Below are 53849 nucleotides of genomic sequence, written 5' to 3'. Positions count from 1 at the left end.
CGAAGTTCGGGGCCGAGGACGCCCACCGGATGTACTTCACCCCCGGCGGCGGAGAGATGGCCACCCGCGCCTCGGTGGCCTCGTACCGCGCCGAGCGGCTCGCCGCCCTGGGCGTACGGAGCCTCGCGGACCTCTGCTGCGGGATCGGCGGCGACGCCCTCGCCCTGGCCCGGCTCGGCATCCGCGTCCTGGCGGTGGACCACGATCCGCTGACCGTCGCCGTCGCGCGCGCCAATGCCGCGGCCCTGGGACTGGCGGACCTGATCGAGGTCCGGGAGGCCGACGTGACGGAGGTCGACACCGCCGGCTACGACGCCGTCTTCATCGACCCGGCCCGCCGGGGCGGACGCGGCCGCATCTTCGACCCGGAGTCCTACTCCCCTCCGCTGTCCTGGGCGATCGCCACCGCCCGGGCCGCGAAGGTCGCCGCCATCAAGATCGCCCCCGGGATCCCGCACGAGGCGGTGCCCGCCGAGGCCCAGGCCGAGTGGATCTCCGACCAGGGGGACGTGAAGGAGGCCGTGCTGTGGTTCGGGACGGCCCCGGGCGAGATCCGGGCCACCCTGCTGCCCGGTCCGCGCGCGCTGGCGACCGCCGATCCGCTGCCCGACCCCGAGGCCGGTCCCGTCGGCCGCTACCTCTACGAGCCCGACGGCGCCGTGATCCGCGCCCACCTCGTCGCCGAGGTCGCCGAGCAGCTGGGCGGGCGGCTGATCGACCCGACCATCGCGTACATCACCGCCGACGAGCTGCGCGAGACCCCGTACGCGACCTCGTACGAGATCACCGACGTGCTGCCGTTCGGGCTGAAGAAGCTCAAGGCGCTGCTGCGCGAGCGCGGGGTCGGCATCCTCACGGTGAAGAAGCGCGGCTCCGCGATCGAGCCCGAGGAGCTGCGCAGGAAGGTGAAGCCGCAGGGGCCGAACTCCGCCACGGTGTTCCTGACCCGGGTCGCCGGGGCCCCCTCGATGCTGATCGGCTCACCGACCGCCCGCCCCTGACGGCCCGCCGGTCCCCCGGAGCCCTCTCCCGAAGGCGCGCAGCGCCCACCGGTAGTGCGCGCCCGCCTTGCCGAGGCCCAGCAGGGCGGTGATCCACAGGATCATGCCGAGGCCCATGGTGTAGGCGACCTCGCCGTAGGTGTCGGCGCCGGGCCGGGCCGTCGCGGCCGACGCGAAGGTCACCCAGAGCCCGAGCCCGCCCAGGGCGAAGGAGGCCAGCAGCCAGATCAGGCTGCGTCCGGGCGCGCGTACGGCGGCGTCCACGGGCGGGTCCCGGTCCAGCTCCGCCCAGGCGCACAGCAGCCGGCGCACCTGCCGGTCCCGCTTGGCGCCCCAGGCGAACCAGAACCCGGCCGGTATCAGCACGCCCACGCCGAGCACGGCGAAGGTGAGGCCGAAGAGGTACGCGAGCGGCTCGTGCGTCTCGATGGCCATCAGCGCCATGCCGACGAAGGTCCAGCCCAGGGCGAAGACCGCCGAGACCGACCAGAGGAGCACGAGCCGGCCGAAGCCCAGACTGCGCCGCCCGAGCTCCCCCAGGAAACGGGCACGGTCGGCCCGTACGGCCCGTACGGCGTGCTCGTCGAACCAGGCGCGCAGGTGCGGCGGAGGGGGCGGCGGCGGCAGGTCACGGCGGGGCATGCACATGACCATATCCGCACGCCACGGGTCCGGGCGTGCGTCGCGGCGGCGGCCGCCCGGCTGAGGCTCAGCTTCCGCCGGGCTCCGCCACCTCCACCGATTCGAAGCGCCAGCGGTGGACCGCCCGCGTGATCAAATCGGCTGCGGGCTCCGGCAGTTCGGGCAGTTCGGCGCCGATCCCCTCGGGACTCCGCCACCAGGTGATGACGAGCACCCGGTCCTGCGGGGCGCTGAACACCTCGCGCCGCACCGGGTCTTGGGCCAAGACCTGCGAACGGGCCCACTCCAGCAGCTCGTTGGCCCGTCCGGGCACGGAGCGGGCCTCCCACATCAGCGCGATGGTGCTCACGAGTACAGGTTGTCCTTGCTCAGCTCGTGCACGTGGTCGTGGTCGTGCGCATGACCGTGCCCGTGACCGTGGCCGTGCCCGTCGCCGTCCCCGTGGGAATGGCCGTGGGAATGGCCGGGAACATGCGGGTCGGTGACCGGAAGCGAGGAGTCCGCCGACAGGTCCCAGTCCGAGGGGGCCCTGTTCCGCTTGACCATCTCCGCGCCCAGCGCCGCCACCATCGCGCCGTTGTCCGTGCACAGCCCCGGCCGCGGCACCCGCAGGATGATCCCCGCGGCGTCGCACCGCTCCTGGGCCAGCGAGCGCAGCCGGGAGTTGGCCGCGACCCCGCCGCCGATCATCAGGTGGTCGACGCCCTCGTCCTTGCACGCGCGGATCGCCTTGCGCGTCAGTACGTCCACCACGGCTTCCTGGAAGGAGGCCGCCACATCGCGCACCGGCACGTCCTCGCCCGCCTTGCGCTTCGCCTCGATCCAGCGGGCGACCGAGGTCTTGAGCCCGGAGAAGGAGAAGTCGTACGGGGCGTCGCGCGGCCCCGTCAGCCCGCGCGGGAAGGCGATCGCCTTCGGGTCCCCCTCGCGTGCGAGCCGGTCGATGACCGGACCGCCGGGGAAGCCCAGCTGCAGGACGCGCGCGATCTTGTCGAAGGCCTCGCCCGCCGCGTCGTCGATGGTCGCGCCGAGCGGCCGTACGTCGGAGGTGATGTCGGGGGCCAGCAGCAGCGAGGAGTGCCCGCCGGAGACCAGCAGCGCCATCGTCGGCTCGGGCAGCGGCCCGTGCTCCAGCTGGTCGACGCAGATGTGCGAGGCCAAGTGGTTCACCCCGTACAGCGGCTTGCCCAGCGCGTACGCGTAGGCCTTCGCGGCGGAGACGCCCACCAGCAGGGCCCCCGCGAGGCCGGGGCCGGCGGTGACGGCGATGCCGTCGAGGTCGCGGGCGCTGACCCCGGCCTCCTTCAGGGCGCGCTCGATGGTGGGGACCATCGCCTCCAGGTGCGCGCGGGAGGCCACCTCGGGCACGACCCCGCCGAAGCGGGCGTGCTCGTCGACGCTCGACGCGATGGCGTCCGCGAGCAGCGTGGTGCCGCGGACGACGCCGACGCCGGTCTCGTCGCAGGAGGTCTCGATGCCGAGGACGAGCGGTTCGTCAGCCATGGGTCGTCTCACCTTGCAGGGGTACGGAGTCGGAGTCGGGGAGTGCGGAGTCGGGGTCCGCGGGGGCCGTGGGGTCCGCGGGGTCGGTAAGTCGGCGCATCACGAGGGCGTCCACGTTGCCGGGCTGGTAGTAGCCGCGCCGGAAGCCGATCGGCTCGAAACCGAAGCGGGCGTAGAGCTTCTGGGCCCGGACGTTGTCGACCCGCACCTCCAGCAGCACCTCGGCGCATTCGAAGGCGGTCGCGGCGCGCAGCAGCTCGGTCAGCAGCCGGGCGCCGAGCCCGGTGCCCCACTGGTCGCGGGCCGCGGCGATGGTCTGTACGTCGGCCAGGTCCCCGGCGGCGGCCAGCCCGGCGTAGCCGACGAGCCGGCCGGCCTCCTCCGCCACGACGTAGCGGCGGGTGGCGCCGGGGCCGCGGGCGTGGGCCAGCTCGGACCAGAACATCCCGGCGGACCAGGCGTCCTCGGGGAACAGCTCGTGCTCCAGCTCCAGCACGGGCCCGATGTCCCACCAGCGCATCTCGCGCAGGACGACGGCCGGGGTGGCTGAGGTGGCTGTCACTGCGGGGTGACCACCTTGTAGTTCTTGGGCACCTCGGCGTCGGGCCGGCGCAGGTAGAGCGGCGTCGGGGGCAGGAAGGCCTCCCCCGCCGCCAGTCTTTCCGCGGCCAGCGCGGCCAGCGCGGCGGCGCTCTGGTGCTCCGGGGCCCGCGCGTCGGTGAAGACCTCCGGGTAGAGGTGCGCGCCCTGGCCGACGGCGGGCAGTCCGGCGACGCGCTCGGCGATGTCGGCCGGCCGGTCCACCGCGGGCTCGCCGGCCCGGGTGCGGGGGTCCTCGTAGCGCGCCCAGTAGACCTCCTTGCGCCGGGCGTCGGTGGCCACGGTGAAGGGGCCCTCGATCCCGGCCGCGCCGGCCGCGTAGGCCAGCCCGTCGAGGGTGCACAGTCCGTGGACGGGCACGCCGAGGACGGAGGCGAAGGTGGACGCGGTCACGAGGCCGACGCGCAGTCCCGTGTAGGGGCCGGGGCCGACCCCGACGACGATGCCGGTGACGGCTTCGAGCGTGACCCCCGCCTCGGCGAGGACCTTGTCGACGGCGGGCAGCAGGAGCTCCCCGTGGCGGCGGGCGTCGACCTGGTTCGACTCGGCGAGGACGGACTCGCCGTCGTGCAGGGCGACGGTGACGGCGGGCGTGGCGGTATCTACAGCGAGCAAGAGCACGCGAACAGCCTACGACTCCGGGGCCCCCGGCCCTTGCGGCCGGTCTGCGGGCACCCCTGCTGCTACCTTCGGACCAGGTGTCGGGGTGTGATCGTCCGCCTGGCATCCGACTGGCATCGACTGACCATGCGGAGAGGTGGAGCAAGGTGGCACGCAGCAGCTCGGGAATCGTGGCCGGGCTCACCGTCACGGCGCTCGCCGTCGTCGGTTTCCTCGGCTACCAGGCCTCCGCCTCCGCTCCCGCGCTCCCGCCGAAGGCCGCCGCGCAGAGCCCGGTGCCCGCTCCGAGCGACTCCGGGCCCGCCAAGACGGACCCGGCGAAGCCCGTGGCCCTCCCGGCCGGCTCCGGCACCGGGGTCCGCGTCGTGTACTCCCTGAGTGCCAAGCGCGTGTGGCTGGTGGGACCCACCGGCGAGCCCAAGTCCTTCGCGGTGGTGCCGAGCACGGTGCACCCGGCGCCCGGCCGTTACACGGTGGGCGGCCGTACGGGCGCGGTGACCGGCTCGGACGGGGTGCCGATCGAGCACGTCGTCCGGTTCGCGAGTCCGCAGGGGGTCACGGTCGGCTTCAGCGCCCGCGTGGACAACACCCTCCCGGCGCCCGATCCGGCCAAGAAGACCGGCGGTGTCCGCATGCTGCGCGCGGACGGGAACACGATGTGGGCCTTCGCGACGATCGGCTCGAAGGTCGTCGTCGTTCCCTGACGTCGTCGCCCCCCTGACCCGGCCGCGCGGCCGGGTCGGCCCACCCTGTCGGCCCACCCGGTAGCGACACGCGGAATTCACTCGTACGGGGACTGCGTCGTCAGGCGGTCGGTCCCCCGTTTCAGGCCGCTTCGGACTCCGGGGCGGCCTGTTCGCCGTCTTCCACCCCATCCCCTGCGGGATCGGGATCCGGTGCGGCGTGCTCGCGCGCGGGCGGTGTCGACACGGCGCTGGCGGCGGCGCCCGCGGCGAGCAGCGCCCCCATGGACACGGCGGACGGGCGGGGGACGCCCGATGCTCCTGTTGCCGACATGGCTGCCTCCTGGCCGGGGCCAGCCCGTACTTAGGTACGCCTAACCAGCCCTCTGTACCATGTGACCACGGGCCCCGCCGCCCGCGCAATATCTTCCCGACGACTTGTCGGAACGTTTCTCGACGCGCCCGCGCCGCGAAGGCGCCGCGCCTACTCCGACAGGACGCCCGCGAGGCTCTCCAGACCCGCCCCGGCCGACCAGCGGGTGCCGATCCCGCGGACCATCACCTCGCGCACGTCGTCCAGGACCTCCTCGTGGCCCACCGCCCGGCGGATCACCACGTGCAGCCGGTCGTCGGACAGCTCCTCGACCTTGCCGTCGCCCCACTCCACGACGACGACGGACTCGGGCAGCGAGACGTCGAGGTCCAGGTCCTCCATCTCGTCCAGCCCGCCGCCCAGCCGGTACGCGTCCACGTGCACCAGCGCCGGACCGCCGGTCAGCGAGGGATGGACCCGGGCGATCACGAAGGTCGGCGAGGTCACGGCCCCGCGCACGCCCAGACCCTCGCCGAGGCCGCGGGTCAGGGTGGTCTTCCCGGCGCCGAGCTCCCCGGTCAGTAGGACGAGGTCGCCGGGGCGCAGCAGCCCGGCGATCCGGCGCCCGAGGTCCTGCATGGCGTCGGGCGAGCCGACGGTGACGTGCGTTTCCGTGTCAGGTACTTCTTCCATGCCCGCCAACGTTAGCGGCTGCGGACACCGTCCCGGTGCGCGCGAGCAGCTCGGTGAGCAGCCGGGTCACGGTGTCCGGGTGCTCCAGCATCATCAGGTGCCCGGCGGTCTCCAGGACGACCAGCTCGGCGGAGGGCAGCACTTCCTTGATGGCCCGGCTGTGGTCGGGCGGGGTGACCATGTCGCGGTCCCCGGCGATGACGGTGACGGGGATGTCCGCGAACCGCTGGAGGGCGGCCGTCTTGTCGTGCGCCTGGAAGGCCGGGTAGAACTCGGCGACCACGTCGATGGGCGTGGCCTCGATGAGCCGCTCGGCGAAGCGGGCGACGCCCGGATCGACGTCGCGCGAGGCGAAGGAGTACATCTTGACCATCCCGGCGAACAGGTCGGCGGTGGCCCGGCGGCCCTTCTCCACCAGTTCCACCTGGGAACCGAGCGCCTTGAGCACCCCGGGCAGCAGGCGCCGTACCGTGCTGAAGCCCAGGGAGGGCAGCCCGTACGTGACCTCGTCCAGCCGGCCGCTGGAGGTGCCGACCAGGGCCACGCCGGCCACGCGGTCCCGGATCAGGTCGGGGAACTCCTGGGCCAGCCCCATGATGGTCATCCCGCCCATCGAGTGACCGACCAGGATCAGCGGGCCTTCGGGAGCGGCGGCGTCGATGACGGCCTGCAGGTCGCGGCCGAGCTGTTCGAAGGTGACCGGCTCGCCGTCGGCCTGGGCCAGGCCGCGCGCACTGCGGCCGTGGCTGCGCTGGTCCCAGTACACGGCGCGGACCACGCCGCGCAGGGCGGCGCGCTGGAAGTGCCAGGAGTCCTGGGCGAGGCAGTAGCCGTGGCAGAACACCACGGTCGGCCGGAGCGGGGCCTTGCGGCGCAGCCGGCGCCGCTTGCCCTCCTCGGGCAGCTCGTCGACCTCGTAGTACAGCGCGGTGCCGTCCTCGGCCCGCGCGGTGCCGGGGGCTCCGCGCAGGGATCCGTAGTCCCCGGTCGCGTCGAGGGCGAGGCGCGCCTTCATGCGCATGCCCCGGCCGACGGTGATCCGTTCGACCGCGACCCCGGCCGCCGCTCCGGCGGCTATCACGCCGATGGCGGCGCCCGCCCAGCCCGCCTTGCGCCAGTTCTCGCTCACGCCGCCGTCCTCACTCAGCCGCCGTGGTACACGCGGGGGACCCGGCCCCCGATACGGGTGACGATCTCATAGGCGATCGTGTGCGCCGCTCGAGCCCAGTCCTCGGCGGTGGGTTCACCGCGCTCGGCGTCCCCGAAGATGACGGCCTCGTCGCCTGCGCGGGCGTGTCCCCCGTCCAGGTCGACCACGAACTGGTCCATGGCCACGCGCCCGGCGACGGTGCGGATGCGGCCGCCGACGAGCACCGGGCCGAGCCCGGACGCCTGGCGGGGGACGCCGTCGGCGTAGCCCGCGGGGATCAGCGCGAGGGTGGTCTCCCGCTCGGTGACGTAGTGGTGCCCGTAGCTGACGCCGTGCCCGGCCGGCACGGTCTTGACCAGCGCGACCGTGGCCTTGAGGGTCATCGCGGGCCGCAGGCCGAGCTGGGCGGGGGTGCCGAGCTCGGGCGCGGGCGAGACCCCGTAGACGGCCAGGCCGCAGCGGACGAGGTCGAAGTGGGATTCGGGGAGGGTGAGCGTGGCCGGCGAGTTGGCGATGTGCCGGACCTCGGGCTCGATGCCCTCCTTCTCCGCGTACGCGAGCATGTCGCGGAAGGCGGTCAGCTGGAGCTGGATGGAGGGGTGTCCGGGCTCGTCGGCGCAGGCGAAGTGCGACCAGACGCCGGTGACGCGGACGGTCCCCTCGGACTGGGCGGCGACGGCCGCGGTCACCAGGGCCTCCCAGTCGGCGGGCTGGCAGCCGTTGCGGCCCAGGCCCGTGTCGGCCTTGAGCTGGATCCTGGCCGTCGTTCCGGCGGCGCGGGCGGCCGCCCGTACCTCGTCGAGGGCCCACATCGCGCTGACGGCCACGTCGATACCGGCCTCGACGGCCTCCCGCCAGGGTCCGCCGGGCGTCCACAGCCAGCACAGGACGGGTCCTTCGATCCCGGCGGCGCGCAGCGCGAGGGCCTCGTCGGGCGTGGCGGTCCCCAGCCAGCTCGCGCCGGCCTCCTGGGCGGCCCGGGCACAGGCCACGGCCCCGTGCCCGTAGGCGTCCGCCTTGACGACGGCCATCAGGGCGGAGCGGGGCGCCCGCTCGCGCAGGGCCCGTACGTTGGCCCGGACGGCGTCAAGATCGATCTCGGCGTACACGCGCGCGGCTGTCTCGTTCATCCCCCACAGTCTCTCAGAGCCCCGCCCACCGGGCCGAACAGGCAGGGCCACGCCCGCGCGCGGGCCGAATCCAGCCCTGCCGGCGTTTGAGGCGCGGGGGTCCGGGGGCGGCGCCCCGGCAACGGCGCCGCACGCTCGCGCACGGCCCGCGCAACTGCGCCGGAGCACACGGCCCGCAGGTCCGGGCCGGCGGCCGGCGGCCGGCAAATCCAGCCCCGCCGGCGTTTGAGGCGCAGGGGTCCGGGGGCGGCGCCCCCGGCAACGGCGCCGCACGCCCGCCCACGCCTAGCCGCGAGCTACCTCCCGCCACGCCCGCGGCAGGGCTTCGGCCACCTGGTGGGCCAGGAGGGGGCCGCCCGTGAGGCGGGCCGCCAGGCCGTGGAGGTACGCCGCCACCGACCCGGCGTCCAGGGCCGGCAGGCCGGCCGCCAGCAGGGACCCGGCCAGCCCGGACAGCACGTCCCCGCTCCCGGCGGTGGCCAGCCACGGGGTCCCGGTCGGGTTCACCCGGACGGGGCCGGGCCCGGCCGGGGCGATCAGGGTCGTCGACCCCTTCAGCAGCGCCACCGCCCCGTACCGCTGCGCGAGCCCCCGCACGGCCTCCAGCCGGCCCGCCTCGACGCTCTCCCGCGCGAGCCCCAGCAGCGCCGCCGCCTCCCCCGCGTGCGGGGTCAGCAGGGTCGGGGCCGCCCGGGCCCGCAGCTCCCCGGGGTCCAGCCCGCGCAGCCCGTCCGCGTCCACCAGCACCGGCACCGGCTGCGACAGCGCCTCCCGCACCTCCGGGCCGCCCTCGTCGCCCAGCCCGGGCCCGACCACCCACGCCTGGACCCGGCCGGTTCCGATCAGCGTCTCCGGGTACCGGGCCAGTACGGCGTCCGCCACCGCCGGCGGCCCCACGTAGCGCACCGCGCCCGCGCCGCCCCGCAGCGCCCCCGCCACCGCGAGCACCGCCGCCCCCGGATAGCGCGCGGACCCGGCGACGATCCCGAGCACGCCGCGCCGGTACTTGTCGCTCGACGCCGTCGGCGCGGGCAGCAGCCCGGCCACGTCGGCGTGCTGCAGGGCCTCCATCTCAGGGGTCTCGAAAGCCAGCCCGATGTCCACCAGGTGCAGCGCCCCCGCCCGCGAGGCCCCCGGGTCGACGAGCAGCCCCTGCTTGTACGCCCCGAAGGTCACCGTCACGTCCGCCGTCACGGCCGCTCCGGCCACCTCCCCGGTGTCCGCGTCCACCCCGCTGGGCAGGTCCACCGCGACCACCACCGCGCCCGCCGGGATCCGCTCCACCAGCGCGGCCGCGGCCGGCCGCAGTGCTCCCCGGCCGCCGATGCCGACCAGCCCGTCGAGCACCAGGTCGGCCCGCTCGGGCACGGCCGCGTCGAGGCGCCCGCCGGCGGCCCGCAGCGCGGCCAGTCCGCCCGCGTGCACCCGGTCCGGATCCATCGCAACGGCCGTCACCCCGGCCCCGCGCCGGGCCAGCTTCGCGCCCGCGTAGAGGGTGTCGCCGCCGTTGTCCCCCGGGCCGACCAGCAGCACCACGCGGGACCCGTAGACGCGGGGCAGCAACCGGACGCAGACGGCGGCCAGTCCGGCCGCCGCCCGCCGCATCAGGGTGCCTTCGGGCAGCCGGGCCATCAGCTCGCGCTCGGCGGCCCGTACGGTCTCCACGCTGTAAGCAGTACGCATGGCACCAGCCTGCCCGACGACAGGCCCTACCCCTCGGCGATGACCACGGCGGAGGCGATGCCCGCGTCGTGGCTGAGGGAGATGTGCCAGGACTTCACGCCCAGCGCCAGCGCCCGCGCCTCCACCGTGCCCGACACGCGCAGGCGCGGCTGCCCGGTCTCCTCGACGTACACCTCGGCGTCGGTCCACAGCAGCCCGCCGGGCGCGCCGAGCGCCTTGGCGAGCGCCTCCTTGGCGGCGAACCGGGCGGCGAGCGAGGCGGTCCCGCGCCGCTCGCCGCCCGGCAGGGTCAGTTCCGCGTCGCGGAACAGCCGCCCGGCCAGGCCCGGCGTGCGCTCCAGCGCCGCGCCGAACCGCTCGATCTCCGCCACGTCGATTCCGACGCCGATAATCACAACAACAGCTCCAACTGGGCCACTACTCCACGGTCACCACGGTGCTCGATCGCCGGCGGCCCGCTCCGTTCGCTGCGCTCACTCCACAGTCACCGACTTGGCGAGGTTACGCGGCTGGTCCACCTCGTTGCCGCGCGCCGTCGCCAGTTCGCACGCGAACACCTGCAGCGGCACGGTGGCCACGAGCGGCTGGAGCAGCGTCGGGGTGGCCGGGATGCGGATGAGGTGGTCGGCGTACGGGACCACCGCCTCGTCCCCCTCCTCGGCGATCACGATGGTCCGCGCCCCGCGCGCCCGGATCTCCTGGATGTTGGACACGATCTTGTCGTGCAGCACCGAGCGCCCGCGCGGCGACGGTACGACGACCACGACCGGCAGGTCCTTCTCGATCAGCGCGATCGGCCCGTGCTTGAGCTCGCCCGCCGCGAAGCCCTCGGCGTGCATGTACGCCAGCTCCTTGAGCTTGAGCGCACCCTCCAGCGCCACCGGGTAGCCGACGTGCCGCCCCAGGAACAGCACGGTGTTCTTGTCGGCGAGCGACCGCGCCAGTTCCCGTACCGGTTCCATGGTCTCCAGTACGGTGTCCACCGCCGCGGCGATGTCCGACAACTCCCTGATCACGGACCGGATCTCGTCGCCCCACTTCGTGCCCCGGACCTGCCCGAGGTAGAGGGCGACCAGGTAGCAGGCCACGAGCTGCGTCAGGAACGCCTTGGTCGAGGCGACGGCCACCTCGGGTCCGGCGTGCGTGTACAGCACGGCGTCCGACTCGCGCGGGATCGTCGAGCCGTTCGTGTTGCAGACGGCCAGCACCTTGGCGCCCTGCTCCCGCGCGTGGCGCAGCGCCATCAGGGTGTCCATCGTCTCGCCGGACTGCGAGATCGCGATCACCAGCGTCCGCTGGTCCAGGATCGGGTCGCGGTAGCGGAACTCGCTGGCCAGCTCCGTCTCGCAGGGGATGCGGGTCCAGTGCTCGATGGCCAGCTTCGCGATCATGCCCGCGTGGTAGGCCGTACCGCACGCCACGATCACGACCTTGTCGACCTCGCGCAGCACCGAGTCGGGGATGCGCACCTCGTCGAGGGTCAGCAGGCCGTTCGCGTCGATCCGGCCCAGCAGGGTGTCGGCGACGGCCTTCGGCTGCTCGGCGATCTCCTTGAGCATGAAGTAGTCGTAGCCCCCCTTCTCGGCCGCCGAGGCGTCCCAGTCCACGTGGTACGCCCGCACGCTCGCGGCCGTACCGTCGAAGTTGGTCACCGTGACCCCGTCGCGGCGGAGCTCGACGACCTGGTCCTGCCCCAGCTCGATCGCGGACCGGGTGTGCGCGATGAAGGCGGCCACGTCCGAGGCGAGGAAGTTCTCGCCCTCGCCGACGCCCACCACGAGCGGGGAGTTGCGGCGCGCGCCGACCACCACGTCCGGCTGGTCGGCGTGCACGGCGACCAGGGTGAAGGCCCCGTCGAGGCGCCGGCACACCTGTCGCATCGCCTCCGCGAGGTCTCCGCCCGCGCCCTCGAACCGCTCGGCCAGCAGGTGCGCCACGACCTCGGTGTCCGTCTCGGACTCCAGCCGGTGGCCGCGCTCGGCGAGCTCGGCCCGCAGCGCGGCGAAGTTCTCGATGATCCCGTTGTGCACGACGGCCACGCGCCCCGAATTGTCGAGGTGCGGGTGGGCGTTGACGTCGGTGGGCCCCCCATGGGTGGCCCACCGGGTGTGTCCGAGCCCGGTGGAACCGGCCGGCAGTGGGTGCCCGACCAGCTCCTTCTCCAGATTGACCAGCTTGCCGGCCTTCTTGACGGCGGCGAGTTCCCCGTCGGCGAGCACGGCGACACCCGCCGAGTCGTAGCCGCGGTACTCCAGCCGCTTGAGTCCGGCAATGACCACATCGAGCGCCGACTGCGCTCCCACGTAACCCACGATTCCGCACATAAGCCGCAGGGTACGCCGTAGTTGGCTCCGCGCCCGGTACCTGAACCGGACGAAAAAACCGCCCCGGCGAATGCGCCGGGGCGGGAGTGGTGCCGGTGGTGGACGGCAGGACGGACGAGCCGTCAGCCGAGCTTCTTGACCTGCGCCGCGACGACGGCCGTCGGCTGCTCGGCGGTACCGGCCAGGCTGATGGCGGAGAAGGTGACGACGGAGTTGCCCTTGCGGACGACCACGAGCTCCGTCGTGGCCTTGTCCCCCGCGTCGTCCAGCTCGATGGTGTAGGCGAGCGCCTCGTCCCCCGCGGTCACGGCGGCGGCGGGAGAGACCTTGCTGATCTTGCTCGAGTCGCCGCCCATCTGGATCCCGAACCCGCCGACGCAGGCCGTGCCCGCGCTCTTGAGGGAGGCGAAGGCCTCTTCCGCGCCCTTGCCGTCGTACGAGGACAGGGCGACGGCCGTGACGGTCGCCCCGAGGGCCTCGAGCCCGGCCTTCGCCTTCTCCTCCTCGCTCGCGTCCGGGCTCGCACCCTTCGGCTTGGCCGCGCCCTTGATCCGCGCGGTGCCCGAGGCGGTTCCGACCGGGGCCATCGACAGCGCCTTGACCAGCGGGAGGCAGGCGGGCTTGTCGCTGGCGACCACCGCACCCCCCTTGACCTCCTCCTCGGTCGCCGGCTTGAGGACGTGGTCGGGCAGGTCCGCCTGGGCCACGAGCAGCGGGCCGAGCTCATCGGCCGTCTTGCCCTTGGCCGCCGCGGCCGCCGGGGCGGAGGCGGAGGCGGACGGCTTGGTGTCGGACTTCCCGTCCGCCGTGCCGGACGAGCCGCCGCACGCCGTGGCGAGCAGCGCCAGGGACACGGCCGAAGCGGACAGGACGGTACGGCGGACGAATGCGGTGCGCATGGTGATGTTCCCCCCACAGGAAAAGTTCCACGGAAAACGGCAGCCCGAGCTGCCGTGATCAACACCGTACGGGCCCCCCGCGCCCGGGGCCCGCCGATGGGTGCGGACACCACTCATCGTGATGCCGACGAGACCGCACGTCATTCCAATCGATACCGCTCCCCGTACAACCCCACCCACCCCGGGCCATAAGACCCCACTCCACGTGACCGACCACACCACCCACGGCGGCCCGTCACCCGTGACAATGGCCCTGTGATCTCTTCGCCGCCACGAAGCACGCCGGACCGCGCAACGGAGCGCCCCGACGGATCGGAGCCCCCGACGCAGGCCCAGCGGGCCCAGCAGACCCGGCACCCCGAGCACGCCGCGCATCCCACGCGCCGCCGGGGCCACGAGGCCTCCCCGTACGTGGACCTCACCCGTGCCGAGTGGAGCGCCCTGCGCGAGCGGACCCCGCTCCCGCTGACGGCCGACGAGGTCGAGCGGCTGCGCGGACTGGGCGATGTCATCGACCTCGACGAGGTCCGCGACGTCTACCTGCCGCTCTCCCGCCTGCTGAACCTGTACGTCGGCGCCACCAGCAATCTGCGCGGCACCCTCAACACCTTCCTCGGCGACGCCGGCAACGGCCACGGCGCGCAGCAGGGCACCCCCTTCGTCATAGGGGTCGCCGGCTCGGTCGCCGTGGGCAAGTCCACGGTGGCCCGTCTCCTCCAGGCGCTGCTGGCCCGCTGGCCGGAGCACCCGCGCGTGGAGCTGGTCACCACCGACGGCTTCCTGTACCCGATGAAGGAGCTGGAGCGGCGCGGGCTGACCGCCCGCAAGGGGTTCCCGGAGTCCTACGACCGCCGGGCGCTGACCCGCTTCGTCGCCGACATCAAGGCGGGCAAGGACGAGGTCAAGGCCCCCGTCTACTCCCACCTGATCTACGACATCGTCCCCGGCGAGGAGCTCGTCGTACGCCGTCCCGACATCCTGATCGTCGAGGGGCTCAACGTCCTGCAGCCCGCCATGCCCGGCAAGGACGGCCGCACCCGGGTCGGTCTCGCCGACTACTTCGACTTCAGCGTGTACGTGGACGCCCGCCCCGAGGACATCGAGCGCTGGTACCTCAACCGGTTCCGCAAGCTCCGCGAGACGGCGTTCCAGAACCCCTTCTCCTACTTCCGCAAGTACACCCAGGTCTCCGAGGAGGAGGCACTGGAGTACGCGCAGACGATGTGGCGGACCATCAACAAGCCCAACCTGCTGGAGAACGTGGCCCCGACCCGCGGCCGCGCCACCCTCGTCGTCCGCAAGGGCCCGGACCACAAGGTGCAGAAGCTGAGTCTGCGCAAGCTCTGAGCGCCACCGGAAACCCGGGGCCGCCAGAGGCTAGGGTGCGGCCATGCTGCATCTACGGATGATCATTCCGTCGGATCGGACCGACGCCGTGGTCAAGATCGTCGAGAGGACGGTCGGCACCACCCATCTGGCCGTGCTGCCCGGCGCCGCCCGCATCCCCCCGGGCGACATCGTGCTGTGCGACGTCGCGCGCGAGGCGGGCGACGAGCTCCTGCACGAGCTCCGGCAGCTCGGCATCGACAAGGACGGGTCGATCGCGGTCGAGAACATCGACCTGTCCCTCTCGGACCGCGCCGACCGGGCCGAGGAGGAGGCCCCGGGCGAGGCCGCCGACGCCGTCCTGTGGGAGCAGTTGAGCGAGGCGACCCACGAGGAGTCCACCCTCACCATCACCTACAGCGCCTTCATGATCGTCGCGACGATGATCGCGGCCTGCGGTGTGGTCCTCGACAACGCCATCCTCATCGTGGGCGCGATGGCGGTCGGACCGGAGTTCGGCCCGCTCGCCGGCGTCTGCACCGCCGTGGTGCAGCGCGCCCCCAAGCTGGCCGTCCGCTCGCTGATCGCCCTGCTGGTGGGCTTCGCCGCCGCGATGGTCGCGACCACCGTCTTCACCCTGGTCATGGACGCGCTCGGCCTGTTCCACCACGACATGCTGGACAAGCCCCGCCCCAACACCAGCTTCATCTGGCAGCCGGACCTGTTCTCGTTCGTCGTGGCCGTGCTCGCCGGCATCGCCGGGGTGCTGTCCCTGACCTCGGCGAAGTCCGGCGCGCTGGTCGGCGTCGCGATCTCGGTGACCACGGTCCCGGCGGCCGCCAACGCGGCCGTGGCCCTCGGCTACGGCGAGTTCGGCCAGATGTCGGGCTCCATCCAGCAGCTGCTGCTGAACCTCTTCGGCATCATGCTGGCCGGCGTCCTGACCCTGCTCTGCCAGAAGCTCCTGTGGCGCTCCCAGCGGGGCCGCTGGAGGCGTACGCCGGCCAAGGCCTGAGCCCCGGCAAGCCCGGCAAGCCCAACAACGACAGCGGCCCCGCACTACGAAGCTTCGTAGCGCGGGGCCGCTGTCGTCACGGGAGGGCGGTCTCTAGCCGAGCGCCGACTTCACGACGTCCGCGAGGCGCCCCGCGACCGAGCGGGCCTGCTCGATGTCGGCGGCCTCCACCATCACCCGCACGAGGGGCTCCGTGCCCGACGGACGCAGCAGTACGCGCCCGGTCGTGCCCAGCTCCCGCTCCGCGTCGGCGACGGCCGCGGCCAGCTCGCCCGAGGTGGTGACCCGCGACCTGTCCACGTCGGGGACGTTGACCAGCACCTGCGGCAGCCGCGTCATGACCCCGGTCAGCTCGGCCAGCGGCGTACCGGTGGCCGCGATCCGGGCCGCCAGCATCAGGCCGGTCAGAGTGCCGTCGCCGGTGGTGGCGTGGTCGAGGATGATCACGTGGCCGGACTGCTCGCCGCCCAGCGCGTACCCGTGCTCCTTCATCGACTCCAGGACGTACCGGTCGCCGACGCCGGTCTGCACGACGTTGATGCCCTCGGACTCCATGGCCAGCTTGAAGCCCAGGTTCGACATCACGGTGGCGACGACGGTGTCCTCGCGCAGGTGCCCGGACTCGCGCATCGCCAGCGCCAGCACCGCGAGGATCTGGTCCCCGTCGACCTCCTCGCCGTTCGCGTCCACGGCGAGGCAGCGGTCGGCGTCCCCGTCGTGCGCGATGCCGAGGTCGGCGCCGTGCTCGACGACGGCCTGCTTCAGCAGACCGAGGTGGGTGGAGCCGCAGCCGTCGTTGATGTTCAGGCCGTCGGGCTCGGCACCGATGGTGACGATCTCCGCGCCGGCCCGGGTGAAGGCCTCGGGCGAGACGTAGGCGGCCGCGCCGTGCGCCTCGTCCAGGACGACCTTGAGGCCGTCGAGACGGTTGGGCAGGACACCCATGAGGTGGGCGACGTACTTGTCGAAGCCCTCGGTGTAGTCGGAGACGCGGCCGACACCGGCGCCCGTCGGGCGGTCCCAGGGAGCACCCGTGCGGTGGTCCTCGTAGACCGCCTCGATCCGGTCCTCCAGCTCGTCGGCGAGCTTGTGACCGCCGCGCGCGAAGAACTTGATGCCGTTGTCGGGCATGGCGTTGTGGCTGGCCGAGAGCATGACGCCGAGGTCGGCGCCCAGCGCACCGGTGAGATACGCCACCGCCGGGGTGGGCAGCACACCGACGCGCAGGACGTCCACGCCCGCGCTCGCGAGGCCGGCGACGACTGCGGCCTCCAGGAACTCGCCCGAGGCCCGGGGGTCCCGGCCCACCACCGCGGTGGCCCTGTGCCCGGCGAAGGTGCCCGCCTCGGCCAGTACGTGCGCGGCCGCCACGGAGAGGCCGAGCGCGAGCTCGGCCGTCAGATCCGCGTTGGCGACGCCTCGTACACCGTCCGTCCCGAAGAGTCGTCCCACTGTTGTCCTCCCGAGTTCACACTTCGCTATGAGCAGTTGTGCCAATTATTTGCCGCTTTTGGCGGTAAACGAACCGCCCCGGCAGCACACAGAGTGCTGCCGGGGCGGATTCGTGCTGAACAGCAGGCGAGATTAACGCTTGCTGTACTGCGGAGCCTTACGGGCCTTCTTGAGACCGGCCTTCTTGCGCTCGACCGCACGGTCGTCGCGGGAGAGGAAGCCGGCCTTCTTCAGCGCCGGGCGGTTGTTGTCCTGGTCCGCCTCGTTCAGCGCACGGGCCACACCGAGGCGCAGGGCGCCGGCCTGGCCGGACACGCCGCCACCCGAGATGCGGGCGATGACGTCGTAGCGGTTGTCGAGCTCGAGCAGCTTGAACGGCTCGTTGACTTCCTGCTGGTGCACCTTGTTGGGGAAGTAGTCCTCAAGGGTGCGACCGTTGATCTTCCACTTGCCGGTGCCCGGAACGATCCGGACGCGGGCGATGGCGTTCTTGCGACGGCCCAGGCCGGCGGCCGGCTGGGGGTCACCGAAGCGACCGGCAAGGGACTCGGACGTGTAGTCACCCTCGACTACGTCCGCGGTCTCGGTGGTGTACTCCTCGACGTTGCCCTCGAACTCTTCGACGGGGGTCGTCTCGGCGGTGGTCTCGGCCACGATGCTCCTCAGAAGTTTCTTGTCTTAGGGGGTGTGGTGGCCGGAACTACTGCGCGACCTGGGTGATCTCGAACGGCACCGGCTGCTGAGCAGCGTGGGGGTGCACATCGCCCGAGTAGACCTTCAGCTTCGAGAGCATCTGACGGCCCAGGGTGTTCTTGGGGATCATGCCCTTGATGGCCTTCTCGACGGCCTTCTCCGGGTTGTTCGCCAGGAGGTCGTCGTAGCGGACCGAACGCAGACCACCCGGGAAACCGGAGTGGCGGTACGCCATCTTCTGGGTCGCCTTGTTGCCGGACAGGTGGACCTTGTCGGCGTTGATGATGATGACAAAGTCGCCCATGTCCATGTGGGGGGCGTAAGTCGGCTTGTGCTTACCCCGCAGGAGGGTAGCGGCCTGGGTCGCCAGACGGCCGAGGACAACGTCCTGGGCGTCGATGACGTGCCACTGGCGCGAGATGTCGCCGGGCTTGGGGCTGAACGTACGCACGCGTATGCCTTCGCTTCTTCAGTGGTGGGTCATCCCCGGGGGGTGAGCCCGAGGGACGGGTCCTGACATGGGTCACCACGGACGATCACGACAGCCCTGGTTCACATCGGAGACGCAACCCGTGTGTACCGCTGGTCATCGGCCCGGTGGACCGGCGTAAGGCAAATTCACGTGAGAATGAGCAAGCCAATACGCATAACGAACCAGCAGGGTACCCCTGAAGACCTGGAAGGGTCAAAACGCGGTCCGCGATCCCGTCTGAACGGGGGTCGCGGCGCACTCCGGTTCGGTCCTGGGTGGGGACCCCGTAGTTCGTACGAGTTCCAGAGTAACCCGGATCGGACGCAGTGCTCGCCGCGCCAGCAGTCCGGCGAGCGCGCACAGGGTCACCATGTCCCTGAATGCCCGCCTCTTGGCCTCGAACTCCGAGGGCCACGGGATGCCCGCGGTCTGGGGCACCAGGGCCACCCAGAACCAGGGCGAGCGCGGCATCGAGCCCGGCCGCACCCCCGAAGCCAGCAGCAGCGGGAGCACCACGATCAGGTAGTGGTCGAAGGAGGGGCGGGACACCAGGAACGCGGCGAGCATCACCATGCAGGCCGTCTCCACCAGCCTCAGCTCGCCCGCGTCGCCGTCCGCCTCGACCGGCCTGCGCCACCGCCGCCAGGTCGCCCACAGCCCGCACCCGGCCCCCGCGAAGGCCAGCGCGACCGCCAGCGGCGCCGGCACCCCCAGCCGGGGCAGCGCGGCGATCGGCGAGGCGTCCCAGGGCAGCGCGTAGGAATCCTGGCCCTGCAACAGGAACGGCAGGGTCTTGGTGAAGAACAGCATCGGGTGCGGCATCATCAGCGCCCCCGCCAGCGACAGCCCCACCGGCACGCCCACCGCCAGGGCCAGCCCCCGCCACTGCCGTGCCAGCAGGAAGAGCAGCCCGAGCGGCACCAGCATCGGCTTGCACGCGATGGCGAGTCCCACCACCAGCCCGGCCGCGGCCCAGTGCTTGCGGTGCGCCAGCAGCAGCGCCACCGGCAGGGCGGCGGCCGAGATGGCCGTCCAGTTCCCGATCAGCACGAGGTTGATGTACGGCTTGTAGGCCAGCGCGAACAGCCCGAAACCGCCGACCGCGAGCCGCGAGCGCACCGGTACGGAGAACAGCCGCAGCGAGGCCCACCAGCCGAGCCCGACGAGCCCGGTCATCCCGAGCGGCAGCACGCAGCGCAGCAGCGGCGCCGGCAGCAGGGCCTCGGGAATCGCCATGATCACGGCGCTGGGCAGGTAGAGGAACCGCTTGTCCTCGTACGGGGACACCCCGGCGAGCAGCGCGTCGGCCGCCTTGACCACGAAGGCGTTGTCCGAGCCCCAGTTCACCCGCAGGCTCGCCGAGACGGCCACCGACAGCAGGATGACCAGCCCCACGAACCGCCAGGACCGGGGGGCCGGCCGCAGCAGCCAGGCCACCCCCCGGTCCCAGGAGGACGGGCTGTCCCACTTCATGACCCAGACACTCGGCCGCAGCCCCACAACGAAGTCCCCTCGACCCAAGCCGGGGGTGGTCTCCCCCTAGCGCTTCCGCTCGACCCTACGTTCGTCCCAGACGGGTTCCGTAGTCTCTCGCACAACACCGTCTGAACCGAAGACCAGGTAACGGTCAAATGTGCGGGCGAACCACCGGTCGTGCGTGACGCACAGCACAGTGCCGTCGTACGCCTCCAGCCCGTCCTGCAGTGCTTCCGCCGATTCCAGGTCCAGGTTGTCCGTCGGCTCGTCCAGGAGCAGCGCCGTCGTACCCGCGAGCTCCAGCAGCAGGATCTGGAAACGCGCCTGCTGGCCGCCCGAGAGCCTCTCGAAGGGCTGCTCGCCCTGGCGCTCCAGCTCGTAGCGGCGCAGGGCACCCATCGCCTGGCCCAGCGGCTTGGCCGCCTCCGTCCACAGGATGTCGACGAGCGTGCGGCCGAACAGCTCGGGGTGGGCGTGGGTCTGCGCGAAGTGGCCGGGGACCACGCGGGCGCCGAGCTTCCACGTACCCGTGTGCTTGACGTCCTCCCCCGCCATCAGGCGCAGGAAGTGGGACTTCCCGGAGCCGTTCGAGCCCAGGACCGCGACCCGCTCCCCGTAGAAGACCTCCAGGGAGAAGGGCTTCATCAGCCCGGTGAGCTCCAGGTTCTCGACGGTGAGCGCGCGCACGCCCGTACGGCCGCCCTTGAGCCGCATCTTGATGTCCTGCTCGCGCGGCGGCTCGGGCGGCGGACCGGCCTCCTCGAACTTCTTGAAGCGGGTCTGCATCGCGTGGTACCGCGAGGCCATGTCCGGGCTGATCGCGGCCTGGCCGCGCAGTCGCAGCACCAGGGCCTTCAGCCGGGCGTGCTCCTCGTCCCAGCGCCGCTTGAGCTCCTCGAATCGCGCGAAGCGCTCCTTGCGGGCGGCGTGGAACGTGCCGAAGCCCTCGCCGTGCACCCAGACGTCGGAGCCGTTCGGGCTCGCCTCCAGGCTGATGATCTTCTCGGCGGCCTGGGTCAGCAGCTCACGGTCGTGGCTGACGAAGAGCACCGTCTTGCGGGTGGCCGCCAGCTGCTCCTCCAGCCACCGCTTGCCCGGGACGTCCAGGTAGTTGTCCGGCTCGTCGAGCAGCAGCACCTCGTCCGGCCCGCGCAGCAGCGCCTCCAGGACCAGCCGCTTCTGCTCACCGCCCGAGAGCGTGCGCACCTCGCGGAACTGCGCCGAGTCGTACGGGATCGCCAGCGCGGCCATCGTGCAGACGTCCCACAGGGTCTCCGCCTCGTACCCCTGCACGTCGGCCCAGTCGCTGAGCGCCTGCGCGTAGGCCATCTGGGCGGGCTCGTCGTCCACCGTCAGGATCAGCTGCTCGGCCCGGTCCACCGCCTTGGCGGCCTCCCGGATCCGCGGCTGGGCCACCGAGACCAGCAGGTCCCGTACGGTCGTCTCGTCGCGGACCGAGCCCACGAACTGCGACATCACGCCCAGCCCGCCGCTCACGGTGACGGAGCCGCCGTGCGGCTGGAGCTCACCGGAGATCATCTTCAGCAGCGTGGTCTTGCCGGCCCCGTTCGCCCCGACCAGGGCGACGACCGACCCCTCCCCCACCCGGAAGGAGACGTCGGGGAGCAGGACCCGCCCGTCGGGAAGGTAGTACTCCAGGTGGCTGGCTTCGAGATGTCCCATGCCGGGCATTGTCCAGGTCCGGCGCCGATCCGCCCAAACGGATTAGCAGCAGCCGGCTCCCGGCAGCGTCCGCAGGTTCCGTGCTTCCTTGCTGCGGGCGGCCAGCAGCTCGTCGGCGGGGTAGCCGACCTCCTCCAGCGTCAGCCCGTGCGGCTTGACCACGTGCACCGAGGAGTCCCGTACGGCCGCGGCCAGCACCTTCCCGGGCCAGTCGGTCGTCCGGTGGCCGTCGCCCACGTGCAGCAGGGCGCCGACCAGCGAGCGCACCATGTTGTGGCAGAAGGCGTCGGCGCGGACGGTCGCGGTGATGATGCCCTCCGCGTCCCGCTCCCAGCTGAGCTGCTGGAGCGTACGGATCGTCGTGGCCCCCTCGCGCTTCTTGCAGTACGCGGCGAAGTCGTGCTCCCCGACCAGTGCGGCGGCGGCCTCGTTCATGGCGTCCACGTCGAGCGGCCACTGGTACCAGAGCACGTGTCCGCGGCGCAGCGGGTCCACCCCGGCCTGGTGGTCGCCGACGCGGTAGGCGTAGCGGCGCCAGATCGCGGAGAACCGCGCGTTGAACCCGGCGGGGGCCTCGGCGGCCTTCCACACCCGTACGTCGTGCGGCAGCCGCCCGGCGAGGCGGCGCAGCAGCTTGTCCCGGTGCTCGGCCCACACCTCGTCCCGTACGTCGAACTGCGCGACCTGTCCGCGCGCGTGCACACCCGCGTCGGTCCGGCCGGCCACGGTCAGCTCCACCGGGTCGGGCAGCCGCATCACGGTCTGCAGGGCCGACTCCAGCTCGCCCTGGACGGTCCGCAGCACGCGCTGCTTCGCCCAGCCGGAGAAGTCCTTGCCGTCGTAACTCAGGTCCAGCCTGACCCGGACGTGCCCGGGCTCCACCTCGTCACTCACGTGACAGATCCTCTCAGCTGCGTCTTGTGCACCCATGCAGAACGGGCCCGCCCCGGAAGGGGGCGGGCCCGTTCAGAGCCGTTCAGCGTGATCCCGGAAGGGATCAGGCCTCCTTGGTCTCCTCGGCGGCGGGAGCCTCAGTGGCCTCCGCCTCCTTCACGGCGCGCTTGGTGGCGGCCTCGGCCTCACCAGTGGCCTGCTGGGCGACCGTGAGGGCCTCGACCAGCTCGATCACGGCCATCGGGGCGTTGTCGCCACGACGGTTGCCGATCTTGGTGATGCGCGTGTAACCACCGGGGCGGTTCTCGTAGCGCGGGGCGATCTCGGTGAACAGCGTGTGCACGATGCTCTTGTCCGTGATCGTCTGCAGCACCAGGCGACGGTTGTGGATGTCGCCCTTCTTGGCCTTGGTCACCAGACGCTCGGCGTAGGGACGCAGGCGACGGGCCTTGGCCTCGGTGGTGGTGATGCGGCCGTGCTCGAAGAGCGCCTTCGCGAGGTTCGCGAGGAGGTGCTTCTCGTGCGCGGCGCTGCCGCCCAGACGGGCACCCTTTGCGGGACGCGGCATGGTCATACTCCTTCATATCTGCACCGGCCGTGTCAGGTACCGGTGTCAGTTCCCCCGAGGCGGATGCCGCGGGAAAGTTTCTGGTGGTGCTTAGTACTGCTCGGTCTCGACGAAACCGGCGTCCGCGTCGTCGTCGGCGCCGAAGGCGTCGGCAGCGGCGGTCGGGTCGAATCCGGGCGGGCTGTCCTTGAGGGCCAGGCCCATGCCGGCCAGCTTCGCCTTGACCTCGTCGATCGACTTCGCACCGAAGTTGCGGATGTCGAGCAGGTCGGCCTCGGAGCGGGCGACGAGCTCACCCACGGAGTGGATGCCCTCGCGCTTGAGGCAGTTGTACGACCGAACGGTGAGCTCGAGCTCCTCGATCGGCAGGGCGAGATCAGCGGCCAGGGCCGCGTCCGTCGGCGAGGGGCCCATGTCGATGCCCTCGGCGTCGATGTTGAGCTCGCGGGCCAGACCGAACAGCTCGACCAGGGTCTTGCCGGCGGACGCCATGGCGTCGCGCGGGCGCATGGCCTGCTTGGTCTCGACGTCGACGATCAGCTTGTCGAAGTCGGTGCGCTGCTCGACTCGGGTCGCCTCGACCTTGTAGGTGACCTTGAGGACCGGGCTGTAGATGGAGTCGATCGGGATGCGACCGATCTCCTGGCCCAGCTGCTTGTTCTGGACGGCGGAGACGTAGCCGCGACCGCGCTCGACGGTCAGCTCCATCTCCAGCTTGCCCTTGCCGTTGAGCGTGGCGAGGACCAGGTCCGGGTTGTGCACCTCGACACCGGCCGGGGGCGCGATGTCGGCAGCGGTGACCAGGCCGGGACCCTGCTTGCGCAGGTACATCACGACCGGCTCGTCGTGCTCCGAGGAGACGACCAGCTGCTTGATGTTGAGGATGATGTCGGTGACGTCTTCCTTGACACCCGGCACGGTGGTGAACTCGTGCAGGACGCCGTCCACGCGGATGCTGGTGACAGCGGCACCCGGGATCGAGGACAGGAGCGTGCGGCGGAGCGAGTTGCCGAGGGTGTAGCCGAAGCCCGGCTCGAGCGGCTCGATCACGAACCGCGAGCGGTACTCGTCTACGACCTCTTCGGTCAGCGAGGGGCGCTGAGCGATAAGCATGTGGATTCCTTCATTCGTGGACGCCCACTATTTGACGCCCGACGGAGTGCAGCACGGGGCTGCGACTTACAAGGGTACGGGCGGTACGTCCCCCGCGAGGGGTTCGTACCGCCCGGACACTCAAAGACGCACAGGTGCGAAGCCTGAGCGAGCCTCGTCAAACGCGGCGGCGCGGATCGCGCCGCCCCGGATCAGACGCGGCGACGCTTGGGCGGACGGCAGCCGTTGTGCGGGGTGGGGGTGACGTCCTGGATCGAGCCGACCTCCAGGCCAGTGGCCTGCAGGGAGCGGATCGCGGTCTCACGGCCGGAGCCGGGACCCTTGACGAAGACGTCGACCTTGCGCATGCCGTGCTCCTGCGCGCGACGGGCAGCCGACTCGGCGGCCATCTGCGCGGCGAAGGGGGTGGACTTGCGCGAGCCCTTGAAGCCGACGTGGCCGGCGGAGGCCCAGGAGATCACGTTGCCCGCGGGGTCCGTGATCGAAACGATGGTGTTGTTGAACGTGCTCTTGATGTGGGCGTGCCCATGAGCGACGTTCTTCTTTTCCTTGCGGCGCACCTTCTTGGCAGCGCCCTGACGACCCTTGGGGGGCATCTAAATCTCCTACGGGAGGTGGTCGGTCCTACAGCGCAAGACCGCTGAACAGGACTACTTCTTGCCCGGCTTCTTCTTACCGGCGATCGCGCGACGCGGACCCTTGCGGGTACGGGCGTTCGTGCTGGTGCGCTGACCGTGCACGGGCAGGCCACGACGGTGGCGAACACCCTGGTAGCACTGGATCTCGACCTTGCGGCGGATGTCGGCCTGGATCTCGCGGCGGAGGTCACCCTCGGTGCGGAGGTTGGCGTCCACGTACTCGCGGATCTTGACCAGGTCCTCTTCGGCCAGGTCACGAACGCGGGTGTCGGGGTTCACACCGGTGGCCGCAAGGATTTCCTTGGACCGGGTGCGACCGACACCGAAGACGTAGGTAAGTGCGATCTCCACACGCTTTTCGCGCGGGATGTCAACACCGGAAACGCGTGCCATTCAATGGCTCCTGTGTGTTCGGGGGTCTTCCGCAGAACCGAACCCCGACCGCCGACCACACCTGCTGGGTGGTGGTACGCCCGGGTCCCCGGCCCCCGCCGGAGGTGCCGCCGGTCCTGGTCAGGACTGGGCGGGTTCTGCGTATGTACGTTTTCTTACGTCGCGCGAAGAACTGCGTAGTGCAGGTCGGTCGGCGTGCGTCAGCCCTGGCGCTGCTTGTGGCGCAGGTTGTCGCAGATGACCATGACCCGACCGTGACGGCGGATCACCTTGCACTTGTCGCAGATCTTCTTGACGCTCGGCTTGACCTTCATGTTGGTGAGGTTCTCCGGGTCAGTGCCACCACCCGCGCCGGGACAGGATGTCCGGACGGGAGTGAAAGCAAGATCTACTTGTATCGGTAGACGATCCGGCCACGCGTCAGGTCGTACGGAGAGAGCTCCACGACAACCCGGTCATCAGGAAGGATGCGGATGTAGTGCATGCGCATCTTGCCGCTGATGTGCGCGAGGACCTTGTGACCGTTCTGGAGTTCCACCTTGAACATCGCGTTCGGGAGGGACTCGATCACGGTGCCCTCGATTTCGATGGCACCTTGCTTCTTGGCCACGCTTCGCCTTTCGAATCGGCTACCTTGATCAGCTCCCCGCCTTCGCATGCGGACATGCGGGTGCAAAGGAGCCGACGAGTCAGTCTACGTCAGGGCCCACTGAAAGACGAATCCGGAAAGTGTGCCCTACAGGATAGATCATCAATCCTGGTCATACCGGTTGGCCCAGCCGGGCCGCCCCGGCTCAGCCCAGCGGGTCCGGCGCCGTCGTCACGCCGTACTCCGCCAGCTTCGCCTTGCCGCAGTCCGGGGAGGTCAGGACGATCGGTCCCTCCTCGGTCAGGGCGATGGAGTGCTCCCAGTGCGAGGACCAGGTGCCGTCCGTGGTGATGACCGTCCAGTCGTCCGCCAGGACCTCCGTCTGGGCGGTGCCCAGGGAGACCATCGGCTCGATCGCCAGGCACAGGCCCGGGACGAGCTTGATGCCCTTGCCCCGCTTGCGCGAGACGTAGTTCAACAGGTGCGGGTCCATGTGCATCTCGGAACCGATGCCGTGGCCGCCGTAGTCCTCGATGATCCCGAACTTGCCGAGGCTGTGCTCGCCCGTGGTCGGACGCGGCTGCCGCTTGATGTACGTCTCGATCGCCTTCGAGATGTCCACGAGGCGGTTGCCGAGCTTCATGGCGGCGATCCCGGCCCACATGGACTCCTCGGTCACCCGGGAGAGCTCCACGAGCTCAGGGGCGTGTCCAGAGCCCACGAAGGCGGTGTACGCGGCGTCGCCGTGCCAGCCGTCGATGATCGCGCCGGCGTCGATCGAGATGATGTCGCCGTCCTTGAGGACCGTCTTGTCGTCGGGGATGCCGTGGACCACGACCTCGTTGACCGAGGTGCAGATGGTCGCGGGGAACCCGCCGTACCCGAGGAAGTTCGACTTGGCACCGGCGTCCGCGATGACCTTGCGGGCCACCATGTCCAGATCGCGTGTCGTGGCGCCGGGCACGGCCGCCTCACGGGTCGCCGCGTGGATCGCAGCGACGACCAGCCCCGCCTCACGCATCTTCGCGATCTGCTCGGGGGTCTTGATCTGGACCATGACTAACCTGCCACCTTCGGATTCGGGTCTTTCAACAGTACGGCCGCGGCGTCCAGGGGACACCGCGGCCGGGGCTGCACTAACGGATGACGCTGCAATGACTACTTCTTCAAGGCGTCCATCGCGCGCTGCGTGACGTCCTTGACCTCACCGAGGGCCGGGATCGTCGACACGAGGCCCTGGGCCTTGTAGTAGTCGATGATCGGCTCGGTCTGGGTGTGGTAGACGTCCAGGCGGTTGCGGACCGCGTCCTCGGACTGGTCCTCACGCACGTACAGCTCGCCGCCGCAGATGTCGCAGACACCCTCGACCTTGGGCGGCTGGTACGCGATGTGGAAGACGTGCCCGCCGTCGTTGCGGCAGGTACGGCGGCCGGCGAGGCGCTTGACGACCTCGTCCTCCTCGACCTCCAGGTCGAGGACGGCGTCGAGGTTCATGCCCGCGGTCTTCAGCATCTCGTCCAGGGCTTCCGCCTGGGAGACGTTGCGCGGGAAACCGTCCAGCAGGAAGCCGCCGACGGCGTCGGGCTGCTCCATGCGGTCCTTCGCCATGCCGATGGTGATCTCGTCCGGGACGAGGTCGCCCGCGTCCATGAACGCCTTCGCGCGACGGCCGAGCTCGGTGCCCTGGCTGATGTTGGCCCGGAACAGGTCGCCCGTGGAGATGTGCGGGATCGACAAGGTCTTGGCAAGGACAGTCGCCTGCGTTCCCTTGCCCGCACCGGGCGGGCCGACGAGGACGATTCGCATCAGCGGAGGAACCCTTCGTAATTACGCTGTTGGAGCTGGCTCTCGATCTGCTTCACGGTTTCCAGACCCACACCCACGATGATCAGGATGCTCGTCCCGCCGAACGGGAAGTTCTGGTTCGCTCCGAAGCCGGCCAACGCCATCGTCGGCACAAGAGCGATCAGACCCAGGTACAGCGACCCCGGCCAGGTGATCCGGTTGAGTACGTAGCTCAGGTACTCGGCGGTAGGCCGACCGGCGCGGATGCCCGGAATGAACCCACCATACTTCTTCATGTTGTCTGCAACTTCCTCGGGGTTGAACGAGATCGCCACGTAGAAGAACGCGAAGAAGACGATCAGGAGGAAGTAGGTCGCGATGTAGTACGGGTGGTCGCCCTTGACGAAGTGCTTCTGGATCCAGGTGGCCCAGCCGGCGGTGGAACCGCTGAACTGCACGACCAGTGCCGGGATGTAGAGCAGCGACGAGGCGAAGATGACGGGGATGATGCCCGCCTGGTTCACCTTGAGCGGGATGTAGGTCGAGGTACCGCCGTACGCACGGCGGCCGATCATGCGCTTCGCGTACTGGACCGGGATCCGGCGCTGCGCCTGCTCGACGAAGACCACCAGGCCCACCATCGCGAGGCCGACCAGCATGACCACGCCGAACTCGACCCAGCCGTCCGCGATCTTGCCCTGCTCCTTGATGGCCCACAGGGATCCGATGAAGCCCGCGGCGATCGAGATGAACATCAGGATCGACATGCCGTTGCCGATGCCCCGGTCGGTGATGAGCTCACCGAGCCACATGACGACACAGGTACCGGCGGTCATGGTGAGCACCATGACGACGGTGGTGAAGATCGACCGGTCGGGAACGATCTGACTGGCGACCGAGCAGTTCTGGAACAGGGCGCCGCTGCGGGCGGTGGCGACGAGGCCGGTGCCCTGCAGGATCGCCAGCGCGACCGTCAGATAGCGCGTGTACTGAGTGATCTTCGACGTGCCGGCCTGGCCCTCTTTCTTGAGGGTCTCCAGCTTCGGGATGACCACGGTCAGCAGCTGCAAGATGATGCTCGCCGTGATGTACGGCATGATGCCGAGCGCAAAGATCGTGATCTGCAGCAGCGCACCGCCACTGAACATGTTGACCAGACCGAAGAGCCCGCCGTTCTGGCCGGACGCCTGATCAACACAGATCTGGACGTTCGTATAGCTCACGCCGGGAACGGGAACGTGGGACCCGAGCCGGAACAGCACGATGATGCCGAGCGTGAAGAGCAGTTTCTTGCGCAGGTCGGGCGTCTTGAACGCCCGGGCGAACGCGGTTAGCACGGTGCCTCCTGCGACCCCCGCGCTACTGCGTCAGAGGTGACGGTCTGAGGGATCGACGAATGTGTACAAGCAAAGGTGCAGGCCACCTTACCGGCGTCTGCACCTTCCATGGAACGACCAACCGGGGATGCCCCATATGTGAGGCACCCCCGGTCGGGTTTCTAGCTATTTGTCACTGAGTTCGTCTTAGACGAGCTCGGTCACAGAGCCACCAGCGGCGGCAATCTTCTCCTTGGCGGAGCCGGAGACGGCGTCAACCGAAACCTGCAGCGCCACGGAGATCTCGCCCTGGCCCAGGACCTTGACGAGGCTGTTCTTGCGAACCGCGCCCTTGGCGACCAGGTCGGCCACCGTGACCTCTCCACCCTCGGGGTAGAGAGCGCCGAGCTTGTCCAGGTTCACGACCTGGAACTCGGTGCGGAACGGGTTCTTGAAGCCCTTGAGCTTCGGCAGACGCATGTGGAGGGGCATCTGCCCACCCTCGAAGCGCTGCGGGATCTGGTAGCGGGCCTTCTGGCCCTTCGTACCACGACCGGCCGTCTTACCCTTCGACGCCTCACCACGACCGACACGGGTCTTCGCGGTCTTGGCGCCGGGGGCGGGACGGAGGTTGTGGGCCTTCAGCGGGCTGCTCTCAGCCATGTTAGTCAACCTCCTCAACCGTCACGAGGTGGCGGACGGTGTGAACCATTCCGCGGAACTCGGGGCGGTCCTCCTTGACGACGACGTCGTTCAGGCGCTTGAGCCCGAGCGAACGCAGCGTGTCACGGTGGTTCTGCTTGCTGCCGATGTACGACTTGATCTGCGTGACCTTGAGGCGAGCCATTACGCACCCGCCCCAGCACGTGCACGGAGCAGAGCCGCGGGAGCGACGTCCTCGAGGGGCAGACCACGGCGAGCCGCGATCTCCTCGGGACGCTGCAGACCCTTGAGGGCCGCCACGGTCGCGTGCACGATGTTGATCGCGTTGGAAGAACCAAGCGACTTCGACAGGATGTCGTGAACGCCGGCGCACTCCAGAACGGCGCGCACCGGGCCACCGGCGATAACACCGGTACCGGGGGCGGCCGGCTTCAGCAGCACGACGCCCGCGGCACGCTCACCCGTGATCGGGTGAGGAATGGTGCCCTGGATGCGCGGAACCTTGAAGAAGGACTTCTTGGCTTCCTCGACACCCTTGGCAATGGCCGCGGGAACTTCCTTGGCCTTGCCGTAACCGACACCTACAGTGCCGTCACCGTCGCCCACCACGACCAGCGCGGTGAAGCTGAAGCGGCGACCACCCTTGACAACCTTGGCGACGCGGTTGATCGCGACAACGCGCTCAACGTAAGCGGTCTTCTCGGCGGCAGGGCCACCGTCGCGACCCTTCCGGTCCCGCCGCTCGCCGCCACCGGCACCGCTTCCGCGGCGCTGGGGTCCAGCCATTGGATTACCTCTCTCTGTTACGTCCGTGAGTCCCGGAAAACGGGGCTTAGAACTTCAGCCCGGCTTCGCGGGCGGCGTCAGCCAGAGCGGCAATGCGCCCGGCGTATCGGTTGCCACCGCGGTCGAACACGACGGTCTCGACACCCGCGGCCTTGGCACGCTCGGCGACGAGTGCGCCGACGGCCTGGGCCTGGGCGCTCTTGTCGCCTTCGCCACCGCGGATCGAGGTGTCCAGGGTCGACGCGGACGCCAGGGTGTGACCCTGGAGGTCGTCGATGACCTGAGCAACGATGTTGCGGTTGGAACGCGTCACGACGAGGCGCGGACGCTCCGCCGTACCCGAGACGTTCTTGCGGATGCGGATGTGGCGGCGGGCCTTGGCGGCACGCTTGTACGCGTCGCCCTTGGCGATCTTTACACCGTATGCCATGGCTACTTACCAGCCTTTCCGACCTTGCGGCGGATGACTTCGCCGGCGTACTTGACACCCTTGGCCTTGTACGGGTCGGGCTTCCGCAGCTTGCGGATGTTGGCGGCGACCTCGCCGACCTTCTGCTTGTCGATGCCCTCGACCGAGAACTTGGTGGGCGACTCGACCTTGAAGGAGATGCCCTCGGGCGCCTCGATCAGGATCGGGTGGCTGTAGCCAAGCTGGAACTCCAGGTTGGAGCCCTTCGCGGCGACGCGGTAACCGACACCGCTGATCTCAAGAGCCTTGACGTAACCCGTGGTCACGCCGGTGATCATGTTCGCCACCAGCGTGCGGGACAGGCCGTGCAGGGCCTTGTTCTGACGCTCGTCGTTGGGGCGGGTGACGTTCAGAACGCCGTCCTCACCCTTGACGATCTCGATCGGCGCCTTGACGGTGAGCGCGAGGGAACCCTTGGGGCCCTTCACAGCCACTGCCTGGCCGTCGATGGTGACGTCCACACCGGCGGGAACCTGGATGGGGAGCTTGCCGATTCGCGACATTGCTTTTCCTCCGTTCCCGACTACCAGACGTAGGCGAGGACTTCCCCACCTACGCCCTTCTTGCCTGCCTGCTGGCCGGTGAGCAGACCGTGGGACGTGGAGATGATCGCCACGCCCAGGCCGCCGAGCACCTTCGGCAGGTTGGTGGACTTTGCGTACACACGCAGACCGGGCTTCGAGATCCGCTTGATGCCCGCAATGGAGCGCTCGCGGTTCGGGCCGAACTTCAGCTCGAGGACGAGGTTCTTGCCGACCTCGGCGTCCTCGACCTTCCAGCCGGTGATGAAACCCTCCTGCTTGAGGATTTCTGCGATGTGCGACTTGATCTTGCTGTGCGGCATCACGACGGAGTCGTGGTACGCCGAGTTAGCGTTACGCAGACGCGTGAGCATGTCTGCGATCGGGTCAGTCATGGTCATGAAGTGGCCTTCGGCCTCTCTCGCCGGGGTTTCCTGTATGCGCCATCCCTCTCCCCACTCAGTGGCGGGACGGGTGCGGTGCGGGGACCTACGGCGTAGTAAGTCGTTATGGGCGGCGGACGCCCAACCACACAAGCCTAAGGCATGCGCGGCCGGGCATCCGCCGACCAGATGCTTACCGAGAGTGCCTGGTACTCCTCAAGTCCTTGCGGACGAGAGGGAATTACCAGGAGCTCTTGGTCACGCCCGGCAGCTCGCCACGGTGAGCCATCTCACGAAGGCAGACGCGGCACAGGCCGAACTTGCGGTACACGGAGTGGGGGCGACCGCAGCGCTGGCAGCGGGTGTACGCACGCACACCGAACTTGGGCTTACGGGCAGCCTTCGCGATGAGAGCCTTCTTCGCCATCTCGCTTACGCCTCCTTGAAGGGGAAGCCGAGGTGACGAAGGAGGGCGCGGCCCTCGTCGTCGTTGGTCGCCGTGGTGACCACGGTGATGTCCATACCCCGGGTACGGTCGATCTTGTCCTGGTCGATCTCGTGGAACATGACCTGCTCCGTGAGACCGAAGGTGTAGTTGCCACGGCCGTCGAACTGCTTCGGCGACAGACCACGGAAGTCACGGATACGCGGCAGCGCGAGCGACAGCGTACGGTCCAGGAACTCCCACATGCGGTCACCACGGAGGGTGACGTGGCAGCCGATCGGCTGACCCTCGCGCAGCTTGAACTGCGCGATGGACTTGCGGGCCTTCGTGACGGCCGGCTTCTGACCGGTGATCGTCGTCAGGTCCTTGATGGCGCCGTCGATCAGCTTGGAGTCGCGGGCGGCGTCGCCCACACCCATGTTGACCACGATCTTCACGAGGCCGGGAATCTGCATGACGTTCTCGTAGGAGAACTCTTCACGCAGCTTGCCCGCGATGTCCTCGCGGTACTTCGTCTTGAGACGCGGAGTGGTAGCCATCAGATGTCCTCACCCGTCCGCTTGGCAACGCGGATCTTGTTGCCCTCGTCATCGAAGCGGAAACCGACGCGGGTAACGACCTTCTGGCCGTCCTTCTCCACAACCAGCTGAACGTTGCTGACGTGGATCGGCGCCTCGGTGATCACGATGCCACCGGTCTGCGAGCCACCAGCGGTCTGGCCGGCCTTGGTGTGCTTCTTGACCCGGTTGACACCCTCGACGAGGACGCGGTTCTCAGTAGGGATGGCCAGAATGACCTTGCCCTGCTTGCCCTTGTCCTTACCGGTGATGACCTGAACCAGGTCGCCCTTCTTGATCTTCATGCTTACAGCACCTCCGGCGCGAGCGAGATGATCTTCATGAACTTCTTCTCGCGCAGCTCACGGCCCACCGGGCCGAAGATACGGGTGCCGCGAGGGTCGCCGTCGTTCTTCAGAATGACGGCGGCGTTCTCGTCGAAGCGGATGTACGAGCCGTCCTGGCGGCGGCGTTCCTTCACGGTGCGAACGATGACCGCCTTGACGACGTCACCCTTCTTCACGTTGCCACCGGGGATCGCGTCCTTGACGGTGGCAACGATGACGTCACCGATGCCCGCGTAGCGGCGACCGGAACCACCGAGAACACGGATGCAAAGGATCTCCTTGGCACCAGTGTTGTCGGCGACACGCAGTCGCGACTCCTGCTGGATCACGTCTATCTCCTGTTTGTCTGCCGGTTCCCGGCGGGGGCATCACTCCGAAGAGCTACCGCCCCCACCGAGCCTGGCGGAACGAACCTGAGGGGCCCCTGGGCTTGATGCCCAGGGCCTCAGATAATTACTTGGCCTTCTCGAGGATCTCGACGATGCGCCAGCGCTTGCTCGCCGACAGCGGACGCGTCTCCATGATGAGGACGCGGTCGCCGACGCCGGCAGCGTTCTGCTCGTCGTGCGCCTTGAGCTTGTTGGTACGGCGGATGACCTTGCCGTAGAGCGCGTGCTTCACGCGGTCCTCGACAGCGACGACGACGGTCTTGTCCATCTTGTCGCTGACGACAAGACCCTCACGGGTCTTGCGGAAGCCGCGGTCAGTCGTCTCAGTCACGTTCTTCTCGCTCATCAGGCGCTCTCCACCGTCTCGATACCGAGCTCACGCTCGTGCATCAGGGTGTAGATGCGAGCGATGTCCTTACGGACGGACTTGAGCCGGCCGTTGTTCTCCAGCTGACCCGTGGCCGCCTGGAAGCGCAGCTTGAACAGCTCTTCCTTGGCCTCGCGCAGCTTGCCAACGAGCTCCTCGTTACCGAGCTCACGCAGCTCGGACGCCTTGGTTCCCGTCGCCATCACGACTCACCTGCCTCGCGCCGAACAATCCGGCACTTCATCGGAAGCTTGTGAGCAGCGCGGGTGAGCGCCTCACGAGCAATCTTCTCGTTCGGGTAGGACAGCTCGAACATGACCCGGCCCGGGTGCACGTTCGCGATCCACCACTCGGGAGAACCCTTACCGGAACCCATGCGGGTCTCGGCAGGCTTCTTCGTCAGGGGACGGTCCGGGTAGATGTTGATCCAGACCTTGCCGCCACGCTTGATGTGGCGGGTCATCGCGATACGAGCCGCCTCGATCTGGCGGTTCGTCACGTAGGCGGGGGTAAGCGCCTGGATGCCGTACTCGCCGAACGAGACCTCAGTACCGCCCTTGGCCATACCGCGGCGCTTCGGGTGGTGCTGCTTGCGGTGCTTGACCCTACGAGGGATCAGCATGTCGGTCAGGCCTCCGTTCCGGTGCTCTCAGCCGGAGCGGCGGCGGGAGCGTCGGCCTTGGGGGCCTCGGCACCAACAGCCTGCTGCGGCTTGCGGCCACCACGGCCGCCGCGCTCGCCACCACGGCCACCACGGCCGGCGGGACGGTCGCCAGCGCCGGCGGCACCACGGGCCGGGCGGTTACCCGCACGGGCCGCAGCGTTCTCGGCGCGAACCTCGGCGATGTTCTTGACGTCGCCCTTGTAGATCCAGACCTTCACACCGATACGGCCGAAGGTGGTCTTGGCCTCGAAGAAGCCGTAGTCCACGTTCGCGCGGAGGGTGTGCAGCGGCACACGGCCTTCGCGGTAGAACTCGGAGCGGGACATCTCGGCGCCGCCGAGACGGCCGCCACACTGGATCTTGATGCCCTTGGCGCCGGCCTTCATCGTGCCCTGCATGCTCTTACGCATGGCGCGACGGAAGGAGACGCGGGAGGAGAGCTGCTCGGCAACGGCCTGCGCGACCAGCTGAGCGTCGACCTCGGGGTTCTTGACCTCGAGGATGTTCAGCTGGACCTGCTTGCCCGTGAGCTTCTCGAGGTCGCCGCGGATGCGGTCGGCCTCGGCGCCACGGCGACCGATGACGATGCCCGGACGAGCGGTGTGGATGTCCACACGCACGCGGTCACGGGTGCGCTCGATCTCAACCTTCGAGATGCCGGCGCGCTCCATGCCGGACGTCATCATCCTGCGGATGGCGACGTCTTCCTTGACGTAGTCCTTGTACAGCTTGTCGGCGTACCAACGCGACTTGAAGTCGGTGGTGATGCCGAGCCGGAACCCGTGCGGGTTTACCTTCTGGCCCATTACCGGGAACCTTCCTTGCTGCTGACGACCACGGTGATGTGGCTGGTCCGCTTGCGGATCCGGTAGGCACGGCCCTGGGCACGCGGACGGAACCGCTTCAGGGTCGGGCCCTCGTCCACGTACGCCTCGCTGATGACCAGCGTGGAGGCGTCCGGGTGGTTGTAGTTGTGTGCGGCGTTGGCAATGGCGCTGTCAAGCACCTTGCCAACCGGCACGCTCGCGGCCTGCGGGGCGAAACGCAGGACCGCCTGAGCCTCCGTGGCATCCATGCCACGGATAAGGTCCACCACTCGGCGGGCCTTCATGGGCGTGACGCGGATGTACCGCGCCTGGGCCCTGGCTTCCATGGTTGTCCCTTCGGTGTAAGTCATAGTCGTAACCACCCCGCCTTTAGCGGCGCTTCGACTTCCGGTCGTCCTTGACGTGGCCGCGGAAGGTGCGAGTCGGCGAGAACTCGCCGAGCTTGTGGCCGACCATCGACTCGGTGACGAACACCGGGACGTGGATCTTGCCGTTGTGCACCGCGATGGTGTGACCCAGCATGGCCGGGATGATCATCGAGCGACGGGACCAGGTCTTGATGACGTTCTTGGTACCGGCTTCGTTCTGTACGTCCACCTTCTTGATGAGGTGTCCGTCGACGAAGGGTCCCTTCTTGAGACTGCGCGGCATCTAAACCCGCTCCTAGCGCTTCTTGTTCGTCTTGCGGCGGCGGACGATGTACTTGCTCGAAGCCTTCTTCGGCGAGCGAGTACGACCCTCCTTCTGACCCCACGGGGAGACCGGGTGACGACCACCGGAGGTCTTACCCTCACCACCACCGTGCGGGTGGTCGACCGGGTTCATCGCGACACCGCGGACGGAGGGGCGAACGCCCTTCCAGCGCATGCGGCCGGCCTTGCCCCAGTTGATGTTCGACTGCTCGGCGTTGCCGACCTCACCGACGGTCGCGCGGCAGCGCGCGTCGACGAGACGGATTTCACCGGACGGCATACGAAGGTGGGCCATGGTGCCCTCCTTCGCCAGCAGCTGCACGGAGGCACCAGCGGAGCGGGCGAACTTGGCGCCGCCACCGGGACGGAGCTCGATCGCGTGGATCGTGGTACCGACCGGGATGTTGCGGAGAGCCAGGTTGTTGCCGGGCTTGATGTCGGCCGTGGGGCCGTTCTCAATCCGGTCGCCCTGCTTCAGGTTCTTCGGCGCAATGATGTAGCGCTTCTCGCCGTCTGCGTAGTGCAGAAGCGCGATGCGCGCAGTGCGGTTGGGGTCGTACTCGATGTGCGCGACCTTGGCCGGCACGCCGTCCTTGTCGTGACGACGGAAGTCGATCACACGGTAGGCGCGCTTGTGGCCGCCACCCTGGTGTCGAACCGTGATCCGACCGGTGTTGTTACGGCCGCCCTTGCTGTGCAGGGGGCGGACCAGCGACTTCTCCGGCGTGGACCGCGTGATCTCGACAAAGTCGGCGACGCTGGAGCCACGACGGCCCGGGGTCGTCGGCTTGTACTTGCGGATACCCATTTCTCAGTCCTCGTCCGATTCCGGACGACTAGACCTCCGTTAGGAGGCCTGGCCGCCGAAGATGTCGATTCGGTCGCCCTCAGCGAGGGTCACGATGGCGCGCTTGGTGTCAGCGCGCTTGCCGAAACCGGTCTTGGTGCGCTTGCGCTTACCCTGACGGTTGATCGTGTTGACCCCGGTGACCTTGACCCCGAAGACCGCCTCGACGGCCTGCTTGATCTGAGTCTTGTTGGAGCCGGGCGCGACGATGAACGTGTACTTGTTCTCGTCCAGCAGCGCGTAGCTCTTCTCCGAGACAACCGGCTTGATCAGCAGGTCGCGCGGGTCAGTGAAGGTCTTGCTGGTAACGGTCGCCTCAGACATCAGGCGTCGCTCCCTTCGGTCTCATCGGCCTTGGGGCCAGACACGAAGGACTCGAAAGCGGCCTGAGTGAAGACCACGTCGTCAGAGACGATCACGTCGTACGTGTTCAGCTGGCCCGGCTCCAGGATGTGCACCTGGGGCAGGTTGCGGGCGGACAGCCACGCAGCCTCGTCGGCGCGCTCGACGACCAGGAGCACGTTCTTGCGCTCCGAGATCTTGCCGAACAGCGTCTTGGCGGCCTTCGTGGAGGCGGCACCCTCGACCACGCCGGTGACGACGTGGATGCGGGAGTGACGCGCACGGTCCGAGAGGGCACCGCGGAGGGCGGCGGCCTTCATCTTCTTCGGGGTCCGCTGCGAGTAGTCACGCGGCTGCGGGCCGTGGACGACGCCACCGCCGACGAACTGCGGAGCGCGGGTGGAACCCTGGCGAGCGCGGCCGGTGCCCTTCTGGCGGTACGGCTTGCGGCCACCACCACGGACTTCGCCACGACGCTTGGTCTTGTGCGTGCCCTGACGGGCAGCAGCCAGCTGAGCGACAACGACCTGGTGGATCAGCGGAACGCTGGTCTTCGCGTCGAAGATCTCCGCGGGGAGCTCGACGGTACCGGCCTTGTCGCCTGCCGGCGAAAGGATGTCAATGGTGCTCATTACCTCAAGCCCCCTTGGCCGCGGTACGGACCAGGACGAGGCCGCCGTTCGGACCGGGGACCGCACCCTTGATGAGGAGCAGACCCTTCTCCGCGTCAACCGCGTGGATGGTCAGGTTCTGGGTGGTGACGCGCTCGTTACCCATACGACCGGCCATGCGCATGCCCTTGAAGACACGCCCAGGGGTGGCGCAGCCACCGATCGAACCGGGGGAGCGGTGCTTGCGCTGGACGCCGTGCCCTGCGCCGAGGCCCTTGAAGTTGTGACGCTTCATGACACCGGCGAAGCCCTTGCCCTTGCTGTTGCCCGTGACGTCAACCTTGACGCCGGACTCGAACACGGCAGCCGTGATCTCCTGGCCGAGCGTGTACTCGCTGGCGTCGGAGGTACGGAGCTCCACCAGGTGGCGGCGGGGGGTGACGTCGGCCTTGGCGAAGTGACCCTTGAGGGGCTTGTTCACCTTGCGCGGGTCGATCTCGCCGAAGGCGATCTGGACCGACTCGTAGCCATCGATCTCGTTCTTACGGACCTGGGTAACAACGCAGGGCCCGGCCTTGACCACGGTCACCGGGACGACACGGTTGTTCTCGTCCCAGACCTGGGTCATGCCGAGCTTCTCGCCCAGGACGCCCTTGATCTGCTTTGCCATCTTCTCCGTGCCTCTCAGAGCTTGATCTCGATGTCAACGCCGGCCGGAAGGTCCAGGCGCATCAGCGAGTCAACGGTCTTGGGCGTCGGGTCGAGGATGTCGATCAGGCGCTTGTGAGTGCGCATCTCGAAGTGCTCGCGCGAGTCCTTGTACTTGTGCGGCGACTTGATGACGCAGTACACGTTCTTCTCAGTGGGCAGCGGCACCGGGCCCGCGACCGACGCACCAGTGCGCGTCACCGTCTCGACGATCTTCTTCGCCGACGAATCGATGACCTCGTGGTCGTAGGCCTTGAGCCGGATGCGGATCTTCTGTCCCGCCATGGCTACTCCGTAGTCCTGTCTGTTGTGGAAACGCTCTGGTTCTCGGCCGGCTGCGGATCGCTCCGCCGCTCTCCTCCGACCCACGCGGTCGGGCGTGTCGCGCTCCCTCTACAGAAAATTCCCATACGGAAATTCCCTCGTCCAAGGGGGCGCGGTCCCAAGACCGCAGATCGGGGGCAAACACCCACCGAGTACCTGGCAGGCACCGTGCTGACGCTTCCCAGAAGATTCCCGTACGTCCGCCCCATTGCTGCCCCGAGAGGCAGGTAAGGCGACGAGTACTGTGGGACTCGCTTCCGGTCCTCCCGGCGGGAGGCGCGCAGCATCGGCACACGGCCGAGCAACTTGAGTAGTCTGCCATACGAGACACGTATGGCGCCAATCGGGCGGAAGAGAATACCCCGCCACGCTGAGTGGTCAAACTGCACCACGCGGCGGGGGTCCCCTTGCCGGTCCGGCGCCCCCTCAGGAGCGCGACATCCTGCCGCAGCCCCCCTGTCGACCGGCTTCCAGCGGGTTGCTGCGGTCGTACGGGTCCACCGGAGCGCCGGAGGGCGTCGGCCGGGTGCGGGCGTCCTCGTCGAAGACGGGGTGCAGGAATCCGTCGTGGACGTCGCATCCGGCGTTGGACAGGTCCACCGCGACCCGGTCGAGCCAGAGCTTGCCCGCCGTGGCCTTCCACTTGCGCGGATCGGCGATGGAGAAGGCGATCTCGCGTCGCACGATGGATCGCTCGACCTGCTCGGCGCCCGGCGTCGCCTTCACGAACGGGTACACGAACGTGTAGTCGACCAGCACCCTGGCCCTGCCGGCCTCCTCGCCGGGCTCCACCCACATCCGGCCGCGGACCTTGACCACGTCGCCCGCGGGCTTCAGCTCCGCCGGGTTCGCCCGGGTGAAGAGGTTCAGCGGGTCGTTCTCCTTGCCCGGGGCGGTCAGGGACCGCTCCGGGCGGAGCGGGCTGTCCTCGACCGCGGGATCGAGCAGGTCCAGCGCCGCCGCGGGGCGCTCCCCGCGCAGGGTCGCCGGGTCCAGGTTGGCCGTGACCAGGAACTGCTTGACCTTCGCCAGCGCGTCGGCGACCTGCTCCTCGCTCATTCCGCCGACGGCCTGGGCCCGCGGCACCTCGATGCCGGCCGCCCCGTCGGCCCACTGGAGGGCCGGGGAACCCCGGAACGGGTCGGAGAGTGTCGGCCGGTCCGGGTCCACCGAAGTGGGCGGGCCGCTCGGGCGCGCCGTCTCGGCCGACAAGGGCTGCCGCGCCTTCGCGTCCTGGTCGGCCTTGCCGGTGAGCTTGTCGATGACCAGCTCCGGCCGGACGGCGATCAGCGCGAGGGCCGCGACGAAGGCGATCGCCAGCGCTGCCTTGAGCCGGCGCCCGCCCCTCCCCCGCTGCCGCGCGGTGACGCCGGCCCGCCAGGCGGGCGGCCCCTCGTGGCCGCGCCGGGACTCCTCCTCGCGCAGCCGCGCGGTCACCATGCGCGCCCGGGCGGACGGCTCCTTGGGCGCCTCCCCCGCGCCCGCCTCGGCCTGTGCCAGGAACCGCGCCCAGTCCTCGTCGGAGACGGCCGGCGCCTCCGGCCCGTCCGGTCCTTCGGCGTGCTTCTTCCCCATGTCCCCCACCCCGGTCGTCAGTGCAGAAATCGATCTTCCCATCGACCACGGGTTCGACCAGCAGGTGCCCCGTCCCGGCGCGGGCCCTCAGCGGTGGCGCCAGAGCACCCACCCGTGCGTCGTGTTCACCGCGGCCGCGTACCAGCCCGCGGGCGCCGTCGGCCAGCTGTCCTGCGGCCTCGCGTCCTTCGGGGTCAGCCCCAGTACGGCCGCGTCCGCGGCGGCCGGCGGCTGCTCACCGTGCCTGAGGTCCCTGGTCCAGACCCGCCCGTCGTACACCTCGTATCCCTGGGCCATCCGCAGGTCCCAGTTCGCGCTCGGGTCCATCACCAGGTTCTCGCCCGGCCGGAGCCCCGCCGATGTGGTGAAACCGGTGGCGGCGGCCTTGCGCTGCTTCGTGTGCGGCTCGGCCACGTTCGAGGTGACGGCGGTCGTCGCGTAGATCGCGAACAGGGACAGCGACACCGCCACGGCCCAGACCACCCGGCGCCCGCCGGCCAGCCGGAAGAGCACGCAGACGGCGAACACCAGCAGCGCGCCGGCGATCGTCCGCCCCATGTGCAGCCGCGTCCACTCCGAGGCCAGGAACAGCGCGTCCGGCATGCCCCACGGGATGATGCCCACCTTGTGGAGGCCCTTGCCGACCACCAGGATGACGAACTCCGCCGTGACCAGGGTGAACAGCACCGCCCCCGTCGCCAGCCGCAGCAGCGCACCGGTTCGCGCCCGCGCCAGCACCGCGGCACCCACCACGAAGAACGCCGGCACCAGCGGGGCCAGGTAGCGGGCGTAGACCCAGTTGTCGATCCGGCCGTGGTCGTCCGGCAGTCCCGCGGCCGAGGCGAGCGCGATCCCGCACAGCAGGGCGACCATGACGAAGGAGACCACCCGCGAGGCCCGGGTGAAACGAGAGCTGAACACCGCGAACGCGCACAGGACGACGGCGAGCGCGCCGAAGCCCCAGGACGAGACCGAGAAGTACCAGAACTGGCCGATCGTACGGGTCACCGTGCGGCGCAGCAGTTCGGGTTCGACCAGGGCGTCCAGGACCTTCGTGCCCACCGAGCTCGGCGGCGTGTCCTTGAACCGCGCCTCCAGCCAGACGGACAGCAGCCGGGCGCCCAGGACGGAGACGGCGAGTCCGCCCCAGGCCGCGAGCGTGGACCGCGGGGGCGCCCACCTGAAGACGAGTGCGCCCACGAAGACCGCCGCCGTCAGGGCCACCACGACCCCGCCTCGGTCGTGCACCGCCATGGAGTAGCCGGCCAGCAGACCGGCCCCGGCCCCGTACCGCGCGCGGCGGCGCGTGTCGCCCTCGCTCAGCCAGCCGTGCAGGGTGATCAGCCAGCCGAGGAGGACCGCGGGGAGCACGGTGTCGGCCATGGCGAACTCGGAGTAGAAGACCACGGGCGGCATCAGCGCGGCCGCCGTGGCGATCGGGAACGAGAGTCCCCTCGACAGGTCGAGCCTGCGCAGCGCGGCGAAGGCCAGGAGGAAGACGAGCGCGTTGAGCAGCGTGTTGATGCCCATGACCAGCTGGTACGCGGTGATCGGATCGTCCGCGATCCGCAGGGCCGGGGAGATGAGCAGCGCATAGCCGCCGGGGATGACCGATCCGACCGGCATCTCCGTCGTCGGCCGCCCGGCGAGCACCCGGGCCAGCACGAGGTACGAGGACTCGTCCGCGTGGACCGCCGGGTAGGCCTTGCCCCACACCAGGGAGAGGCGGAACAGCACCTGCGCGACGTATCCGGCGGTGAGCGCCGCCGGCCAGAACCACCGCCGGCCGGCGAAGGACTCCCACTCCCGCCGTGCGAGCGGCCGCTCGGTCCCGGCCGGCTTGCCCGCCCGCTCAGGAGCGGACGTGTCGTTCACTCCGACCTTGCCCATCATTTCGGTTCCCGCCTTCAACTCTGGTACGTCCTGTTCACGTTGGGACCGCTCGCCGAGGCGGGCGGTCTCCTGGAGGTAAAGTCCGCGGACATGACCGTCACCGCTCCCGTGCCCGTCCCGGTAGCCGAACACCGGGCCCCGAGCGGCTCCAGTGGCCGCATACCTCGCGCCTTCGCCCTCACGGCCGCCGAAGCGGCCGCGTCGGTTCTCGCGGCCCTGCTCCTCGTCGTCCTGAGCAAGCGCCTCGAAGTGAATCCCCTGCAGCGGGTCGGGCAGGTCAGCGGGCTGGCCGGCATCCAGCTGCGGCTGCTGGTGCTGCTGGCCGCGACCGTGGTGCTCTACCTGGTCCTGTCCCGGTGGATGCCCGGCGCGGCGGTGCGGATCAGCGCGGCGGCCGTGGCCGGCCTGGCCACCGGGGTGACCGCGAGCGGCAGCGTGGTGGCCCTGCGGGGAACCAGCTGGCCGTACAACGGGTACGGCGGTGACATCGGGAACCTGCAGCAGTGGGCGTTCCACGTCATGGACGGGGTGCCCCTGCCGGCCGAGTACCCGCCCGGCTTCCCGCACGTGCTGGCATGGACCTCCCAGCTGTTCTTCGACGGCAACGCCTCGCTCGCCGTCAAGTGGGTGATGATCGGCTTCCTGGCGGTCTCCGGCCCGGTCGCCTACCTGGCCTGGCGCATGCTGCTGCCCCCGCTGTGGGCCCTCGGCATCGGTGTCACGGCGTCCCTGACGCTGATCGAGCCGTACAAGCCGTATTCCCCGATCGTCCTGATCGTCGTCATCCCCGTGCTGGCCAAGCTCGCGCAGGTGGTGACGGATTCCTCGAAGCTCGGACGCAAGCGCTCCCTCGCGATCGGCGCGGGTCTCGGAGCGCTTCTCGCCGCGCTGTTCCTGCTGTACGCGGGCTGGTTCGTGTGGTCCGCGGTCGGCGTGATCGTGCTCTTCGCCGTGGTGCTGACCGGCCGCGCCCGCGCCGGCGGGAAGCGCGCCCTGCTGGAGGCGCTGCCGCCGCTGGCGGCCGCCTCCCTCGTCTTCCTCGCCCTGGCGGGGCGCTACCTGATCCGGCTGCTCGGCGCGAGCGGAGCGACCCGGGACACCTACTTCTACTTCGACACCGCCACCGACCCGGCCTACTTCGCCTCGTCGGGCACCGCGTTCCCCGGCCCGCTGCGCTCCCTCGGGTGGCCGCTGCCGGGCGAGCTCGGCGGCGTCGGCCTCTTCACGATCCTGCTGGTCGTCGGCCTGGGTGCGGCCATCGCGCTCGGCCTGCGCCGGCCGCTGGTGCTGACCCTGGCGGCCTGCACCGGCAGCGCCTTCCTGCTGCGCTACTGGTACGCCTCGCACATGGCGGCCGACGGCGCCGTGCAGCTGTACCCGCGCACCAGCCTGCAGATCGTCTACTGCATGCTCGCGCTGTCGGGCGTGGCCGTGTACCTCGGCGTACGGCGCGTCCGGGCGTGGGCCCGCGCCAACGAGGTGCGGTTGCCCGGACGCGAGACCCTGCGGGCAGGCGGGCGCAGGCCCCGGGCCGCCGTGATCGGGGTCCTGGTCTCGCTCGGGCTCCTCTTCGGCTCGGCCGGATCGTCCACGGCCGACACCTACATGCCCAGGCCCCCCTCCGAGAACACCCTCGGCACCCTGGCCTGGACGGCGCACACGACGGGAATGCCCAACGGCACGTGCCCGAAGTACGCACCTCACGGAAAGTGCACGCCGTACGACCCGCTGAAGCGCACGAAGAAGGACTGAGCTCACCCCCGCCCGGTGGTGAAGACGTGCCGGGCCAGCGTGCGGACGCCCGCCCCGTGCCCCCGGCGCAGTGCGCCGGGCAGCATTCCGAGCGCGTGCAGGCGGGAGCCGTGGTGGAGCCGGGCCGCGCGGGCGGCCCTGGGCCAGCCGCGGGCCTCCATCCGCTCGGCGACCGCCGAGAAGTAGCGCTCGGCCTCGGTGAAGCGGGTGCCGGAGAGGGCCTGGACGGAGGACTCGCTGGCCGCGTGCCGGCGGTAGCGGAAGACCGTGGTGGACTCGTCGATCACCATCCGCTCGCCGGCTTCGAGCAGGTCCACGACGAGGGCCAGGTCCAGGATCACCGAGTAGTCGTCCCGGAAGTTCACCTGGCGCAGCGCCGGGCCGCGCCAGGTGATCGACGGGAAGTAGAGCCAGTTCCCGCGCAGCAGGCCGGCGGCCGGCTCCTCACCGGCCATCACCCTCCGGCCCTTCACCCGCGGGGCGAACATCCACCGCTTGGCGGCGTCGGGCAGGCCCCGCGTGACCCGGCCCGCGCCGTCGATCACCTCGACGCCGGGCTGGACCATGCCGATCCCGGGGTGGGCGCCGAGGATCCGGCGCACGGTCTCCAGGTAGTGCGGGTGCAGCAGATCGTCGCAGCCCATGATGACCACGTGGTCGGCCTCGGAGAGCTCGACGCACTTCTGGAAGTTCCTCGTGATGCCGAGGTTGCGCTCGTTGCGGAGGTACCGCACCCGTGCGTCGCCCAGCCCCTGGAACCAGCCGGGCACGTCCGGCTCCTCGCCGTCGTCGATCACGACGAGCCGGAAGTCGCGGTCGGTCTGCGCCAGGACGCTGCGGACCGCGTCCTGCATCTGCCGCACGTCCCCGTAGTAGGGGAGCATGAAGTCGAAGGACCCCATGGGACGTCAGGCCTTGAGGGAGTCCGCGCCGGAGGAGGACCCGGCGGCGGATCCGGCGGCGGGCCCGGCGGCGCCTTCGGGCGGTCCGAGCCGGACGTCGTTGTGCCGGACGCCTTCGTTGATGGCGACCGTCCGGGCGAGGTCGGTGATCTTCTGCTCCAGCGAGCGGAAGCGCAGGAAGGTGTTGAGCGTGAGGAAGCCCATCGCGAGGACCATCACGTAGAGCACGAGGTCGGTGCCCCGGCCGACACCGAGGTGCCGGGCGACCCAGGTGACGTCGGTCGGGCGGAGCACCGCGTACACGTTGACGACGACGAACACCGAAAAGGCAATTCGCTTCCAGGCCCGGTTCTTGGCCTGGCTCCAGGTCCGGATGAACACCAGCGCCATGGAAACGGAACCGGCGATGAGCAGCAGCTGGATCCAGAAATATTTCATCGACGCCCACGCTCCCGCAGTGAGATATCAAAAACGATGTTGACGCCGTTGATGAGGGACTGCCCCTTGGCACGCGAATAATCGGTGTAGAGGATGTCCACCGGTATTTCGGTGACCCGCAGGTCGGAGGCGGCAAGGAAACCGACGAGCTCGGAGGCGTGGGCCATGCCGTTCATGGTGATGTTCAGCCGCTCGGCGGCCTCGCGGCCCAGTACGCGCAGACCGTTGTGCGCGTCGGTGAGCCCCAGCTTGCGTGCGGTGGGGCTCACCGCGGCGGCCGTGCGCAGCACGACCTGCTTGATCCACGGCACCTGGCCGTTCCGCTCGATGAACCGGGAGCCGAGCACCACGTCGGCGGCGCCGTCCCGCAGGACCGCGACCATCGTCTCGACGTCCTTGGTCTGGTGCTGACCGTCCGCGTCGAAGGTCGCGAAGTACTGTGCGCCGGGCTGGGCGAGTGCGTACGTGAGACCGGTCTGCAGGGCCGCGCCCTGACCGAGGTTGACCGGATGCCGCACCAGGTGGGCGCCGGTGGTCGCCACGTGCTCGGCCGAATCGTCAGTGCTGCCGTCGTCGACGACGACGATGTTCGGAAACGTCTTGCGGGCCTCCTCGACCACGTCGGCGACCACTTGGCCCTCGTTGTAGGCGGGGATGACCAGCCAGACATCGTCGTACTCGGACACGGCAGCTCCAACGGAACGAGGCACGTAGGCGTGCCAGGCCTCTCACGGCGGCCGTATCTCGGGGCCCCAGGCGCCCCAACCTAGCCAGTTCGGGTTTCGCGAAGCTGGCGCGCAGGCAACGTTCACACGGACAGCGTGGTGTCGGGCGGGGTCCTCAACCCACCCTGCTTTCCCGGGCCGGACGGGCCAGAGCGGTGAAGCCGGGGGTGGCGAGGGCCTCGGCCAGCTGCTGGTGCCAGTCGCTCATCGGGGCCAGGCCCGCCCGGGCCCAGCGGTCGTGTGCGAGGACGCTGAAGGCGGGGCGGACCGCGGGCCGTACGAAGGAATCGGACGTGGTCGGACGGATCCGCTCGGGATCCAGGTCGCACAGCCGGTAGACCTCGCGCGCCAGCCCGCACCAGGTGGTCGCGCCGCTCGCGGTGCCGTGATAGATGCCCGCGGGGGCCCGGCCGGCCAGTGCGGCGCGTCCGAGCTCGACGAGCCGCCGGGCGAGCGCGGCGGACCAAGTGGGCTGGCCCTGCTGGTCGTCGACCACGTCGAGGGTGTCCCGCAGGGCGGCCAGCTTGAGCATGGTGGCGACGAAGTTCGGGCCGTGCTCCCCGTACAGCCAGGCGGTGCGGACCACGTAGCCGTTCCGCGGCAGGAGTTCGGCCACGGCCTGCTCGCCGATCAGCTTGGAGCGGCCGTACGCGTTCACCGGCCCGGTGGCCGCGTCCTCGGCGTAGGGCTCCGCGGCGTCGCCGGGCAGCACGTAGTCGGTGGAAATCTGCAGCAGGCGCGCCCCGTTGGCGGCGCAGGCCTCGGCGAGGATCCGTACGCCGGTGCCGTTGACGGCCGCGGCGGCCTCCTCGGCCGTCTCCGCGCCGTCCACGTCGGTCCAGCCGGCGCAGTTGACGACGAGGGTCACGCCCTGGAGGGCGGACCGGACGGCGGCCCGGTCGGTGATGTCGAGCTCGGCGCGGCCGAGGCCGACGGCCTCGATGGCATGGCGCCGCAGTTCTGCCAGGACGTCCCGGCCCAGCATTCCGGCCGCGCCCGTGACGAGCCAGCGGCCTTTACCCCGGTCACCGGTCACTTCTGCCGTGCCGCCTTCGTCTCGGCCCGCGGGGCGCATCCATATTCGGCGCCTCCGTTGCCGTAAGGCGGAATGTCCTTCTCCGATAACCGGTCGTTCCGTCTGGGCCGGAATCCGCCCCTCACCAGGATGCACATGAAGTGAACATTAGCCGCGTGCCGTACCGGGCACGGGCTTAACCGGAAACTGCCCCGCCCCCTCGCATACTGTGGCGCCATGCGTGGAATTCTCTTGGCCGGCGGCACCGGATCCCGACTCTGGCCGCTGACGCGGGCAGTTTCGAAGCAGCTGCTGCCCGTCTTCGACAAGCCGATGATCTACTACCCGCTCTCGACTCTGGTGATGGCCGGGATCAGCGAGATCCTCGTCATCACCACCCCGGACGACCGCGACCAGTTCGAGCGTCTGCTCGGCGACGGCTCGCAGTTCGGCATCCGGCTGGAGTACGCCGTCCAGGAACGCCCCGAAGGCATCGCCCAGGCCTTCGTCCTCGGCGCCGACTTCATAGGCGACGACTCCGTCGCCCTGATCCTCGGCGACAACATCTTCCACGGCAGCGGCCTCGGTACCCGCCTGGCGCTGCACACCGACTGCAAGGGCGGCCGGGTCTTCGCGTACCCGGTGGCGGACCCGACGGCGTACGGCGTGGTCGAGTTCGACGAGGACGGCCAGGCGATGTCCATCGAGGAGAAGCCTGAAAAGCCCAAGTCCCGCTACGCCGTGCCCGGCCTGTACTTCTACGACAACCAGGTCGTGGAGATAGCCCGCGGGCTGAAGCCCAGCGACCGGGGGGAGCTGGAGATCACCGCCGTCAACGACGCGTACCTCCAGGCCGGACAGCTGAAGGTCACCATCCTCGACCGCGGTACCGCCTGGCTGGACACCGGCACCTTCGTCTCGATGGTGCAGGCCTCGGAGTTCGTGCGCGTGATCGAGGAACGCCAGGGCTTCAAGATCGGCTGCATCGAGGAGGCCGCCTGGCGGGCGGGCCTGATCGACTCCGCGCAGCTGCGCACGCTGGCCGAGCCGCTCACCAAGAGCGGTTACGGGGACTACCTGATCGGTCTGCTCGAAGAGGAGGCCGCACGATGAAGTTCCGCGAGCTCTCCATCGAGGGCGCCTTCGAGATCACGCCCCAGCAGCACGGTGACCCGCGCGGCATGTTCATGGAGTGGTACCGCTTCGACCGCCTCGCCGAGGTCGTCGGGCACCCGCTGAAGCTGGCGCAGGCCAACCTCTCGGTCTCCCAGCGCGGCGTGGTCCGCGGCATCCACTTCGCCGACGTCCCGCGCGGCCAGGCCAAGTACGTCACCTGCGTGCGCGGCGCCGTGCTCGACGTCATCGTGGACGTCCGGGTCGGCTCCCCGACCTTCGGCCGCTGGGAAGGGGTCCGCCTGGACGACCTGGACCGCCGCGCCGTCTACCTCCCCGAGGGCATGGGCCACGGCTTCTGCGCGCTGACCGATGACGCCACCTTGTCCTACCTCTGCTCGGAGACGTACAACCCGACGGGTGAGCACTCGGTCCACCCGCTCGACCCCGACCTGGGCATCGACTGGCCGGCGGACGTTCCGCTGCTGTCGGACCGTGACGACGCGGCCCCCTCGCTGGCCGAGGCCATCGCGTCCGGGCTGCTGCCGGACCACGCCGCCTGCGTCGAGTTCACGGAGTCCCTGCGGGGGAAGTAGCCGCCGATCGGGATGCCCGCGTACGCGAGAGGGCCGCGCCCCCGGGGGTGCGGCCCTCAGCACGTGTGCCCGTACGAGGAAGGGCCCCTCCCCCGTCGCGTGAACGACGGGGAAGGGGCCCTCCTGTCAAACATGGTGCCCGCGTCAGCGAGCTACCAGGTCAGAACACGAATTACTTCGTGATCTTGGTGACCTGGCCGGCGCCCACGGTACGACCACCCTCACGGATGGCGAACTTGAGGCCTTCCTCCATGGCGACCGGCTGAATCAGCGTGACCGTCATCTCGGTGTTGTCGCCCGGCATGACCATCTCCGTGCCGGCCGGCAGGGTGACGACACCCGTGACGTCCGTGGTACGGAAGTAGAACTGGGGACGGTAGTTGTTGAAGAACGGGGTGTGACGGCCACCCTCGTCCTTCGACAGGATGTACGACTGGGCCTCGAACTCGGTGTGCGGGGTGACCGAACCGGGCTTGATGATGACCTGGCCGCGCTCGACGTCCTCGCGCTTGATGCCACGGAGGAGCAGACCGACGTTCTCGCCCGCCTGGCCCTCGTCGAGCAGCTTGCGGAACATCTCGATACCGGTGACCGTGGTGGTGGTCTTGGTCTCCTTGATACCGATGATGTCGACGGTCTCGTTGACCTTCAGGACACCACGCTCGATACGGCCGGTGACGACGGTACCGCGACCGGTGATCGTGAAGACGTCCTCGACGGGCATGAGGAACGGCAGCTCGGTGTCACGCGGCGGGGTCGGGATCGCCTCGTCGACGGCAGCCATGAGGCCGAGAAGCTTCTCGCCCCACTCCTTGTCGCCCTCGAGCGCCTTCAGCGCGGAGACGCGGACGACCGGAAGGTCGTCGCCCGGGAAGTCGTAGTCGGAGAGGAGCTCACGAACCTCGAGCTCGACGAGCTCCAGGATCTCCTCGTCGTCCACCATGTCGGCCTTGTTCAGGGCGACGACGATGTACGGAACGCCGACCTGGCGGGCCAGGAGCACGTGCTCCTTGGTCTGCGGCATCGGGCCGTCGGTGGCGGCGACCACGAGGATGGCACCGTCCATCTGCGCGGCACCGGTGATCATGTTCTTGATGTAGTCCGCGTGACCCGGGCAGTCGACGTGGGCGTAGTGACGCGCCTCGGTCTGGTACTCGACGTGCGCGATGGAGATGGTGATACCGCGCTGGCGCTCTTCGGGAGCCTTGTCGATCTGGTCGAAGGCCGAGGCCTCGTTCAGGTCCGGGTACGCGTCATGCAGCACCTTGGTAATGGCGGCCGTGAGGGTCGTCTTACCGTGGTCAATGTGACCGATGGTGCCGATGTTGACGTGCGGCTTAGTCCGCTCGAACTTCGCCTTCGCCACGGGGTCCTCCTGGAGAGTGGTTCTGTACGCCTTACAGATCGGCGCCAGGTGATCTTTGCTGGATAGCCGGTACCCCGGGGCAACGGGAGGGTTACTCCTGTTGCCCCTGAGGCTCCGGTGACAAGCCTAAAGCGTGTACTCGGAAGAGTTACTCGCCCTTGGCCTTCGCGATGATCTCCTCGGCGACGTTCCGGGGAACCTCGGCGTAGGAGTCGAACTGCATCGAGTAGCTGGCGCGACCCGAGGTCTTGCTGCGGAGGTCTCCGACGTAGCCGAACATCTCCGAGAGGGGCACGAGGCCCTTCACGAGGCGAGCACCGTGACGCTCCTCCATGGCCTGGATCTGGCCACGACGGGAGTTGATGTCACCGATGACGTCACCCATGGACTCCTCCGGCGTGGTGACCTCGACGGCCATCATCGGCTCGAGGAGCACGGGAGAAGCCTTGCGCGCGGCCTCCTTGAAGGCCTGCGAACCGGCGATCTTGAAGGCGAGCTCGGAGGAGTCGACCTCGTGGTAGCCACCGTCGAGAAGAATGACGCGGACGCCGGTCATCTCGTAGCCGGCGAGGATGCCGAACTTCATGGCTTCCTGCGCACCCGCGTCGACCGAGGGGATGTACTCCCTCGGGATGCGGCCACCGGTGACCTTGTTCACGAACTCGTACGCCGGACCGTCGGCCTCGAGGATCGGCTCGATCGCGATCTGCACCTTGGCGAACTGACCGGTACCACCGGTCTGCTTCTTGTGGGTGTAGTCGTGACGCTCCACCGTCTGGCGGATCGTCTCGCGGTAAGCGACCTGCGGCTTGCCGACGTTGGCCTCGACCTTGAACTCGCGCTTCATACGGTCGACCAGCACCTCGAGGTGCAGCTCGCCCATACCACCGAGGATGGTCTGGCCGGTCTCTTCGTCCGAGTGAACGTGGAAGGAGGGGTCCTCCTCCGCGAGAGACTGGATGGCGACACCCAGCTTCTCCTGGTCACCCTTGGACTTGGGCTCGATGGCGACCTGAATGACCGGGGCCGGGAAGTCCATGGACTCCAGGATGACCGGGTTCTTGTCGTCACACAGCGTCTCACCGGTGGTGGTCTGCTTCAGGCCCATGACGGCGACGATGTCACCGGCGCCCACCGCTTCGATCTCTTCACGCTTGTTCGCGTGCATGCGGTAGATCTTGCCGATGCGCTCCTTCTTGCCCTTGACGGAGTTCAGCACCGCAGTGCCGGCCTCCAGGCGGCCCGAGTAAACCCGGACGAAGGTGAGCTTGCCGAGGTGCGGGTCGCGCATGATCTTGAACGCGAGCGCCGCGAGGGGCTCCTCGTCAGACGGCTTGCGCTTCACGACGACCTCGGCGTCCCGGACGTCGTGGCCTTCGATGGCCTCGATGTCCAGGGGCGACGGGAGGTAGCGGACGACGGCGTCGAGCAGGGGCTGAACGCCCTTGTTCTTGAACGCCGTGCCACAGAACACCGCGGTGACGGTGGCACCCTTGTCGCCCTTGGAGCCGATGATGATGCGACGCACAGCGGCGTGCAGCTGCTCGACGGTGGGCTCGACGCCCTCGAGGAACAGCTCCATGATCTGGTCGTCGTTCTCGGCGACCGTCTCGACCAGCTTGGCGTGCCACTCTTCAGCGGCTTCCTTGTGGGTGTCCGGGATGTCGACGATGTCGTACATCTCGCCCTTGGTCGCCTCGGCGGACCAGACGAACGCCTTCATGGTGACCAGGTCGACAACGCCCTGGAAGTCCATCTCGGCACCGATGGGGAGCTGCATGACGATCGGAACCGCACCGAGGCGGTCCTTGATCATGTCGACACAGCGGTGGAACTCGGCGCCGGTGCGGTCCAGCTTGTTGACGAAGCAGATGCGCGGGACGCCGTAGCGGTCCGCCTGACGCCAAACGGTCTCGGACTGCGGCTCCACACCGGCGACACCGTCGAACACGGTGACGGCACCGTCGAGGACGCGGAGCGAACGCTCCACCTCGACCGTGAAGTCAACGTGACCCGGGGTGTCGATGATGTTGATGGTGTGGTCGACGTCTTCGAGCGGCCAGTGGCAGGTCGTCGCGGCAGACGTGATCGTGATGCCGCGCTCCTGCTCCTGCTCCATCCAGTCCATCGTGGCAGCGCCGTCGTGGACTTCACCGATCTTGTAAGACACACCGGTGTAGAACAGGATGCGCTCGGTGGTGGTCGTCTTGCCCGCGTCGATGTGAGCCATGATGCCGATGTTGCGCACCTTGGCCAGGTCAAGCGAAGTGGTAGCCATATCGGCTCAGTCTTCTCTCGGTCTCGATGTGGGTTGGGACTACCAGCGGTAGTGCGCGAAGGCCTTGTTGGACTCGGCCATCTTGTGCGTGTCCTCGCGCTTCTTGACGGCAGCGCCAAGACCGTTGGAGGCGTCCAGCAGCTCGTTCATGAGGCGCTCGGTCATCGTCTTCTCGCGGCGGGCGCGGGAGTAACCCACGAGCCAGCGCAGCGCGAGGGTCGACTGACGACCCGGCTTGACCTCGATCGGCACCTGGTAGGTGGCGCCACCGACGCGGCGGGACTTGACCTCGAGCGACGGCTTGACGTTCTCCAGCGCGCGCTTCAGCGTGATGACCGGGTCGTTGCCGGTCTTCTCGCGGAGGCCTTCCATGGCGCCGTAAACGATGCGCTCGGCGGTGGAGCGCTTGCCGTTCAGGAGGATCTTGTTGATGAGCGACGTCACCAGAGGAGATGCGTAGACCGGGTCGATGATGACCGGGCGCTTCGGGGCGGGGCCCTTACGAGGCATTTTTTACTTCTCCTTCTTGGCGCCGTAGCGGCTGCGGGCCTGCTTGCGGTTCTTGACAGCCTGGGTGTCAAGCGCACCGCGGATGATCTTGTAACGAACACCCGGCAGGTCCTTCACACGGCCACCACGCACGAGCACGATCGAGTGCTCCTGCAGGTTGTGTCCCTCACCCGGAATGTAAGCGGTGACCTCGATGCCAGAGGTCAGACGCACACGCGCGACCTTACGCAGCGCCGAGTTCGGCTTCTTCGGGGTGGTCGTGAACACTCGCGTGCAGACGCCGCGACGCTGGGGCGAAGCCTCAAGCGCGGGGGTCTTTGTCTTCTCGACCTTGTCCTGCCGGCCCTTACGGACCAGCTGCTGGATCGTAGGCACTACTTCTCCGGTTTCTGTGTGCCGTGTAGTGAAGCTAACCTGGAACATTTGCCGACCCACGCGGTCGGGTGTGTCGGATCCGGCGGACCTCCACGCAAGCGTGGAAACGCATGAATCGCGGTGGCTGATACGGCTCAGGTGCGGTTGATGGACACGCACAGGAGCCCAGGCACACCCCAGGCACAAGGTCTGAGCGTACCTACCGCATCCACTCCGGTCAAAACAAAAGCCCCGGGCCAGGGAGCCCGAAGGGCCCTTTGGCCAGTCGCCACAAGGCCGAAGCCCGGATGCGGGCCCTGCGACGTGCGGCCGTGGTGCACATGTGCTAGGGCCCATCGCCCCCTTCCTTGCCCTTCTCCCCGGGCCGCGCGGCGTACAGGGCCAGGAAGAGCGGCTTGTACAGCGCCTCCTCCTCGGGCGAGCGCCGTGCCCGGTGGTAAGCCACGCTCAGGGCGTGCTCCGTCGTCTTCGCACCGCGGCCGAGCAGCCAGCGCGCCATCCGCGGCCTCCCCTGGTCGACCGCGAGCTCCAGGGCCGTATGGCCCTTCATCACCACGTCGATGTCCTGACCGCGGTCGAGGAACAGCGCCACGATGTGCGGGTGGCCCTCGTCCCCGCTGGTGGCCGCCACCGGCAACGGGACCAGCTCCATCTTGCCCTGGGGGCCCACGGGAGCCCCGGCGTCGAGCAGGGCCCTGACCACCTCGAGGTCCG

General features: G+C 69.4%; 67 protein-coding genes (2 of these 67 cut by a window edge). 7 read left to right on the top strand and 60 right to left on the bottom strand.

The features are described from left to right. Window positions 1-1001 carry the 3' portion of a class I SAM-dependent methyltransferase gene (locus OG247_RS26135; protein ID WP_442813403.1) on the top strand. 178 nt of this gene lie to the left of the window's left edge, so 1001 of the gene's 1179 nt are visible here — the last part of the coding sequence; the start codon falls outside the window, past its left edge; it ends in the stop codon at window positions 999-1001. On the opposite strand, the gene OG247_RS26130 is transcribed toward OG247_RS26135, so the two are convergent. From OG247_RS26130 to tsaB, 5 genes are all read right to left on the bottom strand, one after another. Next, the gene (locus OG247_RS26130) at window positions 981-1643 is read right to left on the bottom strand and encodes a hypothetical protein (RefSeq protein WP_327254507.1); all 663 of its coding nucleotides are present in this window, start codon (window positions 1641-1643) and stop codon (window positions 981-983) included. The genes OG247_RS26135 and OG247_RS26130 overlap by 21 nt on opposite strands. A gap of 67 nt (window positions 1644-1710) precedes the next feature. Next, window positions 1711-1992: a hypothetical protein gene (locus OG247_RS26125; protein ID WP_327254506.1), complete on the bottom strand. Its 282-nt coding sequence runs from the start codon at window positions 1990-1992 to the stop codon at window positions 1711-1713. Continuing rightward, on the bottom strand, window positions 1989-3146 hold the full coding sequence (gene tsaD / locus OG247_RS26120) for a tRNA (adenosine(37)-N6)-threonylcarbamoyltransferase complex transferase subunit TsaD (RefSeq protein ID WP_327254505.1): 1158 nt from the start codon (window positions 3144-3146) through the stop codon (window positions 1989-1991). Before tsaD ends, OG247_RS26125 begins: the two co-directional genes overlap by 4 nt. Beyond that, window positions 3139-3666: a ribosomal protein S18-alanine N-acetyltransferase gene (rimI, locus tag OG247_RS26115; RefSeq protein WP_327257622.1), complete on the bottom strand. Its 528-nt coding sequence runs from the start codon at window positions 3664-3666 to the stop codon at window positions 3139-3141. Before rimI ends, tsaD begins: the two co-directional genes overlap by 8 nt. Before the next feature lie 38 nt (window positions 3667-3704). Beyond that, on the bottom strand, window positions 3705-4367 hold the full coding sequence (gene tsaB / locus OG247_RS26110) for a tRNA (adenosine(37)-N6)-threonylcarbamoyltransferase complex dimerization subunit type 1 TsaB (RefSeq protein ID WP_327254504.1): 663 nt from the start codon (window positions 4365-4367) through the stop codon (window positions 3705-3707). A gap of 146 nt (window positions 4368-4513) precedes the next feature. Between tsaB and OG247_RS26105 the strand changes: the two genes are divergently transcribed. Next, complete coding sequence (locus tag OG247_RS26105; protein ID WP_327254503.1) at window positions 4514-5071, top strand: hypothetical protein; 558 nt, start codon at window positions 4514-4516, stop codon at window positions 5069-5071. Window positions 5072-5192: 121 nt separating this feature from the next. Here the strand turns inward: OG247_RS26105 and OG247_RS26100 are convergent, their stop codons facing one another. The 8 genes from OG247_RS26100 to OG247_RS26065 form a co-directional block, all read right to left on the bottom strand. Beyond that, window positions 5193-5384 carry a hypothetical protein gene (locus OG247_RS26100; protein ID WP_327254502.1) on the bottom strand — a complete coding sequence of 64 codons (192 nt, stop codon included), beginning with the start codon at window positions 5382-5384 and terminating at the stop codon, window positions 5193-5195. A gap of 150 nt (window positions 5385-5534) precedes the next feature. Beyond that, window positions 5535-6056 (bottom strand): tRNA (adenosine(37)-N6)-threonylcarbamoyltransferase complex ATPase subunit type 1 TsaE, encoded by a 522-nt coding sequence (tsaE, locus tag OG247_RS26095; RefSeq protein ID WP_327254501.1) that lies wholly within the window; start codon window positions 6054-6056, stop codon window positions 5535-5537. After that, window positions 6040-7185: an alpha/beta fold hydrolase gene (locus OG247_RS26090; RefSeq protein WP_327254500.1), complete on the bottom strand. Its 1146-nt coding sequence runs from the start codon at window positions 7183-7185 to the stop codon at window positions 6040-6042. The genes tsaE and OG247_RS26090 overlap by 17 nt, the downstream gene beginning before the upstream one ends. 14 nt (window positions 7186-7199) lie before the next feature. Next, the gene (gene alr, locus OG247_RS26085) at window positions 7200-8336 is read right to left on the bottom strand and encodes an alanine racemase (RefSeq protein ID WP_327254499.1); all 1137 of its coding nucleotides are present in this window, start codon (window positions 8334-8336) and stop codon (window positions 7200-7202) included. A gap of 285 nt (window positions 8337-8621) precedes the next feature. Then, window positions 8622-10019, bottom strand: a complete 1398-nt coding sequence (locus OG247_RS26080; RefSeq protein WP_327254498.1) for an NAD(P)H-hydrate dehydratase — start codon at window positions 10017-10019, stop codon at window positions 8622-8624. 26 nt (window positions 10020-10045) lie between these two features. Next, the gene (locus tag OG247_RS26075) at window positions 10046-10414 is read right to left on the bottom strand and encodes a holo-ACP synthase (protein ID WP_327254497.1); all 369 of its coding nucleotides are present in this window, start codon (window positions 10412-10414) and stop codon (window positions 10046-10048) included. A gap of 78 nt (window positions 10415-10492) precedes the next feature. After that, window positions 10493-12343, bottom strand: a complete 1851-nt coding sequence (gene glmS / locus OG247_RS26070; protein WP_327254496.1) for a glutamine--fructose-6-phosphate transaminase (isomerizing) — start codon at window positions 12341-12343, stop codon at window positions 10493-10495. A 122-nt stretch (window positions 12344-12465) separates the two neighbouring features. After that, window positions 12466-13242, bottom strand: coding sequence for a hypothetical protein (locus OG247_RS26065; RefSeq protein WP_327254495.1), 777 nt, complete (start codon window positions 13240-13242; stop codon window positions 12466-12468). Window positions 13243-13653: 411 nt separating this feature from the next. Between OG247_RS26065 and coaA the strand changes: the two genes are divergently transcribed. Beyond that, window positions 13654-14589, top strand: coding sequence for a type I pantothenate kinase (coaA, locus tag OG247_RS26060; protein ID WP_327257621.1), 936 nt, complete (start codon window positions 13654-13656; stop codon window positions 14587-14589). Between the two features lie 43 nt (window positions 14590-14632). After that, entirely contained in the window at window positions 14633-15583 is a 951-nt protein-coding gene (locus OG247_RS26055) for a DUF389 domain-containing protein (protein ID WP_327254494.1), read from the top strand. A gap of 93 nt (window positions 15584-15676) precedes the next feature. On the opposite strand, the gene glmM is transcribed toward OG247_RS26055, so the two are convergent. The 38 genes from glmM to OG247_RS25865 all read right to left on the bottom strand — a co-directional run bounded on the left by glmM (window position 15677) and on the right by OG247_RS25865 (window position 42065). Further along, the gene (gene glmM, locus OG247_RS26050) at window positions 15677-17035 is read right to left on the bottom strand and encodes a phosphoglucosamine mutase (protein WP_327254493.1); all 1359 of its coding nucleotides are present in this window, start codon (window positions 17033-17035) and stop codon (window positions 15677-15679) included. Window positions 17036-17167: 132 nt separating this feature from the next. Continuing rightward, a complete protein-coding gene (gene rpsI / locus OG247_RS26045; protein ID WP_327254492.1) occupies window positions 17168-17689 on the bottom strand; it encodes a 30S ribosomal protein S9 in 522 nt (173 codons plus the stop codon). Window positions 17690-17735: 46 nt separating this feature from the next. Continuing rightward, the gene (gene rplM, locus OG247_RS26040; protein ID WP_112447734.1) at window positions 17736-18179 is read right to left on the bottom strand and encodes a 50S ribosomal protein L13; all 444 of its coding nucleotides are present in this window, start codon (window positions 18177-18179) and stop codon (window positions 17736-17738) included. Between the two features lie 234 nt (window positions 18180-18413). After that, the gene (locus OG247_RS26035) at window positions 18414-19673 is read right to left on the bottom strand and encodes a glycosyltransferase family 87 protein (protein WP_327254491.1); all 1260 of its coding nucleotides are present in this window, start codon (window positions 19671-19673) and stop codon (window positions 18414-18416) included. Window positions 19674-19739: 66 nt separating this feature from the next. Beyond that, on the bottom strand, window positions 19740-21359 hold the full coding sequence (locus OG247_RS26030; protein WP_442813402.1) for an ABC-F family ATP-binding cassette domain-containing protein: 1620 nt from the start codon (window positions 21357-21359) through the stop codon (window positions 19740-19742). A 42-nt stretch (window positions 21360-21401) separates the two neighbouring features. Next, window positions 21402-22253 carry a tRNA pseudouridine(38-40) synthase TruA gene (gene truA / locus OG247_RS26025; RefSeq protein ID WP_327254489.1) on the bottom strand — a complete coding sequence of 284 codons (852 nt, stop codon included), beginning with the start codon at window positions 22251-22253 and terminating at the stop codon, window positions 21402-21404. Between the two features lie 103 nt (window positions 22254-22356). Further along, window positions 22357-22821 carry a 50S ribosomal protein L17 gene (rplQ, locus tag OG247_RS26020; protein WP_069921530.1) on the bottom strand — a complete coding sequence of 155 codons (465 nt, stop codon included), beginning with the start codon at window positions 22819-22821 and terminating at the stop codon, window positions 22357-22359. Between the two features lie 90 nt (window positions 22822-22911). Next, complete coding sequence (locus OG247_RS26015) at window positions 22912-23934, bottom strand: DNA-directed RNA polymerase subunit alpha (protein ID WP_008739666.1); 1023 nt, start codon at window positions 23932-23934, stop codon at window positions 22912-22914. 191 nt (window positions 23935-24125) lie between these two features. Beyond that, window positions 24126-24530, bottom strand: coding sequence for a 30S ribosomal protein S11 (gene rpsK / locus OG247_RS26010; protein ID WP_006376016.1), 405 nt, complete (start codon window positions 24528-24530; stop codon window positions 24126-24128). Between the two features lie 54 nt (window positions 24531-24584). Continuing rightward, complete coding sequence (gene rpsM / locus OG247_RS26005; RefSeq protein WP_053682609.1) at window positions 24585-24965, bottom strand: 30S ribosomal protein S13; 381 nt, start codon at window positions 24963-24965, stop codon at window positions 24585-24587. A gap of 200 nt (window positions 24966-25165) precedes the next feature. Then, window positions 25166-25279, bottom strand: coding sequence for a 50S ribosomal protein L36 (rpmJ, locus tag OG247_RS26000; protein WP_003956441.1), 114 nt, complete (start codon window positions 25277-25279; stop codon window positions 25166-25168). Window positions 25280-25353: 74 nt separating this feature from the next. Next, window positions 25354-25575 carry a translation initiation factor IF-1 gene (infA, locus tag OG247_RS25995; protein ID WP_003956442.1) on the bottom strand — a complete coding sequence of 74 codons (222 nt, stop codon included), beginning with the start codon at window positions 25573-25575 and terminating at the stop codon, window positions 25354-25356. 184 nt (window positions 25576-25759) lie between these two features. Then, on the bottom strand, window positions 25760-26611 hold the full coding sequence (map, locus tag OG247_RS25990; protein WP_327254488.1) for a type I methionyl aminopeptidase: 852 nt from the start codon (window positions 26609-26611) through the stop codon (window positions 25760-25762). A 101-nt stretch (window positions 26612-26712) separates the two neighbouring features. Then, window positions 26713-27360 (bottom strand): adenylate kinase, encoded by a 648-nt coding sequence (locus tag OG247_RS25985; protein WP_327254487.1) that lies wholly within the window; start codon window positions 27358-27360, stop codon window positions 26713-26715. Next, window positions 27360-28676 carry a preprotein translocase subunit SecY gene (gene secY / locus OG247_RS25980; protein WP_243333373.1) on the bottom strand — a complete coding sequence of 439 codons (1317 nt, stop codon included), beginning with the start codon at window positions 28674-28676 and terminating at the stop codon, window positions 27360-27362. Before secY ends, OG247_RS25985 begins: the two co-directional genes overlap by 1 nt. A gap of 186 nt (window positions 28677-28862) precedes the next feature. Next, window positions 28863-29318 carry a 50S ribosomal protein L15 gene (gene rplO / locus OG247_RS25975; protein ID WP_243333371.1) on the bottom strand — a complete coding sequence of 152 codons (456 nt, stop codon included), beginning with the start codon at window positions 29316-29318 and terminating at the stop codon, window positions 28863-28865. Window position 29319: 1 nt separating this feature from the next. Next, window positions 29320-29502, bottom strand: coding sequence for a 50S ribosomal protein L30 (gene rpmD, locus OG247_RS25970; protein WP_112447741.1), 183 nt, complete (start codon window positions 29500-29502; stop codon window positions 29320-29322). Next, on the bottom strand, window positions 29502-30104 hold the full coding sequence (gene rpsE / locus OG247_RS25965) for a 30S ribosomal protein S5 (RefSeq protein WP_008739695.1): 603 nt from the start codon (window positions 30102-30104) through the stop codon (window positions 29502-29504). The genes rpmD and rpsE overlap by 1 nt, the downstream gene beginning before the upstream one ends. Window positions 30105-30150: 46 nt before the next feature. Then, window positions 30151-30534 (bottom strand): 50S ribosomal protein L18, encoded by a 384-nt coding sequence (rplR, locus tag OG247_RS25960; protein ID WP_008739696.1) that lies wholly within the window; start codon window positions 30532-30534, stop codon window positions 30151-30153. A 2-nt stretch (window positions 30535-30536) separates the two neighbouring features. Beyond that, on the bottom strand, window positions 30537-31076 hold the full coding sequence (rplF, locus tag OG247_RS25955; protein ID WP_243333369.1) for a 50S ribosomal protein L6: 540 nt from the start codon (window positions 31074-31076) through the stop codon (window positions 30537-30539). Window positions 31077-31096: 20 nt separating this feature from the next. Continuing rightward, a complete protein-coding gene (rpsH, locus tag OG247_RS25950) occupies window positions 31097-31495 on the bottom strand; it encodes a 30S ribosomal protein S8 (protein ID WP_008739698.1) in 399 nt (132 codons plus the stop codon). A 223-nt stretch (window positions 31496-31718) separates the two neighbouring features. After that, complete coding sequence (locus tag OG247_RS25945; protein ID WP_003956452.1) at window positions 31719-31904, bottom strand: type Z 30S ribosomal protein S14; 186 nt, start codon at window positions 31902-31904, stop codon at window positions 31719-31721. A 5-nt stretch (window positions 31905-31909) separates the two neighbouring features. After that, window positions 31910-32461, bottom strand: a complete 552-nt coding sequence (gene rplE / locus OG247_RS25940) for a 50S ribosomal protein L5 (RefSeq protein WP_030388859.1) — start codon at window positions 32459-32461, stop codon at window positions 31910-31912. Continuing rightward, entirely contained in the window at window positions 32461-32784 is a 324-nt protein-coding gene (gene rplX / locus OG247_RS25935) for a 50S ribosomal protein L24 (protein WP_215023444.1), read from the bottom strand. Before rplX ends, rplE begins: the two co-directional genes overlap by 1 nt. 2 nt (window positions 32785-32786) lie before the next feature. After that, complete coding sequence (gene rplN / locus OG247_RS25930) at window positions 32787-33155, bottom strand: 50S ribosomal protein L14 (RefSeq protein ID WP_003956455.1); 369 nt, start codon at window positions 33153-33155, stop codon at window positions 32787-32789. A gap of 124 nt (window positions 33156-33279) precedes the next feature. After that, complete coding sequence (gene rpsQ, locus OG247_RS25925; protein WP_243333368.1) at window positions 33280-33561, bottom strand: 30S ribosomal protein S17; 282 nt, start codon at window positions 33559-33561, stop codon at window positions 33280-33282. Continuing rightward, entirely contained in the window at window positions 33561-33785 is a 225-nt protein-coding gene (gene rpmC, locus OG247_RS25920; protein ID WP_008739703.1) for a 50S ribosomal protein L29, read from the bottom strand. Before rpmC ends, rpsQ begins: the two co-directional genes overlap by 1 nt. Further along, window positions 33785-34204 (bottom strand): 50S ribosomal protein L16, encoded by a 420-nt coding sequence (gene rplP, locus OG247_RS25915; protein WP_030026326.1) that lies wholly within the window; start codon window positions 34202-34204, stop codon window positions 33785-33787. Before rplP ends, rpmC begins: the two co-directional genes overlap by 1 nt. Window positions 34205-34209: 5 nt before the next feature. Beyond that, the gene (rpsC, locus tag OG247_RS25910) at window positions 34210-35052 is read right to left on the bottom strand and encodes a 30S ribosomal protein S3 (RefSeq protein ID WP_266955875.1); all 843 of its coding nucleotides are present in this window, start codon (window positions 35050-35052) and stop codon (window positions 34210-34212) included. Beyond that, window positions 35052-35399: a 50S ribosomal protein L22 gene (rplV, locus tag OG247_RS25905; RefSeq protein WP_007265904.1), complete on the bottom strand. Its 348-nt coding sequence runs from the start codon at window positions 35397-35399 to the stop codon at window positions 35052-35054. Before rplV ends, rpsC begins: the two co-directional genes overlap by 1 nt. Window positions 35400-35442: 43 nt before the next feature. Further along, complete coding sequence (gene rpsS / locus OG247_RS25900; protein WP_023539342.1) at window positions 35443-35724, bottom strand: 30S ribosomal protein S19; 282 nt, start codon at window positions 35722-35724, stop codon at window positions 35443-35445. 12 nt (window positions 35725-35736) lie between these two features. Continuing rightward, window positions 35737-36573, bottom strand: a complete 837-nt coding sequence (gene rplB / locus OG247_RS25895) for a 50S ribosomal protein L2 (protein ID WP_112447748.1) — start codon at window positions 36571-36573, stop codon at window positions 35737-35739. A 39-nt stretch (window positions 36574-36612) separates the two neighbouring features. Then, a complete protein-coding gene (rplW, locus tag OG247_RS25890; protein WP_030154694.1) occupies window positions 36613-36936 on the bottom strand; it encodes a 50S ribosomal protein L23 in 324 nt (107 codons plus the stop codon). Next, window positions 36936-37586 carry a 50S ribosomal protein L4 gene (rplD, locus tag OG247_RS25885; protein ID WP_327254486.1) on the bottom strand — a complete coding sequence of 217 codons (651 nt, stop codon included), beginning with the start codon at window positions 37584-37586 and terminating at the stop codon, window positions 36936-36938. The genes rplW and rplD overlap by 1 nt, the downstream gene beginning before the upstream one ends. A gap of 4 nt (window positions 37587-37590) precedes the next feature. Further along, complete coding sequence (gene rplC / locus OG247_RS25880) at window positions 37591-38235, bottom strand: 50S ribosomal protein L3 (protein WP_112447750.1); 645 nt, start codon at window positions 38233-38235, stop codon at window positions 37591-37593. A gap of 14 nt (window positions 38236-38249) precedes the next feature. Then, complete coding sequence (gene rpsJ / locus OG247_RS25875; protein WP_003948644.1) at window positions 38250-38558, bottom strand: 30S ribosomal protein S10; 309 nt, start codon at window positions 38556-38558, stop codon at window positions 38250-38252. 465 nt (window positions 38559-39023) lie between these two features. Further along, complete coding sequence (locus OG247_RS25870) at window positions 39024-40172, bottom strand: hypothetical protein (RefSeq protein ID WP_327254485.1); 1149 nt, start codon at window positions 40170-40172, stop codon at window positions 39024-39026. A gap of 87 nt (window positions 40173-40259) precedes the next feature. After that, window positions 40260-42065, bottom strand: a complete 1806-nt coding sequence (locus tag OG247_RS25865) for a hypothetical protein (RefSeq protein WP_327254484.1) — start codon at window positions 42063-42065, stop codon at window positions 40260-40262. A 90-nt stretch (window positions 42066-42155) separates the two neighbouring features. Between OG247_RS25865 and OG247_RS25860 the strand changes: the two genes are divergently transcribed. Further along, window positions 42156-43817, top strand: a complete 1662-nt coding sequence (locus tag OG247_RS25860; RefSeq protein WP_327254483.1) for a hypothetical protein — start codon at window positions 42156-42158, stop codon at window positions 43815-43817. A 2-nt stretch (window positions 43818-43819) separates the two neighbouring features. Here OG247_RS25860 and OG247_RS25855 read toward each other — a convergent pair whose 3' ends face one another. From OG247_RS25855 to rfbD, 4 genes are all read right to left on the bottom strand, one after another. Further along, window positions 43820-44719, bottom strand: a complete 900-nt coding sequence (locus tag OG247_RS25855) for a glycosyltransferase family 2 protein (protein ID WP_327254482.1) — start codon at window positions 44717-44719, stop codon at window positions 43820-43822. A gap of 6 nt (window positions 44720-44725) precedes the next feature. Then, complete coding sequence (locus OG247_RS25850) at window positions 44726-45157, bottom strand: DUF2304 domain-containing protein (protein WP_327254481.1); 432 nt, start codon at window positions 45155-45157, stop codon at window positions 44726-44728. Continuing rightward, on the bottom strand, window positions 45154-45843 hold the full coding sequence (locus OG247_RS25845) for a glycosyltransferase family 2 protein (protein ID WP_327254480.1): 690 nt from the start codon (window positions 45841-45843) through the stop codon (window positions 45154-45156). The genes OG247_RS25850 and OG247_RS25845 overlap by 4 nt, the downstream gene beginning before the upstream one ends. Window positions 45844-45997: 154 nt before the next feature. Continuing rightward, window positions 45998-46918, bottom strand: coding sequence for a dTDP-4-dehydrorhamnose reductase (gene rfbD, locus OG247_RS25840; protein WP_327254479.1), 921 nt, complete (start codon window positions 46916-46918; stop codon window positions 45998-46000). A gap of 216 nt (window positions 46919-47134) precedes the next feature. Here rfbD and rfbA point away from each other — a divergent pair, with 216 nt between their 5' ends. Together rfbA and rfbC are read left to right on the top strand one after the other, a co-directional pair. Then, window positions 47135-48010: a glucose-1-phosphate thymidylyltransferase RfbA gene (rfbA, locus tag OG247_RS25835; protein ID WP_327254478.1), complete on the top strand. Its 876-nt coding sequence runs from the start codon at window positions 47135-47137 to the stop codon at window positions 48008-48010. After that, window positions 48007-48606, top strand: a complete 600-nt coding sequence (gene rfbC, locus OG247_RS25830; protein ID WP_327254477.1) for a dTDP-4-dehydrorhamnose 3,5-epimerase — start codon at window positions 48007-48009, stop codon at window positions 48604-48606. Before rfbA ends, rfbC begins: the two co-directional genes overlap by 4 nt. A gap of 172 nt (window positions 48607-48778) precedes the next feature. On the opposite strand, the gene tuf is transcribed toward rfbC, so the two are convergent. The 5 genes from tuf to OG247_RS25805 all read right to left on the bottom strand — a co-directional run. Beyond that, window positions 48779-49972 carry an elongation factor Tu gene (tuf, locus tag OG247_RS25825; protein WP_112447760.1) on the bottom strand — a complete coding sequence of 398 codons (1194 nt, stop codon included), beginning with the start codon at window positions 49970-49972 and terminating at the stop codon, window positions 48779-48781. Between the two features lie 148 nt (window positions 49973-50120). Further along, window positions 50121-52250, bottom strand: a complete 2130-nt coding sequence (fusA, locus tag OG247_RS25820; RefSeq protein WP_243333348.1) for an elongation factor G — start codon at window positions 52248-52250, stop codon at window positions 50121-50123. Between the two features lie 39 nt (window positions 52251-52289). Next, window positions 52290-52760: a 30S ribosomal protein S7 gene (gene rpsG, locus OG247_RS25815; RefSeq protein WP_215023410.1), complete on the bottom strand. Its 471-nt coding sequence runs from the start codon at window positions 52758-52760 to the stop codon at window positions 52290-52292. 3 nt (window positions 52761-52763) lie between these two features. After that, the gene (gene rpsL, locus OG247_RS25810; protein WP_007265893.1) at window positions 52764-53135 is read right to left on the bottom strand and encodes a 30S ribosomal protein S12; all 372 of its coding nucleotides are present in this window, start codon (window positions 53133-53135) and stop codon (window positions 52764-52766) included. Window positions 53136-53460: 325 nt separating this feature from the next. Next, window positions 53461-53849, bottom strand: partial view of an ankyrin repeat domain-containing protein gene (locus OG247_RS25805; RefSeq protein WP_327254476.1) — the 3' portion only. 244 nt of this gene lie beyond the right edge of the window; 389 of the gene's 633 nt are visible here — the last part of the coding sequence; its start codon lies beyond the right edge, outside the window; its stop codon occupies window positions 53461-53463.

It is taken from the genome of Streptomyces sp. NBC_01244 (genome assembly GCF_035987325.1).
Classification (GTDB): Bacteria; Actinomycetota; Actinomycetes; order Streptomycetales; family Streptomycetaceae; genus Streptomyces.
The sequence above is the reverse complement of the archived record's forward strand: the minus strand, read 5'-3'. Positions and strand labels throughout refer to the sequence as shown.

What these genes read in the sequence shown, in the direction of transcription:
- OG247_RS26130 (WP_327254507.1), bottom strand. Translation starts at nt 1,643, where the DNA reads ATGCCCCGCCGTGACCTGCCGCCGCCGCCCCCTCCGCCGCACCTGCGC.
- tsaD (WP_327254505.1), bottom strand. Translation starts at nt 3,146, where the DNA reads ATGGCTGACGAACCGCTCGTCCTCGGCATCGAGACCTCCTGCGACGAG.
- rimI (WP_327257622.1), bottom strand. Translation starts at nt 3,666, where the DNA reads ATGCGCTGGTGGGACATCGGGCCCGTGCTGGAGCTGGAGCACGAGCTG.
- OG247_RS26100 (WP_327254502.1), bottom strand. Translation starts at nt 5,384, where the DNA reads ATGTCGGCAACAGGAGCATCGGGCGTCCCCCGCCCGTCCGCCGTGTCC.
- tsaE (WP_327254501.1), bottom strand. Translation starts at nt 6,056, where the DNA reads ATGGAAGAAGTACCTGACACGGAAACGCACGTCACCGTCGGCTCGCCC.
- alr (WP_327254499.1), bottom strand. Translation starts at nt 8,336, where the DNA reads ATGAACGAGACAGCCGCGCGCGTGTACGCCGAGATCGATCTTGACGCC.
- OG247_RS26080 (WP_327254498.1), bottom strand. Translation starts at nt 10,019, where the DNA reads ATGCGTACTGCTTACAGCGTGGAGACCGTACGGGCCGCCGAGCGCGAG.
- glmS (WP_327254496.1), bottom strand. Translation starts at nt 12,343, where the DNA reads ATGTGCGGAATCGTGGGTTACGTGGGAGCGCAGTCGGCGCTCGATGTG.
- OG247_RS26065 (WP_327254495.1), bottom strand. Translation starts at nt 13,242, where the DNA reads ATGCGCACCGCATTCGTCCGCCGTACCGTCCTGTCCGCTTCGGCCGTG.
- OG247_RS26055 (WP_327254494.1), top strand. Translation starts at nt 14,633, where the DNA reads ATGCTGCATCTACGGATGATCATTCCGTCGGATCGGACCGACGCCGTG.
- OG247_RS26035 (WP_327254491.1), bottom strand. Translation starts at nt 19,673, where the DNA reads ATGAAGTGGGACAGCCCGTCCTCCTGGGACCGGGGGGTGGCCTGGCTG.
- OG247_RS26030 (WP_442813402.1), bottom strand. Translation starts at nt 21,359, where the DNA reads ATGGGACATCTCGAAGCCAGCCACCTGGAGTACTACCTTCCCGACGGG.
- rplQ (WP_069921530.1), bottom strand. Translation starts at nt 22,821, where the DNA reads ATGCCGCGTCCCGCAAAGGGTGCCCGTCTGGGCGGCAGCGCCGCGCAC.
- OG247_RS26015 (WP_008739666.1), bottom strand. Translation starts at nt 23,934, where the DNA reads ATGCTTATCGCTCAGCGCCCCTCGCTGACCGAAGAGGTCGTAGACGAG.
- rpsK (WP_006376016.1), bottom strand. Translation starts at nt 24,530, where the DNA reads ATGCCCCCCAAGGGTCGTCAGGGCGCTGCCAAGAAGGTGCGCCGCAAG.
- rpsM (WP_053682609.1), bottom strand. Translation starts at nt 24,965, where the DNA reads ATGGCACGCGTTTCCGGTGTTGACATCCCGCGCGAAAAGCGTGTGGAG.
- rpmJ (WP_003956441.1), bottom strand. Translation starts at nt 25,279, where the DNA reads ATGAAGGTCAAGCCGAGCGTCAAGAAGATCTGCGACAAGTGCAAGGTG.
- map (WP_327254488.1), bottom strand. Translation starts at nt 26,611, where the DNA reads ATGGTCCAGATCAAGACCCCCGAGCAGATCGCGAAGATGCGTGAGGCG.
- OG247_RS25985 (WP_327254487.1), bottom strand. Translation starts at nt 27,360, where the DNA reads ATGCGAATCGTCCTCGTCGGCCCGCCCGGTGCGGGCAAGGGAACGCAG.
- rplO (WP_243333371.1), bottom strand. Translation starts at nt 29,318, where the DNA reads ATGGCTGAGAGCAGCCCGCTGAAGGCCCACAACCTCCGTCCCGCCCCC.
- rpmD (WP_112447741.1), bottom strand. Translation starts at nt 29,502, where the DNA reads ATGGCTCGCCTCAAGGTCACGCAGATCAAGTCGTACATCGGCAGCAAG.
- rpsE (WP_008739695.1), bottom strand. Translation starts at nt 30,104, where the DNA reads ATGGCTGGACCCCAGCGCCGCGGAAGCGGTGCCGGTGGCGGCGAGCGG.
- rplR (WP_008739696.1), bottom strand. Translation starts at nt 30,534, where the DNA reads ATGGCATACGGTGTAAAGATCGCCAAGGGCGACGCGTACAAGCGTGCC.
- rplF (WP_243333369.1), bottom strand. Translation starts at nt 31,076, where the DNA reads ATGTCGCGAATCGGCAAGCTCCCCATCCAGGTTCCCGCCGGTGTGGAC.
- rpsH (WP_008739698.1), bottom strand. Translation starts at nt 31,495, where the DNA reads ATGACCATGACTGACCCGATCGCAGACATGCTCACGCGTCTGCGTAAC.
- OG247_RS25945 (WP_003956452.1), bottom strand. Translation starts at nt 31,904, where the DNA reads ATGGCGAAGAAGGCTCTCATCGCGAAGGCTGCCCGTAAGCCCAAGTTC.
- rplE (WP_030388859.1), bottom strand. Translation starts at nt 32,461, where the DNA reads ATGGCTACCACTCCGCGTCTCAAGACGAAGTACCGCGAGGACATCGCG.
- rplX (WP_215023444.1), bottom strand. Translation starts at nt 32,784, where the DNA reads ATGAAGATCAAGAAGGGCGACCTGGTTCAGGTCATCACCGGTAAGGAC.
- rpsQ (WP_243333368.1), bottom strand. Translation starts at nt 33,561, where the DNA reads ATGAGCGAGAAGAACGTGACTGAGACGACTGACCGCGGCTTCCGCAAG.
- rpmC (WP_008739703.1), bottom strand. Translation starts at nt 33,785, where the DNA reads ATGGCGACGGGAACCAAGGCGTCCGAGCTGCGTGAGCTCGGTAACGAG.
- rplP (WP_030026326.1), bottom strand. Translation starts at nt 34,204, where the DNA reads ATGCTGATCCCTCGTAGGGTCAAGCACCGCAAGCAGCACCACCCGAAG.
- rpsC (WP_266955875.1), bottom strand. Translation starts at nt 35,052, where the DNA reads ATGGGCCAGAAGGTAAACCCGCACGGGTTCCGGCTCGGCATCACCACC.
- rplV (WP_007265904.1), bottom strand. Translation starts at nt 35,399, where the DNA reads ATGGAAGCCAGGGCCCAGGCGCGGTACATCCGCGTCACGCCCATGAAG.
- rpsS (WP_023539342.1), bottom strand. Translation starts at nt 35,724, where the DNA reads ATGCCGCGCAGTCTCAAGAAGGGACCCTTCGTCGACGGACACCTCATC.
- rplB (WP_112447748.1), bottom strand. Translation starts at nt 36,573, where the DNA reads ATGGGTATCCGCAAGTACAAGCCGACGACCCCGGGCCGTCGTGGCTCC.
- rplW (WP_030154694.1), bottom strand. Translation starts at nt 36,936, where the DNA reads ATGTCTGAGGCGACCGTTACCAGCAAGACCTTCACTGACCCGCGCGAC.
- rplD (WP_327254486.1), bottom strand. Translation starts at nt 37,586, where the DNA reads ATGAGCACCATTGACATCCTTTCGCCGGCAGGCGACAAGGCCGGTACC.
- rplC (WP_112447750.1), bottom strand. Translation starts at nt 38,235, where the DNA reads ATGGCAAAGCAGATCAAGGGCGTCCTGGGCGAGAAGCTCGGCATGACC.
- rpsJ (WP_003948644.1), bottom strand. Translation starts at nt 38,558, where the DNA reads ATGGCGGGACAGAAGATCCGCATCCGGCTCAAGGCCTACGACCACGAG.
- OG247_RS25870 (WP_327254485.1), bottom strand. Translation starts at nt 40,172, where the DNA reads ATGGGGAAGAAGCACGCCGAAGGACCGGACGGGCCGGAGGCGCCGGCC.
- OG247_RS25865 (WP_327254484.1), bottom strand. Translation starts at nt 42,065, where the DNA reads ATGATGGGCAAGGTCGGAGTGAACGACACGTCCGCTCCTGAGCGGGCG.
- OG247_RS25860 (WP_327254483.1), top strand. Translation starts at nt 42,156, where the DNA reads ATGACCGTCACCGCTCCCGTGCCCGTCCCGGTAGCCGAACACCGGGCC.
- OG247_RS25855 (WP_327254482.1), bottom strand. Translation starts at nt 44,719, where the DNA reads ATGGGGTCCTTCGACTTCATGCTCCCCTACTACGGGGACGTGCGGCAG.
- OG247_RS25850 (WP_327254481.1), bottom strand. Translation starts at nt 45,157, where the DNA reads ATGAAATATTTCTGGATCCAGCTGCTGCTCATCGCCGGTTCCGTTTCC.
- rfbA (WP_327254478.1), top strand. Translation starts at nt 47,135, where the DNA reads ATGCGTGGAATTCTCTTGGCCGGCGGCACCGGATCCCGACTCTGGCCG.
- rfbC (WP_327254477.1), top strand. Translation starts at nt 48,007, where the DNA reads ATGAAGTTCCGCGAGCTCTCCATCGAGGGCGCCTTCGAGATCACGCCC.
- fusA (WP_243333348.1), bottom strand. Translation starts at nt 52,250, where the DNA reads ATGGCTACCACTTCGCTTGACCTGGCCAAGGTGCGCAACATCGGCATC.
- rpsG (WP_215023410.1), bottom strand. Translation starts at nt 52,760, where the DNA reads ATGCCTCGTAAGGGCCCCGCCCCGAAGCGCCCGGTCATCATCGACCCG.